Below are 54731 nucleotides of genomic sequence, written 5' to 3'. Positions count from 1 at the left end.
CCGCCCAAGCCCATCAAGACATCGTTCGGGTCGACGTCGGTGCGAATCGTGTGATCCGCTGCACCGGCGGTCATGAGCAGGGCCAGCGAACTCGCCAGCAGCGCACGGGTATTCATGATGTCGGCTTCGGACATGAGCACCGTGCGCAGGGCCTCGATCATCGCGTTCTTCGTCGCCATGAAGTCGACGAAGTGGTCCATCCAGACGCGAAGCGCCTGTGTCGCAGGCATTGTGGTGAGCAGATCCGGCGCTGAGTCGCACAGCCGGGCGACCTCATTGCGATAGGTCGCCTCGACCAGGGTTTCGCGGGTGGGGAACCGGCGGTAGAGGGTGCCGATTCCGACACCGGCGTCCTTGGCGATCGCCTTGAGCGATGCGCCGGTCCCGTCGGCAGCGAATGCGCGCGCTGCGGCCTCGAGGAGACGGTCGTGGTTGACCTGGGCGTCGGCGCGGAGTGGGCGGGCGTTGTCGGGTGCCATGGTCTCTCATCGGTCGGGGACGGTCTTGCCAAGCGGAGTCGGCTCCGCTTATCCTCGGTAAGCGGACGCGGCTCCGTTTATGAGTGTAGGGGACGGTCCGCTCGATCCGAATTCTCCGCAATCAGAAAGAAGCGTTGTCATGAGCAGCAATCGCATCACCACCCCGTTCGGCGCGCAGTCGACCGCCGCCGAGGTCATCGCCGGAGTCGACTGCACCGGTCGGCGCGCCATCGTCACCGGCGGCGCGTCCGGGATCGGCACCGAAACCGCCCGCGCCCTCGCGAACGCGAATGCCGAAGTGACCCTGGCCGTGCGCAATGTCGCCGCGGGTGAACTCGTCGCGCGCGACCTCATCGCCGAGACCGGCAACAAGCAGGTATTCGTCGCTCCACTCGACCTCGCCGACCAATCCTCGATCGCGCGGTTCGTCGCCGATTGGCAAGGGCCGCTGCACATTCTGGTCAACAACGCGGGAATCATGGCCACGCCGGAAATGCGTACCCCACAGGGCTGGGAAATGCAGTTCGCCACCAACCATCTCGGACATTTCGCCCTGACGACCGGTCTGCACGACTTGCTCGCGGCGGCGGGCAACGCGCGAATCGTCGTGGTGAGTTCGGTGGGGCACGTGAACGGCGAGGTGGTGTTCGACGACATCCACTTCCTGCACCGACCCTATGACGCATGGGAAGCCTACGGGCAGTCCAAAACCGCCAATATCCTGTTCGCGGTCGAGGCGAGCAAGCGCTGGGCAGCCGACGGGATCACCGCCAACGCCCTGAACCCGGGACGCATCCCCGACACCAACCTGAGCAGGCATATCGACGACGCGGGGAACGCACCCGCATCGTTCGAACCCAACAGCACGGCGGTGTCATGGAAAACCCCCGCCCAGGGCGCTGCCACCTCGGTCCTGCTGGCCGCCTCACCGTTACTCGAGGGCGTCACCGGCCGCTACTTCGAAGACTGCAGCGAGGCGGAGCCGCACCGCCCGGGCGTCCGCCGCGGCGTCGCCGCATACGCCCTGGACCCCGCCAATTCCGCACGGCTATGGCAAGTTTCGCTCGACACCCTGGCTTCCGCCTGAGCGCCTCACCGATCAGGTGTTATCGCCGACGTATCGGTCGACTTCAAGCAGGAAGGCGTCGCGTCGGGCAGTGGAAATCCATGATGCCTGGAATGAGTTCTTGGCCAATGCCACGACCTGATCGATCGTCACTTCGGCCGAGTTGGTCAGGGCCACATAGTTATCCGCGGCGTATGCACCGAAGTACGATGGGTCGTCGCTGTTGACCGTTACCAGGATTCCGCGGTTCAGCAGGGTGAGGATCTCTTCGGACTTGCCGCTCTGGGTGACGAACGAGTTCGATACCGGGCAGCAGGTGAACGCGATCCCCCGGGATCGAGCGAGCTCCACCAGCGCATCGTTCTCGATAATGTTGGTGCCGTGGTCGATTCGGTCCACTCCGATATCTTCGAGCGCCTGGCGGATGTGCTCGATCGAGTTGTCCTGGTCGATATCGCAGTGCATCGTGAGCAGGAAACCCTCGCGGCGGGCGCGCGCGAATACCTCCGCGAATTTGCTCGGCGGATTGCCCCGCTCATCGGAGTCGAGGCCGACCCCGATGATCCACTCCTTGTAGGGCAGCGCTTCCATGAGTGTCGCCATCGCGTATTCCGCGGACTGATCGCGCAGGAAACACATGATCAGCTCGGCGGACATGCCGAACTCCCTGCGCGCCTGCACAATTGCCGACCGGTACCCGGAGATCACGGTATCGAACCGCACCCCGCGGCTGGTGTGCGCCTGCGGGTCGAAGAACATCTCGACATGCCGTACACCGTCCGCGTGTGCCCTGGTCAGATAGGCGAAGGCCAGGTCGTGGAAGTCCTGTGCCTGCTGCAGCACGCGCATCGCCGGGTAGTAGACCTGCAGGAACGAGGTCAGATCGTGGAATTGGTACGTCGCTTCGACCTCGGCGACGGTAGATTCGGCCAACTCGATGCCATTGCGGCTGGCCAGCGCGAACTTCAATGCCGGTTCGAGCGTCCCTTCCAGGTGCAGGTGCAGTTCGGCTTTCGGAAGCCCTCGAATGAATGCCGCGAGATCTGTTGTTGCTGTAGCCATTACGACTATCACCTTCCGGTCGGTGGATAGGACTGGTGCGATTCAGTTGCTTTCGTGCGCGCGTCGTTGAATCCAGCCGCGTGAGATCAACTCGACGGTAACCGCGACCGCCACCGATTGCGCGAGCAACAGCCCCAGCAGCACCAGCACCTGCACCGCCGCCGCCTGCACCGCGGAGCCGCTGGCGAGCAGCACACCTACGAAAGCACCTGGCAGCGTGACCAATCCGACGGTGCGAGTCTGATCGACACCGGGCAGCAGCGCGTCACTCGCGGTGCGAATGACGACTTCCCACCGGGCATCCCGATCGGTGAACCCCAGACTCAGCGCGGCCTCGAATTCCCCGTGCCCGATGACCAGCGCGTCCAGGGCACGACGGGCCGCCAGCGATGTCGCGGTCATGGCGCCGCCGAGAACGATTCCGCCGACCGGTACCACCGCTATACCTGTCATCGGAACCACCCCGCCGACCAGCATCGGCAACAGCGCGGCGACCGCTCCCGCACTCAACGACAGCACCAGCCACGCCCCCGACCATCCCGCGTCACTGCGTCGTGCGGCCGTGACGACCGCCGCCCCGAACATCACCAGCAGCACCAGCAGCGAAGACCACAGATGCGCGAGCGCAACCGCCAACACCGATGCGACAGCGGCGAGTTGGACCACGGCCCGCACGGCCGCGGCGGGCGCGGTGATCACCGGTCCGAGCTGCGCGACCCGATACACCGCTGCCGCGCCCGCGACCAGCACAACGCAGACGACCGCCAGTCCGACGCCCGGAGTCGCAACCGCGCTGATCTCGTGCCTCCTACCCTGATTCGGTCGAATACCAGTGAACCTCGAACCGAGCGCGAGAGGGCTATCGACTCACCGGCCGCGGCCGCCCGCGGGCATTCGCATCATCGTCACCACGCTGCCGGTAGTCCGCTGTGAACACGCTGAGAGTGAACAGCGGTCGGAGCGATGTGGGCTGCATGATGGCGGACATGGTTGATGTGTCAGTACTGCTGCGGCCCGCCCGGTGGGGATTGCGCGTGCGGTCGGCGGTGCTGAGTACCGCGGTGCTCGCGGTCGTGTTCGCCCTCGGCGCGCTCGCGGGCCTGTGGCTGATGTATCAGTCACTGCTGGAATCGGTGGATTCCACCGCGTCGGGGCGGGCCAGTGAGTTGGCCGGGCAGCTCGCGCATCGTGCGCCGGCGCAGGCCGATGAGGGTCTGTTCGCCCGGGATCGGACGATTGTCGCGGTGCAGGTGATCAACGCCGAAGGCGCTGTGGTGCGGGCGTCGTCGGAGGCTGAGATGTCGAAGCCGCTGATCACCCCGGTGCCGGACTCCTCGCCCGGTGTCGAGGTGCCCGAGCTCGATGATGTGCGGGCGGCCACCCGCACCGTCTCCGGGCCCGACGGCGTTTTCACGGTGCTGGTCGCGGTCAGCAATGAGGAGGCCGAGGAGACCGTTCGCAATGTCGGGCTCGTGGTGGCGGTGCTGGCTCCCCTGGTGCTATTGGCTTCCGCCACGGCGACATACGCTCTGGTCGGGCGGTCGCTGACCTCGGTGGAAGCGATCCGCCGTCAGGTCGCCGCGATCGATGCCGGGCGGCTGGGGGATCGAGTTCCGGTGCCGCAGACCACCGATGAGATCGCGCAGCTGGCGGTGACGATGAACGCCATGCTCGACCGGATTCAGGAATCGGATGCGGCGCGACGCCGGTTCATCGCCGATGCCTCGCATGAGCTGCGCAGTCCGCTGGCGACCGTGATCGCCGCGCTCGAGCTCAGTCGCGATCATCCCGGGATGCTCGACGCGGAGATGATCAACGCGACCGCGTTGCCCGAGGCCGAGCGGATCAAGCAGCTCGTTGAGGACATGCTCACGCTGGCCGGGGCGGATGAGAACGGAATGCGGCTGGCCACAATCGATGTCGACCTCGATGATCTCGCCGCCAACACCGTCGCGACACTCCGCCACGACCACCCCGGGCTGGCGGTGGAGGCGCGGCTGCATCCCGCCCGGGTCGTCGGCGATCCGAGTGCGCTGCACCGCGTGATCCGGAACCTGACCGACAACGCTGCCGCCCACGCTCGCACCGGGATCTCGGTCACGGTCGAATCCGGTTCCGGCACAGCGCGAGTGATCGTCGACGACGACGGGCCGGGCATCCCGGTCGCCGAGCGCGAGCGGGTCCTCGAGCGGTTCGTCCGTCTCGAAGACGATCGCGCCCGCACCTCCGGCGGGACCGGTCTCGGGTTGGCGATCGTCGCGGAAATCGTTCGCGCGCACCAGGGTTCGATCACGATCGAGGATTCGCCACAGGGCGGCGCCCGGCTGGCTGTCGAACTCCCGGCCGCGCCGGTCGATCGGCCCGGGTCATCGAACGAATAGCTCGCTGTCCATTGGCCGGACAGGTGGGCGTCGGATCCTTCTCAGCGTTGTCACAGCGGTTGCTGACTACGGTCACCAGCCGTGACGGAGATGACGAATTCGCAGGTCGGCACCGGTCGCCGGATGCTGAGCAAGGTGCCGGAAGTGACCGTGTGGTTCTGGGTCATCAAGATCCTGTGCACCACGGTCGGGGAGAGTTTCGCCGACTGGATCAATATGACCCTCGGGGTCGGCCTCGGGCTGACCGCGGTGCTGTTCACCGTGATTCTGGCCGGGGTGCTGGGCTGGCAGCTGTGGCTGAGCCGGTACGTGCCGTTCGTGTACTGGCTGACGGTGGTCGTGCTCAGCGTCACCGGAACCCTCTACACCGATATCCTCACCGACAGCCTCTCGGTCCCACTCGTGGTGAGCACCAGCGTCTTCGCCGCGGTGCTGGCCGTGGTGTTCGCCGTGTGGTTCGTGCGCGAACGCACGCTGTCGATCCACTCGATCATCACCACACCGCGCGAGGTGTTCTACTGGCTGGCGGTGCTGGTCACCTTCGCCCTCGGGACCGCCGCGGGCGACTGGACGCTGTCGGTGACCGGATGGGGACCCGGTGTCTCGGTGCTGCTGCCCGCCGGGCTCATCGCCGCGGTTGTCCTGGGCTGGCGACTGGGGGCCAATGCCGTCCTGGCCTTCTGGCTCGCCTACATCCTCACCCGGCCGCTCGGCGCCAATCTCGGTGACTGGCTCGCCTCACCCACCGCGGACCATGGTCTCGGGCTGGGCACCGCGCTCACCAGCGTGCTGTTCCTGGCCGCGATCCTGGCCACCGTCGTATATCTCACCCGCACCCGCGCCGACGTCATCTCCGCTCAAAACACCTCCGCCGCACGTGATTTCACTCCGGCACGAGAACGACTCATGCTCGGGTACTACGCGGTGGTCGCCGTCGTAGCCGGTGCGCTGGTGGCCTGGGCCGCAGCGCAACCGCACGCTTCGGTCGGCGGAGACGACGAACCCGGTGCCACGGCATCCGCGTCCGATCTCACGCCGGGGCAGGCGGCGGCGCACTTCCCGTCGAGCGATATCGCGAACTTTCGCGCCATCACCCAAGACACCCTCAGCAAAGTGCAAGCGGGACAACAGAATGACGCCAAGTCTCGAATCAAGGATCTCGAAACCGCCTGGGACCGTGACCAGGACACGTTGCAGGCCATCGACGGCAAATCCTGGACTGTGATCGATGGCCAGATCGATGCGGCATTGAAGGCAGTGCGGGCGAGCAAGCCGGACCCGATCACCGAATCCCAGGCGCTGACCACTTTGCTCACCACCTTGGGATAGCAGGACCACACCTCCACTAATCACCTTGGCCCGCAGACGGTTTCAACACACTGCGGGTCGTCGAGCACGCTCATACTCACCGAATAGGACTGTGCATGGCCATCAGCTATCTGGAATCCATCGTCGTCGGCGCACTCCAGGGGGTGAGCGAACTGTTCCCCATTTCCAGTCTCGGGCACAGCATTCTGCTGCCCGCCTGGATCGGCGGGCAATGGGCGCGGGATTTGGATATGTCCGCCAAGGACTCTCCTTACCTGGCCTTACTGGTAGCCATGCATGTGGCGACCGCACTCGCCCTGGTGATCTTCTTCTGGCGCGACTGGGTCCGCATCGTGGCCGGACTCTGGGATACCGCGCGTACACGCCGGATTCGCACACCCGAGGCACGGCTGGGCGTGCTGCTCATCGTCGCCACGATCCCGGTGGGGCTGGCCGGATTGGCACTCGAGAAGACCGTGCGCAACCATCTCGGCACCCCGATTCCGACATCGATCTTCTTGGCGATCAACGGAATTGTTCTGCTGTCCGCCGAGAAGCTGCGCAGGCGTGAGCCGAAAGTCACCGAAATAGCTACTCCGACAGGGTATTCAGCGGATCTTTCCACTCTGGAGACCACGGTATTGCCGATCATCGATCACGACCAAGCCTCCGATACCCAGCTGTCCAAGCTCGGGATGCGGGACGCCGTACTCATCGGTTCCGCGCAGATCGCCGCACTGTGCCCGGGCATCAGCCGCTCCGGCTCGACCATCGCCGCCGGACTGTTCAAGGGCCTGCGCCACGAGGACGCCGCCCGCTTCGCGTTCCTGCTCGCGACCCCGGTCATCCTGGCCGCCGGAGTCCTCAAGACACCGGAACTGTTCAAGCCCGAGAACCACGACATCCTCGGCCCCGCACTCGCGGGCTCGGTGGTAGCCGGTGTGCTGTCCTACATTTCGGTGAAATTCCTGACCGCGTACTTCGAAACCAAGACCCTGACCCCGTTCGCGATCTACAGCCTCATCGCGGGCGTGGGCAGCCTGGCGTACTTCGGACTGCACGGATGATGGCCACCGCAATACGGGGTGATTACAAGCTCCCACAGGTCACCGCCGGTTTCTGGATCCTGAAGATCGCCGCCACCACCCTCGGTGAGACCGGCGGCGATCTGCTCGCGCAAACCCTGAACCTCGGCTACGCCGCCGCCTCGGTGCTGTTCCTGGCGATCTTCGCGATCAGTCTGCTGATCCAATTGCGCGCGAACCGCTTTCACCCCGCCCTGTATTGGACGGTCATCGCCGCCACCAGCACGGCGGGCACGACGATCTCCGACCTGCTCAATCGCGGTCCCGGCTCGGACACCTCCACCGACGGCGGGCTCGGCTACGGCGGCGGCGCGGTCGTCCTGATCACCGGTCTCACAATCGTTTTCACCATCTGGAAGCTGAGCGGGCAGACCTACGACGTCTCCGCGATCACCACCCGGCGCGGTGAAATCCTCTACTGGTCAGCGATTCTGCTGTCGAACACGCTCGGCACCTCGGTCGGTGACTATCTGTCCGACAGCTCCGGCCTCGGCTACTGGGGCAGCGCCGCGCTCATCGCCCTGATCATGGCTGTCATTCTCGCGGCGCATTACCTCACGCCGATTTCCGGCGTGCTGCTGTTCTGGACAGCCTTCATCCTCACTCGTCCCCTCGGCGCGACCGTCGGCGATCTGTTGTCCAAACCGCATGACAAGGGCGGATTGGCCTTCGGAACCTGGGGCACGAGTGCGGTGCTGCTCCTTGTGCTCGTGGTGGGGGTCAGACTCCACCACAGCTCCATCCGCGCCGTTTCCACAGCCCCGCAGAAGACCAGTACGGGAATCCATTAGGAGGTCGGCAACGCCATGAGAGTGGCCTGCATGAGAGCGACCGGGCCTGCGCCGTTGGTGTCGGACACGACCTCGGCTGTGCAGACGGTGAGGGTGCGGCCGGACTTCACCACCGTCGCGGTCGCCAGAAATCGCTGTCCAACAGGGGGACTCATGAGGTTGACCTTGAATTCCACGGTGAGGATGTCACGGTCGGGCGGTTGCAATGACATGGCGGCGTAACCGCAGGCCGAGTCGGCCAAGGTGGTGATGGCACCGGCGTGGACGAAACCGTTCTGCTGGCACAGGTCCTCGCGAAACGGTAGTTCGAGGACGACGCGACCGGGGGCCAGGCTCGTGATGCCGATTCCCAGTGTGCCGAGCAGGGTTTGGCGACCGATGCTTTCGCGCAGTCGCGCTTCCTGGGCAGGGCTCAAGGTGCCCGCGTTCTCGGTTGACATCGATTCCCTCCGCGAAGGTGAACATCCCTGGCGCAGACTGTTATTCGCGCCAGGGGAAGGGCCGCAGGTCCGGTTCGACCCAATCGCGCTTTGCCCGAGGCAAAGCCAGGGTTCCCGGTCGGTAGAAGCGGGTCAGCAGGCGTTTGTCGAGCAGGACGCGATGGTGATCGGCGAACACGGTGAAATCGGCTTCACCGGAATCGATCGCGTGGTGCCCGACCAGTTCCACCCAGGCGCGACTGACGGTCACGTTGTACTTCTGCGGCGCGCCCGCATAGCGTGCGGTTCGCTGAATACCGTTGCTGATCAAGTCGATTGCCGCGGACACGCCGCGGCGGCGAACGGCGAGCCAGGTCAGATGCACGTGTTCGCGGTGGCCGAACCGCTCGGCGGTGGTCATCACTTCGGCCATCAAATGATCGAATTCGGTGGGTGTTTCGGAGTGTGGCGAGGTCATGAGGACACCTCTGTGAGGGCGTGTAATGCGGCGCGCAGACCCGCGACCGCCTCCGCGGACAGTCCCGCGAGCGCGCGGCGCTCCAGATCGGCGATGGCTTTCCGGATGATGGCGGCTGTTTCCAGTCCGGACGAGGTGAGCTCGATCAGAACCGCCCGGCGATCTCCCGGGCGGTTCCCCCGAGTGACGTGGCCACGCCGCTCGAGACGATCCAGCACGCTGGTAAGCGTGGTGGGTCGCGAACCCACGGCGGCACCCAATTCGGACACGGTGCGCCCGCGGCCGTCGGCGAGATTCGCCAACGCGTTGATCTCGGACGCGGTCAAATCCAGGTCGACCAGCTGCGCCGAGAGGACTTGCAGGGTGGCGTGAGTCGCCCGCTGCACCGCCAGCACCGCCGACCAATCGGATGAGTTCATCTCAGATACCACGATTTCGTACTATACGATATCGTGGTATCTGTTTCAAGAGATGCTAGTTCGGACTTGTCGAGAGATGCGGGCGGCGGAGCGATCTCCTCCCCGGCGCAATCGGCTCGCAACGCTTAGCATTCGGGATATGCACCGTGGCAACTGGTTCCGCATCCTGCTCTGCGCGGCCGTGCTCTGCGGTACCAGCGCGTGCATCGGCGCGGTGGACCGCGCGGACTTCGAGGACCGGATTCGTACGCGCGGTGGCGGATTGGTCAGCGCGCTGCCCGAAGCCGCGGTTGCCGCATTGGGTCGGGAGCTCGGGGTGACCGACCCCACCGTGAACGTCATGCTGCTCACCGCGCCGAACTCCAGCGGGTTCCGGCTCGTCCTGAACAATCAGCCCGCCCAGGTGACCAGGTTCCTGTCCGGGGGCGATTTCACGGCGCGCGAGCCCACCGTTCGCTTGCGTGTCCGCCCGCCCGGGCCGGCGCGCACGATGGACGACTACTCGTTCACCCTCGGCGATCTCAGTGCTCCGACTCCGGCGCGGGTATCGGCTTTCGATGACCTCGACGCCGAGAATTTCACCATCGGCGAGGTTCCCGGTCTGTCCCGAATCGAAGATATCGTCGACACCGCCCGTACCCGCAGTGGTATCCCCGACGGTCAGGTCACCGCGCTGGTGGTCAGCCGCTTCGGCCGCGATATCCGCATCGTGGCCAATATCGTCTCCGCCCGTTCGGAAGCGGTCGCGGAATTCGACCACACCGGCGCTTTCCTCCGAGTCCAGCAGGTATAGCCGATGCCACGTGTACTCGCAGCCCTTTCGACCGGGTTATTCGTCGGCACCCTGAGCACCGTTGTGCCCGTGGCGATCTGGCCCGGCGAAGCAAAACTCACCGCACCGCTGTTCTGTTCCTCCGGCACCGAGCCCATGGTTGTCTCGGATACCTTCCATGATTCCGAAGGCACCTCGACCAACTACACCCTGTACTGCGTCGGCGACCATGGCGCTCTCACCAACGAGGGGTTCGTGCTCCCCATGCTGGTCATGCTCACCGCACACGTGCTGATCGTGACGGTCCTGGCACTGCTTGCCATGACGGTCACCCGAACGGCAGCGCCTGTACAGGATGCACCCGCTCCCCCGCCGCCCTCGGAACCGCTTCCCCACAACGGAGTTCAGGATTACTTCGAACACTGACGGCGGCGTCGCTTGGCAAAGTCAGGACCTGCGGGAGATGAACATGATGTATCGGCAGGGCGCGCCGGTGTGGTTGGCGAAGCCGTGGGCGGTGTCTGCCTGAAGGAACAGAGAGTCACCGGCATTCAGGGTTTCGGTGATTCCGCCGATCAAGACCGTGAGGGTGCCGTCGAGCACCATGAGCTGCTTTTCCGTACCCGTCGGATTCGCGGGCAGCAGTCCGGTGGAGATCTGTGCGGGGAGGTAGTGGACGATCATCTCGGCTCCGGCCGCACCGGGAGCCGCCGAGACCATATGCCGCTCGAAACCTGTTTCCGGATCACGGAATACGGCACGTTCGTTCTCGCGCATGACGACCGCTACCCCGGGTGCTGCGGCCGGACCGCCGATCAGGTCCGAGAGTGACGCGTCGAGCGCTTGGGCGATCTTCGACGCGACGCCGATCGTCGGACTCTTCTCTCCGCGTTCGACTTTGGACAGCATCGCCCTGCTGACCGATGACCGAATGGACAGCTGTTCCAGGGTCAGGCCCGCCGCCTCACGGCGGCGCCGCACATTGCCGCCGAACACGTCGGCCCGCTCGTCATCGTGCGGGGGTTCGGCCGCGTTGTCGTCTCGCTCGGTCACCGTGCTCCTCGATCGATGGGTGCGTTCGCCTCCCACAGTGTAGATTTCTTCTAAAGAAGATACAGTCTTCTATTGAAGACACGCGATATGCGCCAACCTGACGGAGTTTCCATGCGTTTGATCTCGAGTGGCCGGCACCATGCCCGATTCGAATTCGGTGAGCTGCAGGTGATCTCGTTGCGAGACGGGTACATCGATATGCCGCCGACCCGGCTCCGCGACGAGCAAGGACGCACACTCCCCGTATTGCCGGTCGCCGTGCCGCTGGTGGGCGACAACCTGCGGCTTTCGGTCAACGCCTTCTACGTCACCGACGGCACGCGGTCGGTTCTCATCGATACCGGTGCGTCCGACAATTGGCACGACCCCACCATGGGATTGATCTACGCCGCGCTCGACGAAGCGGGCGTCGATAGCGCCCAGATCACCGATGTGGCCATAACCCACAACCACGAAGACCACGTGAGCGGATTGATCACACCGGACGGTTCGGAGGCGTTCGCCAAACTCGAGCGCGTGTGGATCGGCGCGGGCGACGCCGCGGTATTCACCGGCCGCCTCGATCCGTTGCGCGACCGAGTCGTGCCCGTAGCGCATCGGATCGCGATCAACGACTGGACCACCGCCATCCCGACGCCGGGCCACACACCTGGCCACACGGTCTACGAAATCGCGAGCAGCGCAGGCCATCTCCTCATCTGGGGCGACACCGTGCACGTCCCGACGCTCCAGTTCGACCAGCCGGAGGTGTCCTGGGAATTCGACAGCGACCAAGCCAAAGCCCGAGTCGCGCGAGCAGCCCTGCTCGAACGGCTGTCCCTACCAAATCATTTCGTGGCCGGTGCCCATCTCGACTCTCCCGGCATCGCCCGCGTAGCCCCTTCCGGCACAAGCTATACCCTGCAATACCTCGCGCCCCGGATCGAATGATCGAATCACCACCTATATTGCACCGAAGTCACTTTCGACTTCCTCACGCCGTAGGCGAAATTCCATAGCGATAGCGCCGAGTGTGCAGTGGGCGCTCAGTCCTCTCGGGTTGGGCAGCACCCACATCACGGTGTCACCTCCGGTTGAAACGGCTACTGTGCGCAGGACTCTTCATGCTCGGCACCATCGCCATCTCCGGGACGGTGACCGCACCGGCGATCCCGCCCGGCACGATCCATCCTGCTGACCGGTTGGGACGTGAATCAGCGCCCCTCCGGCACAACCGATAACCCGCTCGGATTCCACGTACTGGTGTCCTCGGACGACGGTGGCAACACATTCTCCGGACCCGCCCGCACCCTGACCCAGCGCGGAGATATCACACACGGCGTCATTCGAGGCAACCATCAGCTTCACAATCGAATGGCGGAACGACGGGAAGGTTGGCCTCTATCAAGGCAGCTGGTTCGACAGCAACACGGAAGTCCGCCCAATCTCGCGTCAACCGCGCGTTACGTGAGCGGATAGCTAACGCTGAACCAGCGGGGCGACGGCGACGGCGACTGTGGCCCAAGAACATTCATGCCGCGGATGCGCGAGCGTTGCTATGTTGAGACGTGATCACTTGTGTCGTCGAGTACGTCATAGACGCCGGGAAGATCGATGCCTTCGAATGCTTCGCGAAACGGTGGATGGAATTGGTCGAGCGCCATGGTGGCACACACCACGGCTACTTCCTTCCCGCCGAGGGTGCGAGCGACAAAGCCCTGGCGCTGTTCAGCTTCTCCAGCCTCGCCGCTTACGAGACCTACCGTGCGAATTTCGGCATCGACCCCGACTTCGTCGAAGCCGATCGCATCAGAGATGAAAGCGGCTGTGTGCTTCGTTATGAGCGAACCTTTATGCGCCCGCTGCTCCCCGGAAACACTGGCGGTTGAGCGACCCGCGGCATCAGCCGACCATTGGCACGGCCCGCAGGCATGCGGTCTTCCCGGGGTTAGCAATGTCAGTCCAGTCTTCAACACGCACAATTCAGTGCACACTTGTACACTGAATTGATGGTGGAGTCGATGAGCCAGCGGCGGGCTGAGATCCGGGCGCTCGCACGTCTAGCGGGCGATGAACTGGGCGGTGCGATCGACGGGATCGCGACCACGCACCGCGCCGTCAGCGATCATGTCTTCGCGGCCGTGTCGTGGGGTGTCGGCCCGGCCGCGAAGCCGTTCAAGGTGGTGCACGACGCCATCACCTTCGGGGTATATCGAACGGTCAGTGGTGGCGCGGTCGCGGCCGGATCAGTGGCCGAACTCGCGGCGGAGGTTTCCGCGCTTCCCACACCCTCGCGCACCGTATATGGCTCCGGCCTGATCGCCGCGCTTCAGGGTCTGATCGGCGACAGTCTCGAGCAGGAGCGGCCGATCCTGGCCTCGCCCATGACTTTTCGCGTCGACGGCGAGCCTGTCGGCGCCGATGAAATCGGCGCGGTAGTGGGGAATCCGCGCCCGCGGATCGTGGTTTTCCTCCACGGGCTGGTAGAGACCGAGCATGCATGGCGGCTCGGTGGGAGACCGAGTTACGCCGAGCGACTCGACTCCGATCTCGACCGCACGACCCTCATGGTGCGCTACAACAGCGGCTTGCACATCGCCGACAACGCCCGCCAACTCGACACGCTCCTACACGAACTTGTCGCGAACTGGCCGGTCGAGGTCGAGGAGATCGCCCTGGTCTGTCATTCGATGGGCGGTCTGATCGCACGCGGCGCGTGCCACCGAGCCGACTCGGAACAGCGGGGCTGGGTACGGCGAGTCCGCCAGATCGTCTGCCTGGGTTCACCACATCTGGGCGCGCCGCTGGAACAGATGGCACACCATCTTTCCGCAGCCCTGAACCAGGTGCCCGAGACTCGCCCGTTCGCCCGGCTGCTGCGTCGGCGCAGTGCCGGAATCCGCGATCTGCGGCAGGGCTCGCTGGTGGATGAGGACTGGCAGGACCTCGACGCGGATGCGCTGCGGCTCAAGGCTATTCAAGAGGTTCCGCTGCTGCCCGGCGCCGACCACTACTTCGTCACGGCGTCCATCACCCGCAGTCCACGGCACCCGCTGGGCCGCATCATCGGCGACGGATTGGTGCTACCCAGCAGCGGCTCCGGACGAAACCGTGCCCGCCGCATCGGATTCGACGACGCCAACGGCCTACATTTGCCCGGCGCAAACCATTTCAGCCTGCTCAACCATGAGAGCGTCTACGACGCGCTCCTGAACTGGCTCGATGGCAAGCCGACGTCCGAGACCGCGCCCATCTTCGGTCACTCGGTGCCGACAGTCTCGCGCAGTATGCGGAATTCTGCCGCGAGAGCGTCGAGTGTGTAGTGGGCGTTGAGCCCGCTGGGATTGGGCAGTACCCATATCGCGGTCTCACCGATCCGCTCGTTTTGAGGGCCGACAGTGGTGCGCGGACGACCGAAAGCGGTGCGGTAAGCACCGATTCCGAGCACAGCCAGTACCCGGGGCTGGTACCGCTCGACCCGCTCGACCAGCGCACGCCCGCCGACACGCAATTCATCGGCGGTCAGTTCGTCGGCCTTGGCGGTCGTGCGTGGGGCCACATTCGTGATTCCCAAGCCCAGCCCGAGCAACTCGTGCTGTTCGCTCGGCCGCAACAGCCGTGGCGTGAAGCCGGACCGATGTAGTGCGGGCCAGAACCGATTCCCCGGACGAGCGAAGTGAATTCCGGTGGCTCCGGACCACAGACCCGGATTGATGCCGCAGAACAACACCCGCAAGCCGGGCCCGATCACATCGGGAATCGTCTTGTCCTGCGCCGCGGCCAGATCCGCGGGCGACGGCCGAGCTGACGAACCAGAACCCATTCGCCCAGTCTGCCGGGTGCCCGGCTGAGCACCTGCCCCAGGGGGCGTCGTTCGCGGACTGACTATTCAGCGGGCATCAAAGCCTGGCGAGGATCTCGTGTGCGACAGCCGTGGCGCCCGCGAGATTCGGGTGGACACTGCCCGCGACACCGGCCAAACCTCCCGGTGCGGTCAGCGGATCGAGCAGGCCGTTGACCCACGGAGTGGCTGAGCACGCGGAATGCGCGTCGGCGTCGGGCACAGCGATTGCTGTCGCACCGGTCCGGTGCACCGCACGTTCGGTCGCGCTCACGAGCCCGTCGTAGGTTCGCCGGATGTCGGCGGCCTGCGAGGCGGACATCGTCAGCGCCGAACATGTTGCGCCACTGGGATTAAGCGCGGGCAAGTACTGCACCAGCATTACGGTCGCCTGCGGCGCCCGCTCTTCGATGGCGCGCACCACGGCGACGATGGAGCTCTCGACAGCATCGAAGTCGCCCTGCGTATGCGGCTTCGTACCGGCCGCTGTCTCGCAAAACGCCGGAACGCTCTCGAGCAATCGCGCACATGCACTCGCCTTGATCATCGACCCCGCCAGCCCGAGATCGTTCCCGCCGATGGTGACACTCACGAGCTGTGTGCGTTCGGTGACGGCCTCCACCTGCACGGGTGCGGCCCTACCACCTGCCAGCGACTGCGGCGTACGCAAAATATTCGCCGTGGTCGCACCGGCACAGGTGACATCAACCAACTCCAGCCCCACCGCAGCCGCCACCTGATGCGGATAGTTATGCCCCGACCGCGCACAACCAACATCCACCATGTCAGGCAGCCCCGGCCCCGAGGCATAGGAACTACCGAGCGCGACGTACTGCGCACCCCCGGGAACTCACGCGCACCCGCATATCCGGGGCACCACATCACCACCATGGCGACCGCAGCGCCAGCGGTCAGCATCGTGCGTGAGAGCACGGCAGTCTCCTTCGTCGGTTCACGATGCCACACAGCCGAGCCCGGTGAACAGGACAAACTTGCGCGCGAGCGTCGAACAGTCAGATGCGGAGGCTGATCCTACGGGACGTAGTCAACACCGGTGCCCACGCCGCGCTGCCCCTGCTGGACAGCGAATCCCCACCCTGCCCAGCACACCGACACAACGGTGCGGATATGACAGTTCGGGCAACTCGGAGCGGTGCCGAAGTCATCGGCCTACCGACCATTGCCCAAGGAACGACGCGACCGAAATCTATTGCGGGCCAGTAGACTTCAGCAACCTAACATGCCTCGCCGAGCACGGTGCGGAGCAAAGTCAGCGCTTGCGGGCCCTTGCCTGCCGGGTGAGTTCGGTGATCCGCGTCGGGCGGTGAGAGTCGTTCAGTTCTGCCACCAGTTCGTCGGGGCACAACTCGTACAGGTCACCCCACCACCGGAGGGCCTTGTTGTCCCACACGCGGTAGCCCCCTGGTACGCCGCGCGCGACGTACCGTCGTCGAGCCATGTTCGAATCCTAGTGGTGCGAAACACCTTTGGGAAAGGCTGACCGCACCGGGCTGCGCCTCAGGTTCGCTCGAACCCTCGGGCCTGGCTAGTCGGAGTCGGGGGTCTCGATCTTGACCGGTACCGAGCAGGTGGCGGAGCCGACGGCGAAAGTGACGGTTGACGGTTCCGGGGAGGCGTTCTCGTCGGCCTTCAGTTCGATGTACAGCTCCTGGTTCGATGCGGAGTCGATGGTGACGGCATCGAAGGAGAGGGTGTCGTCTCGGGAGTCGGTGCCCGCCGGGTAGCTGACCCCGGTGTTGTCCGTCAGCTCGCTGCGGCTGAAGGTCAGACCTGATTCGGGGCCGACCCCGACGACGACGCGCGCCGTGCCCGTCCCGGCGTCGCCGATGGGTGTCACACTCACACCCGCACGGACCGATTCCCCGCCCGGCACCACCGTGACCTGGTCCGAGCTGGGGTTGATCGTGAATGGATGGTTGATCTCGCCGGTGAGTCCGCTCGCGCTCATGGTGTGCTCCTGACCTGGTTCATTCGATGAACACCGGTCGAGTACCCGGGGTTGGGTCTCCTATTCAGGGCCATCCTCCGATAGCTCGGACGCCCGGCGCTGAGCACCCAATATTCGGTCGACGAGGTAGCGGTCCGCGCATATGGTCCACCGGTGTCGGTGACAAACGAGTCATATGAACCGTTGACCGCGGGCGTGCGTCTGCGTCCGCCACGGGCGTCGGATGAGCGGATTGTTCGTGCCGCACATCGGGAGATGGCCCGGGATGATGGATTCGACTTCGCCCTGGGCCTCGCGCCCACTATGTCGTGGCCGGAATACCTTGCGACACTGGAGAACCGGCGACGGGGCATCAACCTGCCTGCCGGCATCGTTCCCGAGACGTTCCTCCTGGCCACCGCCGGGGACGAGGTCATCGGGCGGGCATCGATTCGCCACACCCTCAATGACTATCTACGCAGGCGCGGTGGGCACATCGGCTATGCGGTGCTGAGGCAGTATCGGCGCTGCGGTTACGGCACACAGATCCTGCGGCGCTCGATACCCATTGCGCGACAGGTCGGTATCGGCGACATCCTCATCACCTGCGACGACACCAACACCGGGTCGCAACGCATAATCGAATCGTGCGGAGGTCGGCTGGAATCGACTCCGACCTGGAGCGACGGGACCGTCATTCGCCGGTACTGGATCAGTTGACTTCGTGTGGCGGGGCGGTCGCGAGCAGCGCTCGGTAAACCGTTTCGATCGTGTGCGGGTGGGTTGTTATGGTGGCGGGGTGAATTCTCCGGAGGCATCCAGAAGGTAGCCGCTCGGCCTTTGGGCTGGGCGGCGTTGTGAGAGTGTTCCCACCCGGTCGGTGATCGACTGTGCCGGTGGGTGTCTCGCGATGCCGGATGCCGTTCTCGCGGTTGGGTGATCGTTCACCTGGTCCGCGCTCATCTGAAGTGCCGCGAAAAATGTTGCGGTGCTCTGTGTCCGGGGAGTTCTTCTATGCCCATTGTGGTATTCGTTTTGGCTGCTGCGGTTTTCGCGCAGGGTACGTCCGAGTTCATGGTGTCGGGGTTGTTGGAGTTGATCGCGGCGGATGTGGGGGTATCGATCGGGGCGGCCGGGTTGCTGACTTCGCTGTTCGCGGGCGGCATGGTCGTGGGTGCGCCGGTGATGGCGATGGTTACGGGGAGGCTGTCCGTAAGGTATTCGGTTACAGCGTTTTTGGGGCTGTTCTGTCTCGCGCATGTGGTTGGTGCGGTGACGGACGAGTTCGCGGTGCTGTTGGTGACCAGGGTGGTTGCGGCGGTCGCCAATGCCGGATTCTTGGCGGTCGTGCTGGCGGCGTTGCCGGGGCTGGTGGGGTCGGCGATAGTGGGGCGGGCGACCTCGGTGGTGGTGTCCGGGGTGACGGTCGCGTGCATCGCCGGTGTGCCCGCGGGGGCGCTGCTGGGGCAGGTTTGGGGTTGGCGGTCGGCGTTCTGGGCGGTTGCCATATTGAGTGCGGCGGCGCTGGCTCCGGTGTGGATGATGCTTCGTCATGTTGTGCACCAAGATGATTCGCTGGAACAGCCGGTGCGGCGCGAATGGTTGGTGCTCGGGCAACGGCCGGTTCTGATTCCTGTCGTGGCAGGGATTCTGGTGAACGCCGCGACCTTCGCCGGATTCACGTATCTGGGCACTATCACGAACGGCATCGCCGGGGGTGATCGGTGGGTTCCGTTGGTACTGGCCTTGTTCGGCGTCGGCTCATTCCTCGGGGTGATGGTCACGGGTCGCTTCGGCGATGGTCATCAGCCTCGGATCATCCGCACCGGAACGATCACGCTCACCGGGGTCTGGATGCTGGCCGCCGTTCTCTCGCACACGCTGGCCGGGGTATCGGTCATGTCGATTGTGCTGGGCGCGTTCGCATTCGGTGTGGGCTCGGCATTGATCGGGACGATTGTGCGGACCGCCGCGCCTGTCGCTCCGCGTATCGCCGGGGCGCTGGCGACCACCGCGTTGAACATCGGTGCCGTCCTGGGGCCGGTCGCCGCTGGTCCGCTCGTCGACCGGAACGGTCATCCGACCACGGCCCTGTGGTGCGGGGCGGTATTCACCGCCGTCGCGGCGGGTGTCGCGCTGCTGGGTCATCAGCGGCGTGACTCCCGCCCGGTCGAACGGGCGCGTGCCGACCGATCTATCTAGTGCTGCTCGTGCGAGCGGGGTCGTGGCTGTCGGTGAAGCTCAGCAACCGCGGGATGATCTCCTCCGGGTTCGCCCACAGCAGGTCATGCCCGATTCCGGGGCAGATCTCAACCTCCGCTCGCGGGAGGCCGGTGCGGGCGCGTGGGACCGCGACCTCCAGATCGTTGACGACGGTCTCGGCCCCGAACAGCACCAGGGTCGGGACCGTGATCGCCGCCAACTGGGCGTCGGTGAACTGGCGGTCCCACGGGGTTCCCATGCGGTACTTCATGATTGCCATGGCGGCTGCGAATTCCTCCTCGGAGGGCTCGTAGCCGGGCATCAGCCATTTGTTGAGTTTGCGCATGCGTTCCGGTGTCGGGCGCATGCCCATCACGATGAACTTGAGCAGCAGGCTCCAGCGCGGTTTGGCGAAGGTCGCCGCGCTGGGCTCGAGCATGGTCAGGGTGGCCAGGCGCTCGCAGCGGTAGGCCGCGATCGTTCCGGCTACCCACGCGCCCAAGGAATTTCCGACCAGGTGCACGCGCTCCTCGCCTAGTCCGTCGAGCACCTCCCCCATCCAGGTCGCGATATCTTCCGCCGTGCGCAGTGGCGCGGTCTGCTCCCACCGCCCCGCCCAGCCGATGACATCCGGGGTGTACACGACGTGGTCCCGTGCCAGGTCGGCGATGAACCGCGACCACACCAGACCGTTGCCGCCGATACCCGGCAGCAGCATTATCGGCACGCCGTCCCCGGTGCCGGATTTGCGCACGCGCGTCTTGCCGAACGATGTTTAGACGTCGATCGCTGTCGAGTCCACCGGCCATTTCGCTTCGACGCGCTCATAGAGGCCCAGGAAGGTCGCCTTGGCTTCCTCGCTGGTGAATCGCCCGATCTTCGGCATCGTCTCTCCCCTTCCTCCGCTTTACGGTACGACCGTATCACGTTAAATGGTATGCGTGTACCACTTAAGGGAAGTGGGTACCTACCGTCACGGGCGGAGCACACATTCGAGCAGCAGGAACAGTGGACGCGTGAAATGCTCGTTCCACCAAGGGTTTTCCTCGCGTTGCGCCGGACTCGGATGCGGCTCCCGCAGTCCGGTCACCACGAAACCGGCACCGATGACCATGGCGATGTAATCCTCGAGCGAGTGGAACTGTTGTACCGACGCCGCCGGCGAACGGCGGTCCGCGACCTGAAAATGCTGTTCGACGGTGCGGACGCCGAAGTACTCGTCAATGTCGAACGCACCCGCGTTCGCGGCGGAGCGCTCGGAACGCGCGGCGTAGAAGCACGGGTGCATACTCAGCAGGATCAGCCGCCCCGTCGCGGTCAGCACTCGGGCGAATTCGTGAAACCGCCGCTGTGGGAACGCGATTCCGTGTGGAAGCCGGTTCGCCACGACCAGATCGACACTGTCGTCGGGCAGGGGAAGTGCTGCCACATCGGCGTGATGGAAGGTTGCCGATTCCTCCTGATGCTCGGGATGATCCCTTGCGGCAGTGATGAATTCGGCGCAGGTGTCCACCCCGTGCACATGCCGCGCACCGCGCGCCGTCAACGCCCGCGCCAATTGCCCTTCCCCACACCCGGCATCGAGAATCCGCTGCCCGCTCGGATCACCGATCACCTCGAGCAGGGCGGGATCGGTGAGCTGGGTTTGGAAAGGGTCGAGCCCATCGCGGACGATACCGATCCAAAAGTCCGCGTTCCGCGCGTACGCTCGCGAAACCTGTTCATCGCCGAGCACGATTCCACTCCCGTCATGGGTCCGCACCGGGGAGCGCGGAGGTCACGGCCTATTCGTAGTCATCCCAGTCGATCAGCCGTTCATACGCGGCCAAGCCGGTCAAGGCAACCGGATCGTCCCGGTAGTCCTTTTTGGCTTGATCCAGGAATTCCCTGACCTCCTCGAAATGCTGGCTGCCATAGTCCCCGGGATACCTTTGCGCGGGCTCGGACGGTGGAGCCCAGCGCAGCCCGTGCGCGACGACGAAATCATTGATCGCGGTGAGCTGATGCAGGGGCACAGCCAATTCCGTCAGCCGGTCCGCATAGATTTCAGCGGCCGCCGAAGCCTGACCGAACACTCCGTGAAACCGTTGCTCCGGCGACTGATCCGACGTCGGTGCGCCATCGACAATGGCATCCCACACGGGCTGAGCTAGCAACGCGAAGGCAATGACATCACCATCCAAAACCGTTGACGCGGCATAGAAGTCGTCCACAAAGCTCAGATGCGTGCGCTCGATGAGCTGCAACAACCCCTCGATATCGACCTCCGCGCCGAACTCCTCGCCATCGTTGACCTGATTCTCGGCGAAGAACCTGCCCGCACGATGCCGCTCGACGAAATACCGCACGATCAGCTCGGTATTGAGATCCTCCTCCACCCCGTCGATCCCACCGAGCCGGTCATAGGTGCCCGCGATCCCCAGCGCAATCGGCCGGTACTCCGCCCCTTGCCGCCGCAACACCACCGCCGTGGCGTCGACCGGCCCCAAGCTGACACCGGTAACCATGCAATTGCAGTCGTAAAACCCCACTGTGCCCAAACCTTTTCCGTGTGACGCCGACCCTGGCCGGTTCACGCCAGCTCACCGACAGCTGCCCACTGTACCGACCAGCGATTTCGTTAGGTTGCGTAACGGGATGGTGGCTACAGCGATGGACTGCTTGGGAAACACGCAGCAGTGGAAGGGGTTTCGGAGTTATGGGTGCAGCGATGTCAAAGGGGATCTTGGTCTCCGTACTGGGCGCGGCGCTCGCGCTTGCCGGATGCAGTACGAGTTCCACCGATACGGGAACGAGTTCAGGTAATGGTGGCGGCGTGGTGACATCCTCTGCCACAACCACTTCTGCGGCAGGGACGGAGACCGGGGGCGGAGTGCCCACGGCGCCATCAGAATCCGCCAAGGCCACGCCCGTGACGACCACGGCGAAGGCGGAAACGCCTGCCGTGATGTGGAATCCGTGTGGGATCGCCGATGCCGATATCGCGCGGCTTGGGTTCCGGGCGGACAGCAAGCAGGTGGTCGAAGGGTCCGCCGGTGAACCGAGTTGCCGCTGGCAGTCGACTTCGGGCAAGTCGGAGGTGACCATCGTGTCCAGTCGGCAGACATTGCAGGACCTGCAGAACTCCGGGCGCTACACGGGTTTCACTCCGGTGCGGGCGGCCGGTCACGATGCCTACCAGTACCGCGCGGCACAGGACACGAATAAGACCGGGTGCTACGTCAGTTTCGCGGTAGCGAGTGGTCAGGCCATGTTCGTGACGCGGAACCTGAAGTCGGATGCGACCGAGCCGTGCGCGGCGACGGTGCAGGTCGTGGACGGGCTGACCGGGTATCTGAACTGAGCCCGGCGGTTCAGTTTCCGAGGCGCTGCGCCAGCGAGACGATAATGCCTTCGGGGCCGCGCACGTAGGCCATGCGCCAGCTGCCTTCGAATTCGCCGATGCCGCCGACCAGGGAGTAGCCGTCCGCGGTGACATGTTCCACCGCGGCCTGCAAATCCTTGACCTCGAAGGCGACGTTGCGCAGGCCCAGTTCGTTGGCGGGGGCCGAGGCGGAGCCCGGAAGGTGTTGCGGGCGTGTGAAACTGGACAGCTCCAGGGTTGTTCCACCGCCGGGCGCTCGCAACATGACGATCTCGGTGGCGGCGCCGGTGGTGCCGATCACGGTATCCAGGAACTCACCTTCGACGGCCATTTTGCCGTCCGCCTCGAGGCCGAGGCCGACGAAGAACGCCGTCACAGCATCGATGTCGGCGACGGTGATGCCGATGTGGTCGAAGCGCTGAATGAAGCTCATCAGCAGACGGTAGCACTTTGAGTTCCCTAAGGGAACTGTAAACTGGGCCGGGCTACGTCGTGCACGGCCGCCTCGGTTGCCGGGAGGTTGGGTGAGCGGCGTCTCGGGCGCAGGTGAGCCCAATGCAGCAGACCCACCCCGGCGACACCGGCCGTCGCGGTGGACAAGCCGATCTGCCACCCCGGGGGCATCCAACTCAATGTCAGATCGGCTCGATCGGTGCCCGCGGGAATGTCGACCGCCAGGAAGGTGCCCGCGATGGCGGTGTGCGCGATCTGTTTGCCGTTCAGCGTCACTCGATGTCCGGGCCAAGCCAGGCGGGAGGAGACGACGCGGCCGCCGGTGGATGAGCTGACCCGGGTATGCGAGGTGACGCCGTCGACCGCGGCCGCGCCGATGGTCACATTCTCGGTATGGGCGATATCGCCGTTGGTCGCGGAGATCGGGCCGTTCTCGCGTTCGAGAACCGCGATGAATTGTTCGTGGCCCGGATACGGTACCCATTTCCAGCCCGGCACCGGACTGTCCTGGCCCGCGTTCGGATACTGGGCGCGGTGCAGGACAACGCGATCGACCTTCATCAGATCGACAATGCGTGCGCCCGTGGATGATTCGATATCGAAGGCGCGGCGCGCGGCATCGGGGCAGGTGCTGCCGTCCCATGCCATGCACAGCAGTGCGCTGAAGGCGGCGTGCCCGACCGGGGTGTAGGCGTTCACATAGCGCGGGCCGACCGCCTTGGCGTAGCTGCCGATCGACAGGGAACCGTAGGCACGATCCAGACTCCGGTCCGCAGGTGCGATGAGGGCGCGGTCCGCGAGTTGCAGTGTGAGTCCCGGGAATTCGGGGAATGCCGCAGCCATGTCCGAGCGCTTGGCTGGGAAGTTGTAGGACATCGGAGTGGTCGGCGCGGCTTCCACCTGCGCGAAGGCTATCGGGAACATCGCAAGAATGGTCAGTGCGCAGGCCACCGCGGTCCCCTTGGTCTTGGCCGTCCACACCACGGCCGCGCCGAGCGCGGTCACCGTCGCGACCGCGAGCAGATGCCGAAGCCACAAATCCGGTGCGGCGGACAGGGATCGGACGAACAACAGGCTGATCAGCACGGCCGCCGCGATTCCCCGGCGCCGAACGGACGCGAAAACGCCATGGCGACTGAGCAATACGCACACCAGCACCAGCAGTCCGGCCGCCACCAGCGGCAAGACCCGGGCGGGCCAGCGCAGCGGGCCGATCGCGCCGGGACCGGCCGTCCACATCAGCATGCCGCCCGCGAACAGCGCGATTCCGCTGTATGCACGCGCGTTCGGCCACACCTGCCGCCAATCGATGAACGCCAGCGCGGGGATCAGGAACCATGCGATGTACACCATCGGCAGCGGTTGCACGAAGCCCCACCACCCCTCGAAAGCCGGTGTGGTGCTGGGCAAACTGGCGTTCAGCGACTCCGACCACGGCACCGTCAGCAGTGATTCGTTGCGAATCCGCGCATCCCCGCGCCAGGTCACCTGCGAGGACAGCAGCAGTGGCAGGTTCGCGATCAGTCCGGCCAGCCCCGCACACGCCGCCGCCATCGCCAGCCGTCCCGGCCCAGCCCAATTGCGTTGGTAAATCAGCTCACCTGCCACCACCGCCAGAATCATCAGTGCCGCTTCGACTCCCGGAAAGACGTACTGAATCGTCAAGGTCAGCCAGAGGAAGACGAACACCGGAATCGGCCCGCTCCGGCCGCGCGCGTACAACACCGCCGACGCCCAGGCGTGCAGCAGCCAGGTCGTGCCCGTCTGCGAGGTGAACCAGCTGGCCTGATCGAAGAACAGGAACCACCCACTCAGCGGAAACGCGATGCCCGCGACCGCACCCCACCTCGGTGCGGCACCGTATGCGAGACAGACTCGATAGACGCCCAGCCCGGCGATGATCGAGAACACCAGTTTCACCGCGGTGGCGTACACCGCGAGGTTGTCCACCGACGGCGCTATCAGATACACCAGCAACTGCGGCGGATTGAACAGCGCCGCCTCTTCCAGGGAGTAGTTCCCCGCCATCCACTCCCAGGGCACCAGTCCCGGAAACCGGCCCGCACGCAATTCATTTCCCAGCAGCACCCACATCGGCGCGTACTGCGCCTCGGTGTCATCGGTGTAGTAGTGCCGCGCATCCGCCAGCAGCACCGCTACATAACCCGCCACCACCCCCAGCGCGGTGACGATTCCCCACACCCGAACATCTCTTCGCGGCTCGATCTCCGCGCCAAACCTCACGAGCCCGGGACGCTAAGGCATTTCGGTGAACGGAACGCGATCCCCCGATGCACACCTGGTCACCACTCAGCTACTCCGGCCGCATTCGAATCGGGTGAAAGGCGGGACGATTCGCCACTTCACATTCGCCTCGAGCACCGCGTCCTGCTTTTCGGCGATCATCAGGGCTAGGTGAGAATCCGCCGTTGCGGACCGATGGCGGCGGCGTGCGCGAGGAGTTCGGCGTCGTGGCCGGAGGGGCGGGAGAGCAACAGGCCGGAGGGAGGGCGGGAGGCGGAGGTCCGGATCGGGAGGGTGATTCCGCACGCGCCCAAATAGCTCAGTGCCATGGTGGTGCGCAGGGTGGAGGCGTTGAGGTTGTCATAGTGGGCCGGGTCGCTCAGCTCGGACAGGCGCGGGGGTGCGTGGCGCACGGTCGGGCACAGCAGGGTCGCACCGTCGAGTTCGGCGGCGAAGTCGGCACGTAATGCGCACATGGCGGCATAGACCGGGGCGAGGGAATCGGCTGTGTGCGCGTTGTTTTCGAGGCGGCGACGGGTCGTGGGCTCGATCGGCAAGGTGGAGTCGAGACGATGGCGATGCAGGCGGTGCGCTTCCGCTCCGACGATGGTGCCGTGGCTGTCCATCAGCTTCTGGGCGGTGTCCAGCGACGGGATAGAGCGGATGCGGATATCTGTTTCGGCGCAACGCATTTCGGCGACGACGGCGTGGAAGTCGGCGGCGATCTCGGGGGTGAGGTCCTCGGTCCATTCTCCGGCCGGGATGACGAATCGGCGGGATCTCGGTGGGTCGTCGTGCTCGCCGGGGGCGAGGATTCGATCCAGGGCGATGATGTCGTCCACGGTGGTGGCGAACAGCCCGATGCTGTCGAGTGTGGCCGATAGCGGGGCGAAGTCGTTGGGGCCGTAGCGGCCCGGGGTGGCGCGGTAACCGATGATGCCGCAGTAGGCGGCGGGGACTCGGACCGATCCGGAGGTGTCGGTGCCGACCGCGAGGGGGACGATGCCGCGCGCTACCGCGGCCGCCGAACCCGACGAGGAGCCACCCGGAACCCGTTCCGGGGCAACGGGATTGATCGGAGTGCCGAAGTACTGATTCACCCCGAGACCGGAGAAGGCGAATTCGCTGAGGTTGGTTTTGCCGAGGGTGATCAGGCCGCTGTCGTGGGCACGGCGGACCAGGTGACTGTCGACGGCCGCCGGAGCGTCGTGCAGGTGACTTGCCGAGCCGGCGGTGGTGACGGTGCCTTGAATGTCGAAGACGTCTTTCCAGGCGATCGGGATTCCGTCGAGATCACCGCGTGCTGCGCCGCGGGCGCGGCGGCGGTCGGCGGCTTCGGCCTGGTAGCGGGCGCGGTCCGCGGTGAGGGTGAGCAGGACCGCGGTCGATTCCGGTTGCCGCGCACGGTCGATGGCCGCGGCTGCCAGCTGAGCCGAGGTTGTGTCACCCGCTGCGAGCGCCCGGGTCATGGATGTGGCGGTGGTCATACAGCGGAACCATACTGAGCATTATTCCCGGCGCGGGATGGTGAAACATCCACCCTCCGAGCCAGACACTGTGTACTCATCCATATCCGAGCAGCCTCGGATTCGGTTGACTGAGTCCCATGACATTGCTGAGCTATCCGGAGCCGGTGACCATACCGGCCGGGCGAGCCCGATCGGTGGTCGTGCGGGCCGGGCAACGCGTGCGGATCACCGATATCGACGGCGGCCAGGTGGGTGATGTGTTCGCCTACAACGCGGACGATCTCACCGAGTACCACAGCGCCTCGCATACCCGTACGCATACGGCGCGGCTGTTTCCCGCACTCGGGGAATCGTTCGTGACCAATCGGCGGCGGCCGATCCTGTCCTATGTCGATGACACCTCCCCCGGTGTGCACGACATGCTGATCGCCGCGTGCGATCCGGAACGCTATGCGGCATACGGGGATCCGGATCACGCCAGCTGTGCGGACAACCTGACGCGGGCGCTCATCGAGCTGGGATACGCGGCGCCGCCGGTCATTCCGCAGCCGATCAATGTCTTCATGCGCATTCCGGTCGCCGCGGACGAGAGCCTGACCTGGCTCGAGGCCGCCACCGCGCCCGGCGACGCCATCACCTTCCGCGCCGAAATGGATTGCCTGGTGGTGGTTTCCGCATGCCCCCAAGACCACAACCCCATCAACGGCGCTCGACCCACACCACTGGCGATGACCCTGCTGCCCACCGATACCGAGGAGAAGCGATGACCACCACCGAACTCACCCACCCCGCACTCGCACCGACCGGCCTGGATACGCTGGACCTGCGCAACCGCTTCGCCGTCGCGCCGATGAGCCGGATCTCCGCGACCCCCGACGGCACGCCCACCGAGCAGATGGCCGAGTACTACCGCGCCTACGCCGCAGGCGGATTCGGGCTGATCATCACCGAGGGGATCTACCCCGACGCCGCCCACAGCCAGGGCTACTTCAACCAGCCCGGCCTGGTCACCGAGGAGCACATCGCCGGTTGGCGCGCGGTGGTCGACGCCGTGCACGCCGAAGGCTCGCCGATCGTCGCCCAGCTCATGCACGCCGGGGCGATCTCCCAGGGCAATGAGCGGGGATTCGAGACGATCGGCCCGTCCGCGGTGGCACCGCGCGGGCAGATGATGGTCGACTACGGCGGTGTCGGCGGTGCGTGGGGCGCACCCCGGGAGATGACCGCCGCGGATATCGAGCAGGTCGTCGCCGGATTCGTCACCGCGGCGCGCAACGCCCGTGCGGCCGGATTCGACGGCGTCGAAATCCATGGTGCCAACGGCTATCTGCTCGATCAGTTCCTCACCGACTACACCAATGAGCGCACCGATGAATACGGCGGTTCGGTCGAGAACCGCATTCGGCTCACCGTGCGGGTGCTGCACGCGATCCGCGAGGAGCTCGGCGACTTCCCCGTCGGAGTGCGGCTGTCGCAGACCAAGGTCAACGATTTCGTCTACCGCTGGCCCGGCGGCGAGGATGACGCGCGCATTATCTTCTCCGCGTTGCGCGATGCGAGCTACCTGCATATCGCCAGCGAGGGTCGCAATTTCCTCGAGACCGCCACACTCGCCAGCGGCACCACCGTGACCAAGCTGGCGCGCGAAGTGTCCGGCCGCCCGGTGATCGCCAATGGCGGAATGCACAATCTGCCGCAGGCCGCCGATGTGCTCAATGGCGGGCACGCGGACGTGCTGTCGCTGGGCACCGGCGCGCTCGCGAATCCGGATCTGCCGCGTCGGGTCGAGGCCGGGTCCGAATTGGCCGCATTCGATCATGAGATGCTGCATCCCATGGCAAACCTGGACTCCACCGCGGCGTGGCGGGAACGCGTCGGCGAATGAGCACACCCACTTGGACCCGTGGCGCGGCCGCGGTGGCGACGCTGACCTTCGACGTGGATGCGGAAACCCCCATCCTCGCCGAGGGCCGGCGCTTCGCCGAACAGCCGATGGTGATGTCGCATCAGTCCTACGGACCCGATGTGGGCGTGCCGCGCATTCTAGACCTGCTCGACGAGATGAGCATCCCCGCAACGTTTTTCGTTCCCGGATGGGTCGCCGAACAGCGGCCCGGCTTGGCCGCCTCGATCGTCGAGCGCGGACATGAGGTCGCGCATCATTCCTACAGCCACCGCGCGCCTACTTCGCTGCCCCCGGGTGCCGAGCGCGCCGATTTCGAACGCGCGATGGATGTGTTCACCGCACAGGGCATCGAAATCACCGGGCATCGTGCCGCCATGTGGAGTGCCAGCCTCGAAACTCATTCCCTGGTAAGGGAATACGGCTTGAGCTACGACTCGTCGCTGATGGGTGATGACCGTCCGTACCAAGTGGAGACCCCGCACGGCCCGGTCGTGGAACTGCCCGTGCACTGGTCCCTCGACGATTGGGAGCAGTACGCCTACCTGCCCGAACCGCGCATCGGCTCGGTCATCGAATCCCCGGTCAAGGTCGAGGAAATGTGGCGCGCCGAACTCGACGGCATGCGTCACTATCGCTGTCTGTTCAACGTGTGCATGCACCCGTTCCTCACCGGCCGCCCGGGGCGAATGCTGGCCCTGCGCAACTTGATCGCATACGCGCAGGAGTGCGGTGATGTCACCTTCGCGCGCTGTCGAGATGTGGCGGAATGGGCGCGTGAGGACGCCGATACGCCGACTCGCCTCCTACCGGCCTACGACATCGACGAGTCCGTCTATCCGCACTAACCGAATCCTGCTGACTCGCAGCGGTTCTGCCCCTGGAATCGGGGTCTATCGGCACACCGCCGCGAGCTGTCAGCGTTCCCTTCGATCATGATCATCGAAGTGAAGGCTTTCAGAATACGCACGGCCGTCATTGTTTTGGCGGCGGTCCTGCTGACGGGATGTGTGGCACAGGGACCCGATCGGGCCGAGCGGGAGAGCTGGTCACGCGTGATCGCGACCGCCATCCGGGGTCTTCCGGGAGTGGCCGACGCGTCACATGGTTTCCAGTACCACACGGTCGGCGGCAACCCGTATTACACCTCCCGGCTCGACGTGGAGCTCGAGGATGAGGCCACACCGGACGAGGCCGCGGCCGTGGTGCGCGCGATGGGTGCTCAGCAGCTTCCGGAGCATTACCAGGGCGATTCGACACTGCTCTATCTCAACCGGGGAGCGGACGTCTATTCCGGTTCGTGGCGATTCGGCAAGCAGGTGGATGTGCAGGAGAATTCGGCGTCAACCTGGGTTCGAGTATCAGCGGCCGGGACCGGCGCGGAGATTCACTGGTCCACCAGCGGCTTCAAACCCACCGGCGACCCGGACGGTCTGACCGAATCCATCAGCGTCCGTGCGGGCTCCGACTCGGAACCGCACCGGGCGACGGCGGCGATGCGGCGAATCATTCGGGAGTTTCCCGAATTGGCGTCCAACGACTGGAAAGTGTCGCCCGTTCATGAGGATCGGACAGTGCCGATGCACTCCGAACTGGGACCGGCTCTGGACCAGTCGGATCGCCGCCCCCGCTTTCCGTCCGATGGCGAACTCGAGCTGTGGGAATGGTTGCTGACCGATAAACCCACCCCGTTCTTCGTCGAGGTGTCGGTATACGATCCGATCGGCGAAGCGGGCCGCACGCTCGAGGTTTCGATATTTCCGCCTGCCGGAAAGCAATTCAGCGCGGCACAGGTCACGCAACTCGCCGATCGGCATCTTCGATACCTGGCCCGGCCCGGTGCCGTCGTCGACTACACGATTCATCTTCGCCAGGCCCTCAACTTCGCGGTCATGGTCGGTGGTTGCCAGAGCGCCGAGGTCGAAGTCGCACCGGAGTCGCAGCCGTATGTCCGTCAGTATGAACGCTGCTAGGGGTATCGATGGAGTCCAATGAGTGGCTGCTCGGGCGTTTCCAGGCCCCGGTCACCCGCAAGCGGACGCTGACGCCCCGGAAAGCACTGGCGACGGTGGCGCTCATGGTGACGGCGGCGGTTGCGCTGGCCGGGTCGATCGTGGCTACCTACTACGCGCTTCCGCTGCTCAACGAATTCAGCGATGGGTGTCAGAAGCTTTCGGACAGGGATGTCGTCCGAGTGCTGGGTGCGGGAACGACGGTCGACCGGTTCGATTACGACGGGCCGGGTTCGTATTCGGCGCTCGGCAAGAGTGTGCTGGCGGATGGGGATCTTTGCACTCGGGATATCAGCGGATGGGGGGACGGCGACCGCGGTGGCAGCCGCATGCTGTTCACCAGAACGTATTCAGCGAACGATGCGGCGGCGGTATTCCGACTCGAGCGGGACAAGGCCCGCGCCCGTGATACCCAGGAGACACAAGCGCTGAGAACCTTCTTCCTGAACGACATCCGGTTCGGCGACGAAGCGTTCTGCACCGTCACCAAGAGCCCCCGCAGCCCCGCTCACGGGGTGGTGGTGCGATTCGGCGACAAGGTGGTGTACGCCGAGGTTCCCAGTGCCAGCACCCGGACGGATGGGGAAAATTGTGAGCGAGCTCGGCGACTTGCGAACGAGCTCCGCTAGGGCGGTGAATTGCGTTGCGGCGCAGATCAAATGGGCGGGATCAGGTCGCTCGCGCTGACGGTGTATGTCAGTGGCGGGTAGGTGAAATCGGTTTCGTTGTTCTCCCGTCGGCGGAGTTGGAAGAACTCGCGTTGCTGATCATCGTCGGCCGGGGTGAGGGGTACGCCCGTTGGGAGGTACGGCTGACCCTCGCGGAAGGCGATGAGGGTTTTCGAGGTTCGGAAGGTCACGCCCAGCCATTGGTTCTCCGCTGCGCGGGCGGGCGCATCCAGCACGATCTTGTGTTTGAGTCGGCGGTTCGTGGCTACCGAGAACACCACGATTCCGTTGTGGGCCAAAGGGATTTCGAACTTCTCAGTGGATCCCTTCGGTTCGACGATCAGTTTCCTCGGCGGGACCGGTTCGGGATTGCGGTAGCAGGAGAAGACGGCGATGAACGAGTCGTCGGCCAGGTCGAGGGCTTGGTCCGAATGGCTACCCATGGTGGCGTAGGCGTTGGTGTAGGTCTCGATGAGAGCGTTGTTGAAAGCGATCGGGAGATCCGCGCGCGCCTGAATCTGTTGTGCCAGAACCTCATGAACCGTCCGGAAGCGTTGTGCCGGTGCGCCGTATCGGGTTGTGGTGCGGACCAGCGGAACACCTTCCGCCGCATCGGGTTTGACGAGCGTGGCCCCTCTGCGGCCTTTTCCCAGTTCCTCCCACTGGACCGACTCGGAGAGTTCTGAGAATAGGTCTTGCTCGGAAGGCAGTGTGTACGAAGCGATCTCGTCGATAAATCTAGGCTCGGGGAGCAACGTAATCCCCCGTATTCATGCTGAAGAGAAATCGGTCGCCGTAGTCGATGAACGATGCGGTGCGATTCTCCTCGGCGTACAGCCTGCGCAACTCGTCCATACCCTCCTCGGTGGGTGGACCGAGCTCGACCAGCTCGCCGTCCCGGTCGAGGAAGGTCCGGCCATCCTTGTGCACGGCTTCGGTATTCGAACAGCGCACCACATACCCCAAGCGGGTCGGCAGCACCTCCGCGTCCAGCATCGAGGGCCGGATTTCATGGGTGTACAGACGATTGGTGGACAGCGGCATGAAGAACACCGACCCGGGGTACAGGGTCACGGTGAACTGCGCGGGCAACCCGTCACTCGCTTCGACCGAATCCTTCAGGCGGAAACGAAGACTCGTCAGCCCGCTGGCATTCTTCAACCCGAAGTCGAACGCGTCATCGGCCATGGGCCGCAAGTTGTCGAGCCCGTCATAGAACGTGCAGAAGGCCATGATGCCGTTGCCGGGCATGTCCTTGGTCTTATCCGCGTGCGCCGAGATCTTGGCCTTGGATTGCTTACGCTCGGCCGTGGCACGGGTGTTGTGATAGATCTGCGCGAGCACGTGATTGAGCGGGGCATGACCGTCAAAGATGTTGGCGGCCTCGCGATTCAGGGCCTCGACGATGCTCGTATCGGTCGCGCGGAAAGTCTCGGTCGGGCCCGAGAGATTCGTCGAGCAGCGGAGTAGCCGGAACCGCAGGTCCGCACCACTGCGGGTGACCGGGGTCAGGTAGATGCCGCTGCGGTGAGCCGTTCCAGGTTTGGTCGACTCCGTCAGAGACTGGAACTCATGCTCAGCTTGGATCCGCCCGAAGTGATCGTCGCCGAGCTCGAAGAAACGGCGGTAGAGAACACCGGCGTTATGAACACGGACCGGGACCTGGCCGAGGTTGATCGGCGTCCACACGTCGCTGTCCTCGCGAAACCCGCGCGACAGCTCCCGGATGACGAATACCCGCCCCGCCGAACGCAATCGGCCGGCATTGATCTCCGAGACATCACCGCACAGATACACGCTCGTGCGCGCGAGATCGTCTGAACCGCGCGCAAACTCCTCGGGCGTGATCGTGGACCCGAAGAAGTCCTCGATCAGCGGCACCTCGGGCGCAACCAAGATATTGCCCGTGTCGTCGATGTGGGCTTCGCCTGTGTGCATACGGTCATCCTCCCCTGGAGCAACTCTGAAAATATCAACAGCATGGTCACCTTCGCCGCTGATATTCAGCCGTACGAGCCGACGCTGTTCGCCGACTTTCGCGGCGGAGTGGGCTGGCAGCTCGAGCGCGATCGATGCGCGGTCCTGGTGCACGATCTGCTCCCGTACTACGTGAACGTGCTTGCCCCGCAGACCGGGACCGTGGTGGTCGAGCGATGTCGAACGATCGTGGATTGGGCTCTCAGCCAGAATGTGCCGGTTATCGCCTCGGCACCGCGCCCCGCCACCGAGACACGGCAGCGCGGTCTGGGCGGACTGCTGTGGGGGCAGGGTCCGGACGCGAGCGAGGCGGCCCGGTCATGTTTGAGCGGGATGGACGAGCCCGGGGTGCCCTGGGTCCGCAAGCGATCCCTCAGCGCGTTCTATGCCACCGACCTCGAGGTGGAGCTGCGTCGGCAGGGCAGGAGCCAGCTTGTCGTCTGCGGTGTTTTCGCATCCCAGGGCATCGTCGCGACAAGCTTCGACGCCTTGGCACGAGATATCGAGCTGTTCGTTGTCTCCGATGCCGTCGCCGACTACAACTCCACCCTGCACGAGCTGGCACTGGCGCAAATCACCCGATCTACCGGACAAGCCATCTCTACCGCTGACTTCGCATCGCCGCGTTGAGCAAGACGCGGCGGGTGTCAGCAGCGGTTCGCGGTGAAACCGACCGGGAGCACGTCGCCTTTCCCGCCTGCGGCGGCGCGGGCGAGCAGGGCTTGGGTGTCGGGGCCGAAGGGTGAGCTGTATTCGACGTCGGGGGTGCAGCCGCCCTGTTCGGGTCCGCCGATTACGCCGACGAGCTGACCGTTCTGGACCCAGGGGCCGCCGCTGGTGCCCTCACCGAATCCGGTGCAGTGCAGCGCGGAACCATCCGCGGTCGTCTCCAAAGGCGCTGTGCAGGTGAGTGGACGGCCACGGCTACCCATCGGGTAGCCGCTGACCGTTACCGGTGTGCCGGACTGCGGGGTGCCGAGCGGCAACCCCGGCACCACATCCTCGATCCGCTTGCCGTCGCGCGGGGCGACCCGCAGAATCGCGAGGTCATGGCGCGGGTCGAAGGATTCCTGCCACGCGGGGTCGATGTACATGCTGGTCACCGTCCAAACCCCCTGCGGGAGTTCGGCATCGTGCAGCAGTGGCGCGAATTCGATGAGGGCACCGGGACCGAGGACGCAGTGCGCGGCGGTCGCCAGCAGATCATGCGACGGCGAAGCGACGACACTGGCCGAGCAGAAATGCGGGGCACCGATACGCGGTCCCACACCCGAGACACTGGGATAGAACAGCGCCCCGGTCGAGGGCACCGTCTCGACCTCATAGGCCGCCGGTGTCTCCGCGTGTGCCGCCTGCGGCACCGCGAAACCGAGCAGAACCCCACACACCAGAGCCGTTATCCGTTGCACCCCAAGCACGGTAGCGAACCGCACGCGAATACGCGGTATTTGACTGCTGCGTCAGCCTCCCGAAACACCGTGGAGGCGAGCAAAACTCCGCACACGCGGCGTTCTGCTCGGTTGCCCCCGATTTCGGGGGCAACGATTCGACAATCTGAAATCAATTCATTTCAGTAGGATTCCCGCGCATGAGAACACCTTTGCGCACCACTTTCGCCGCCCTTGCCGCCGCCGCGGCGTTGACCGCACTGGCCGGTCCCGCCACGGCCGGCTTCGCCGAAACCGGAAGCTCCCCAACCGGAAGCACCGCTACCGGGAGCAGCATCCTCAATGCCGGGTCGGGCACCAACAAGCTGTTCCACGACCTGTGGTGCGCCTTCGGTAACGGGATTCCCGCGAGCGCGAGCGCCTGCGCCACCTCGAACCAAGGGCTTTAGCGCTCGCGATCAAGGCAGTAGTCCGGATTCCCTGGCCCGGCGTACCGCGTCGCGGCGATTGGCGACCTGGAGCTTGGTCAGGACGGCGGAGACGTGGTGATCCACGGTTTTCACCGAAAGGTACAGTCGCTCAGCCAGTTCGGCGTTGGTGAGGCCGGTTTCGAGTAGGCGCAGCACTTCGATCTGACGGGTGGTCAAACCCATCGGGTTGGCGAGGGTGGTGGCGCGGCGGGGTGCGGGGATATCGCGGGCACCGTTCGCGCGCAGGTCGTAGCGGACCTTGGCGGCGACCGCGTGTGCGCCGAGACGGTCGAGGATGTCCAGGGCGCGACGGGCGGGGGCGGTTTCGCCGGAGTCGGCCAGCGCCAGTGCGAGATCGTAAGGGGTGGTGAGGGTTTCGAAGGCCGCGGCGGCGGATTCGTACTGTCCGGCCGCGAGCAGCCGATAGGGTTCGGCTACGGATTCGGTGTCGGCTGGCGTGCCGATTCGGCGGAGCCAGATGGCCAAATCGCCACGTGCCCATTCCAATCCGAGGGTGGGTACGGTGTCGAGCAGTGCCCGGCATTCATCGAGACGGTCGTCGGGAACCCCTGTCAGCCAGTACTTCTCGACGATTGCCGACGCCACCGGCAGCATGCGCACCGGCTCGCCGTAACGGCTGGCGAGCTGCCAGGCGCGATCGATATCGCCGTGGTCGTTTCCGTCGCGGCGCAGTGCGACCATGGCGCGGATCAGCAGCGGCCAGACCCTGGCCAGGGGTGCGCCGGGACTGTCCAGTACCGAGTCTGCATCGGCGAGCGCGCCCTGCCAATCGCCGGTGAGCAGTTTGAGTCGGCTGCGCGAACCCAGTTGCACGACATGGCACACGGGCAGATCGTGTTCGATCATCAGGGGCAGGCAGGTGTCGAGCAGTTCGGTGGCGGCTCCGAGTCGGCGCTGTTCGACGTCGAAGTACGACAGGTTCGTGTAACCGCTGGAATAGATTTCGTCGATGTGCTTCGGGCCGGTGGCAAGCAGACGCAGCAGGTCCTCGCGGGCGACCGGCACTCCGGCGAGGACTCCACAGATGCCCTCGATGACCTCCACTCGTACGCTCAGCAGGGGATCGCCTGCGATGCTTGCGATTTCGCGGGCGCGAGCGAGCAGTCGCGTGGCTGTGCCGAGTTCGCTGGACTGGACGGCCAGGAAGGCTTGCAACGCGAACGCGTATCCGGCGCGAGCTCGGGTGGCAGATTCGGCATCGCCGTCGAGGACCGCGAGCGCGGCGGCCGCATGGGTGTCCGCCACCACGCGGTTCGCGTTGTACCACTCGTAGACCGCCAGGGCGTGATGATCGGCGCTCACCGCAGCGTTCGACAGCATTGCCTCGCGCAGGCGCATGGCGTTGCGGCACACGGTGATCGCGTCATCGAGACGATCGATCAGGTAGTACTCGTCAGCCAGCGATTCGAGCAATTCCGCTTCCATCGTAGGCGGCAGATCACGGTCTTCCAGTGCGAGACGGAAGAATTCGGTCGACTGGGTGTGCGCGCCCGAGCGCGCCGCGGTGTACCCCGCCTGTGCGGCGGCCTTGGTGATCAGCGCACGATCACCGGCTCCCACCGCGTGATGGGTGATCACGGCGGGATCGGGTTGTGCTGTCGCGTAATGGGCTTCGATGAATCGGCGGTGCAGGCTCGGCTCGGCACCGGGCGGGATGACGCTGGTGATGGCCAGGCGGCACAGGTCATGCCGGAAGGCCACACCTCGGTTGTCGCGCTTGATGAGTTTGGCGTCATCGAGTGCGCGCAGCGCAGGCAGCGTGACACCCAGATCGGTGAGCAGATGATCGGCGATGGCACCGGGTGCGCAGGTCAGCAAATGCAGCAGATCCCAAGCGGCAGTGTCCAATCCGGCGGTGCGAGCCAGAATGGCATCGCGCACGGTGGTGGGCAGCTCACCGGTGCGGTGATCGAGCATTTCGCAGACGAAGAAGGCATTGCCGCCGGTCACCCGATACAACCAGTGCGGATCCACGGGCCGATCCCCCGCCAGCGTCGTCACCGCCGTCAAGCTCAGCGGTGGCACGGTGAGCGGGCAGGCGTGCGGGGAGCGCGCGATATCGCCGAGCAGTCCGCGCAGCGGATGAACGACGCCGACTTCGTCATCACGCGCGATACCGATCAGCAGCAGTCGGGTATTGGTTATGCGGCGCAACAGGAATCGGAACAGATCGATGGTGCCCTGATCGGCCCACTGCAGATCATCCACCACCAGCACCGAGGGAATCTCACGCAATGCGTCGAAGACCGCGGCGAAGATGTCGTACGACTGGTCCCCGTTGCGCAATAGCGTGCGGGTGCGGTCATCGAAGCGATCCGCGAGATCGTGCAGCGGTCCCAGCGGCCGGGGTGTGGACAGCGGATCGCAGGCTCCCCACAGCACCCGCTCGTCCGCACACCAGCTGTCGAGAAAGGTCTCCACGAACGCGGTCTTTCCCGCACCGGATTCACCGCGCACCAGCACGGCCCCGCCCTGCCCGGTACGGGCCCGGTCCGCTCGAGCGCTGAGCTCTGCCAGCTCGTTTTCCCGCTCGGTCAGCCTCACCTGGGGGATGTTACCGGCCCAAGATGGGGAATCGATCCCCATGAATTCCGTTCCCGAATGGCCGAGCGTAGAGGTCACCGGACGCGACAGCGCCGGACCGGACAGGAGTACACATCATGAAGCGCTTTCTCATCGAACGAGAGATCCCCGGAGCGGAAGACCTCACCCCCGCCGAACTCGCGGTGATCGCCGAAAAGTCCAATGCCGCAATGTCTTCGCTCGGTGTGCCGTATCGCTGGATCACCACCTACGTCGCGGGCGACAAGCTCTACTGCCTGCACGAGGCCGAGGACGAGGACGCCATTCGCGAGCATGCTCGCCGCGGCGGTTTCCCCGCGAACCTCGTCACGACGATCGCCGGCGAATTCGGCCCGCATACCGCCGCCAACGTTCACTGACCACTATTCATCAGGAGAGTTCGACCATGGAGGTTCCCGTCATCGCGGGTGCGGTCGCGAGCGCGGTTTTCGCCTCCAGCACGCTGCCGATGCTGGCCAAAGCGCGACGCACCAGGGATGTGCGCTCGTACAGCCCGGCGAATATCGCGCTGGCCAACATCGGCAACCTGGTCTACATGGTGTACGTGCTGGACCTGCCCCCGGGGCCGATCTGGGCGCTGCACCTGTTCCACACGATCAGTTCGGGTCTGATGCTGGTCTGGTATCTGCGCTACGTGGTGTTCGCTTCGACACCGGACGAGTCGAATTCTGGAGAGAACCCGGCTGTGCCTTTAGGTTTGACCAATGCCATCGGTCAAACAGGTTCAGATCACCTTCGACTGCGCGGATCCTGAGCGGGTCGCTCGGTTCTGGAGCGAGGTATTGGGATACGAGCACCAGGGTGTGTCGTGCGTCGATCCCTCGGGTGTGGGTCCGCGCCTGTACTTCCAGCGGGTTCCGGAGAGCAAGGTGGTCAAGAACCGGGTGCATGTCGATGTGCGCGTCGGGACGGGGCTGGTCGGTGACGAGCGGGTGGACGCACTCGAGGCCGAATGCGCGCGGCTGGTCGCACTCGGTGCGGTGCGGGTGGAGTTGCTGCGCGCCGATGGCGTCAATGAATCGTGCCTGGTGATGCAGGACATCGAGGGCAACGAGTTCTGCCTCGACTGACCACCCCGATGCGTCGCGGGTCAGTAGTACTGGACCAGGCAGAACTCGTGATCCTCGGGGTCGGCCATCACGACCACCACCCCCGCGTCGTAGTCATGTCGCTCACCGGTTAACCGGCCGCCGAGCGCGATCACCTGTGCGATCCCCTCCTCGATATCGTCGACGGCGATATCGAGGTGGATCCGTACCTTGCCGTGGTTGGGTTCGGTCACCGGTTGAAAGACCAGACGCGGCAACTGATCACCTGCGCTGCCGAGGTAGACCCACCCGGGCTCGGACGGTCCACGCTCGCGATCGAGCAGTGCGCTCCAGAAGCCGGCGACTCGTTCCACGTCGATGCAGTCGATGGTCACTCCAACCCAGCGGTTCCCCATCCCGCAAGTATTGCGCGGCAAGCCGTCGGTGGCTGCTATGAACTCCTTTCGGCCGGTGAATGATTCGAGGTCTTTCGCTCGGTGAGATGGTCGATGATCGAGCCGTCGTGCGGCGCACCAGGTGTGAAGTGGGTGGTGGGGGTTCCGTGGGTGAAGACGTTGCGGATGTTGTTCGCCGCCAGGTAGGCGGTGGTTTGGTCGGGGGTGCCGCCGAGGATGGCGAGTGAGAGGGTGCGGCCGAGGCGCGCGGGATCGAGGTTGGGGACCGCGGGGTGGAGGCGGAGTGCGGGGAATGGGAGTTCCGTTGTGCGCAAGGGCTCTTCGGGGGTCGCGATCGAGATCACCGGGCACAGTGCGGCGGAGCCGTCAGCGAGGTCGACGAGATGATCGGTGGGTTGACCGCCGTGCACGGTCGCCGTCAGTTCGGCGAGGCGGTGGGCTTGGGCGAGGGGGAATACCGGGATCCGAGTGGATTCGTCGTCGGGGCGGCCGATCGTCAGACGCGCCAAAGCTGTTGCGATGATTGGGCTCAGGGCGGCGGGGTCGTCGACGAGAGCGGCGCTGGCATTGAGGCATTGGCCGCCGCCACCGTCGGCGGTGGAGGTGATCAGTAGTTCGGAGAGACGATCCTGGTCAGCGCCGGGCAATTCGAGGACTTTCGAGTTGCCCGGGCCTTGGACGAGCACCTCCGGGCGGTTCTCGTAGCGGCGGGCAATATCGGGGCCGCCGTAGACCACCGATCTGTCGGAACCCTGTACCAGTCGGTGGGCGTCCTCCTGCGTGGTCGGCAGCAGCGCGATGGTGTCTTCGGCGAGACCGGCATCGATCAGGGCCCGCACGATTCGCGCCGGAGTGAACGGGTCACGGCGGGACGGGCGGACGATGATTTTGTAGCCGAGGGCCACCAGTTCGAACAGAACCACGTGCACGCCAGGATGATTCGCGGGTGAGAGCACGCAGACCAGTTCGCCGCGGCGGTGCACGCTGACTGTGACGCGGCGATCGGGGCCATAGTGCTGCGGGGCCAGTTCCGCGGCGACGATCTCGGCCACCTGCTGGGCGGCGGGTCGGACCTGACCCAGGAATCGGGTGACCACCGAGAGCGGGGTGCCCGAGGTCGCGGACTGCGCTCGCGCATACGCGATGGGGGTGAGGCCGTCGACCGGTTCCTCGGCGATCCGGCGGGCCGCGTCGGTGATGATGCGAAGGCGCGTCGCCAAGGGTTGTGGGCGCGCGGCACGCAGTCGATTCATGGTCAGGCCGGTCAGCAGATCCGAAGCGAAATCGAGTCGGCCGGTGCTCTCGCCGCGTACGGTCTGGATCGGTTCGCCGGTGCGGGCGGGGTGGTAGGTTCCGTCGATCAGCGGGGAGATGCGGTAGCCGTCCATCAGTAGACCCCTTCGATGACGGCTTCGCCTGCGACGGGCAGCGGTTGCACGTTCTGCACCAGATCGGTGCCCTCTTCGCCGGTGAAGCGGATGCGGGTCGCCTCGTCGCGTTCGTAGCTGACCGGCAGGAATACCTCGGGGGTCAGCACATGGATTGCGATGAGACCGCGTTCGCCGTACGCGACCTGTGCACGGTGTTCGTCGAGCACCGACCACGCCGTGTACGGGAAATACGCTTGGAACGTGGGCAATTCGTACTCGAGGCCGGGGACCTCGAGCGCGGATCCCATCATGGTGTTGCCGTATCCGCCGATGATCTGGGTGTCGGGGAACACCTCGCGCAGCAGGGCCAGGGTGTCGGGGTTCATCGATGTGCTGCCCCAGACCGCGAAACGCACTTTCTTCCTGAACAATTCGGCGACCTGCGGCCGCGTCGCGATCGCGGCGAAAATCGGCGGGGTCAGGTAGACGATCCGCACGTCCTGTGATTCGAGAATCCACTGTGCCTGCTGAACAACGTGTTCGACGTACAGCTCGGCGACCTGATCATGGCCGCGCTGCAATGCCAGGCGCACGAACCTGGGATCGAGATCGATGCAGAACAGCTCGAGGCCGAGGCGTCTGGCCATGACCGTATTGCTGTAGCCGACCACGTGCGGGCCGGTGGGGCCGAGGAACATCATGCCGCCCTCGTCGACCGGAGCGCCGAGTGCGCGCAGCCTGTCCGCGGTCCACACCGAGGTCTTCTCCCACTGGGCGGCGTCGATGATGCGCTTCGGAGCGCCCGTGGTGCCGCCGCTCTCGAAGATCGACGGCTGAATCCCGTTGCGGCGCATCGCTCGTGGTACGAGAGCGTTGACCGGGACCGTTCGCCATTCGGTGCTCACATCCGGGAATCGCAGCAGATCCGCCCGCGTCCGGATATCGCTCAGGCGGAAGTCGAATGACTTCGACTTCTCGATCCAGAAATCCGAACCCGTCTCGGACGAGAAATGGAAGTCGATCGCGCGCTGAATGTGCTCGGTATAGGGAACCCGCTCCGGCCAGTTCACCTCATCGAGGTAGCGGCTGCGTGCGTTCGTCATGGTGTCCATGAAAGTCCTTCCCTCACAATCGGATACGGAGCCGAGCGGCTCCATGTCCGAGGACGCTACGAGCTGGCCGCTACCCTTGTCGACATGGACATAGTGCAGATAGAGCATTACAAGTGGTGGGGAATCGGGCTCGCACTTGCCCTGGTGAACAGCGACCCCGACGTAGCCGGAGTGGAAACCCTCGACTCGGTCGCCGCGGTCGATCGACTGCTTCGCGCCCACGGCGCGACCGATATACAGATCTCCGACGAGGACCTCCCCCACCTACGCCGCATCCGCCCGTATCTACTGCGCGCCGTCCGCGACCCCTCCCCCGACCACGCCGCACCACTGCTCAACCACGTCGCCGCCGAAGCGGGCGCCACCCCTCGGCTCACCAACCACGACGGACTCCCCTGGCACATCGACTTCCACACCCCAGCCAGCACCGCCTGGCGCCACATCGCCGCCGAAGCCGCCGCCGCCCTCATGGGATTCCTGATCGCCCGCGGCCCCGACCGCATCCGGCTCTGCGCCGCCCACGACTGCCATCGCTACTACGCCGACACCACCAAGAACAATTCCATGCGCTACTGCCCGGACCGCGGCTGCGCCAACCGCGAACGAGTCCGCCGCCATCGCCAACGTAACGGGTAAACCTCCCGGGCCGAGACCTAGATCACCGATCGCCCACCGGGCTGCGGAGGACGCCACATCAGCCACGCTCGTGGGCCGCCGAAACGCATTGTGATCTCGTCGAACACCGTGAATCCGAAGCGTTCGTAGTAGGCGAGATTCGACTTGTTGCTGGTCTCCAGGAACGCGGAGACACCTTCTCGATCACACAGGGCGAGCTTCGATTCCAGTAGCGAGCGACCGTAGCCGAGCCCTCGCGCGGCCGGTGAGGTCCCGATCGCCTGTAGATACCAGTGCGGCTCACTCGGATGCATGCGCTGCTTCTGGCGATCAGCCAATCCCAGCAACGGGATACGCGGACCGAACGCCTTCAACAGATCCGGCAGCATGCGCGCCTGAGATCGAACGGTGTGCCGCCAACATCCGGGAGGGGTCCACAGCGCCGCACCACGCACCGCTCCGTCGGCATCAACGGCGATATCGACATGCCCGTGCAGCAGATGGTGCCGCGTCACCGCGCTGAACATCCACCTCGCCCGCGCCACCCGCGACCCAAAGTCCGGAAGCAACCACCCGACATAGGGATCGTCCTCGAACGCCGACGCGAGAACGTTTGCCGCAGCATCGATATCGCCGATGCCGCAGGCTCGAATGTGCACGCTCATATCCACATCCTCAACAGAGCCATCCCCCGCCGACCCCCCGGCGCTCAATTGCGTTGACACACAACCGCAATCAGGCACAATTTCCAGTCGGGCTCCGACGATACCCGTCGGCAGTTGTTCGAGTGAGCAGGACGAAGGGGGATAGTGATGGCGGATCAACAGATTCCGACCACCGTACTGTGGCGTCCGACCGGCCCGGAAGAACTGGACCTGGTTCGCGAATCAGACTGGCGCGCTTGGCCACCCAGACTCCCCGAACAACCGATCTTCTACCCCGTACTCAACGAGGACTACGCGATCCGAATCGCCCGCGACTGGAACGTCCCCCACCACGGCGTCGGCTACGTAACCCGCTTCCGAGTCCAATCACCCTTCCTCGAGCGCTACCCCGTCCAGCAAGCCGGCGGCCAAACCATCCTCGAACTCTGGGTCCCCGCCGAAGAGCTCGCCGATTTCAACGCCCACCTGGTCGGCCCCATCGAAGTCGTCCACGAATTCCGGTAACCAACGACCCGAATAATCCGTTGCCCGCCAACCGATTCGGCGACTACCGTCTGCGTTGTCTCGCCTAAGGCGCGCTGGCTTTGGTTGACCGCGCCCGCAGTGATGGAGAGGGTAGCCGCCCGTTCGAGCCGGGCCGAGTCCAGAGGGAGTCCGCACTGAGGTGCGGGCTCCCTCGAGCCTCATTTGGGGGTGTCGAGGGATTCGGCGGTTAGGGCCAAATAGAGGTCGATGGTGTCTTCGAGGCGGTTTACGTTGCGGCCGGTTAGGTCGGTTATGCGGGTTATGCGGTTGCGGAGGGTGTTTACGTGGACGTGGAGGGCGGTGGCGGTTACTGCCCATTGGCCGTCGTGGGCCAGGAAGGTGCGGAGGGTGTGTTCGAGGTCGGTGTGGGAGCGGGTGTCGTGGTCGCGGATGGGGGTGAGGATTTGGTCTGAGAAGCGTTGGCGGACTTGGGTGTCCAGAAGGCCCAGGAGCATTCGGAAGGTGGCTATGTCGGCGAAGGTGGCTATGTCGGGGGAAGGTTGGGCGCGCAGGACCTGGCAGACTTCACGGGCGCGGACGAGGGCGTCGCGGAGGCCGGGGGCGGGGGTGATGTCGCCTATGCCGATAACCGTGCGGGGGACGGGGGAACGTCTGGTGGTTTCGGTGGACAGGTCGCGGGCGAAGCGGGTGAGGTCTTCGGGGGAACGTTCCCACAGGCAGATGGAGACCACGTCGCGGCTGCCCGCGGCGGTGAAGGCGGGGATGCCGTGGGCGGCGAAGAACGCGCCTACCGCGTGGGCTATGTCGTCAGGTTGGGCGGTTGCGCCGGGGGTGGGGACGGGGGATGAAACCAGTACGGCCAGGGGGCGATCCGGGGGGACGCCGTAGGCGCGGAGGCGGCGGATGACCTCGGCGCTGCTGCGGGGGCCGGACAGGATCATCTCCAAAAGTTCTGCGGCGAAGCGGGCTTCGATGGCGTGGACCGCTTGCTGTTTGGTGACTTCCAGGCTGAGGAAGCGGGCGGCTTGGGCGAGGGCCTCTTGATCGGCGGGCGAGAGGGTTGCCGAGGGTTCGAGGCAGTACAGGCCCGCGTCGATCTCGCCCATCGCGCCCTCGATCAGATACAGCGCGGCGGGGCCGGTCCCGAGTAGATCGACTTCGAGCGGCGGCGGGGTGCGGTTGAGGGCGGCGGCGGCCAGGCGGACCTGTTCGTCGGTCGGCTCGCAGCCGATCGAGGCCAGGCGACGGCCCTTGCGGTCCACCACCAGTAGCGGCAATTCCGTTTCACCGCGGAGGATTTCGAGTACGCCCGCCGCTCCGCTGCCACGGGAGAGCGCGGTTGCCAAGGCGTCGCCGCGATGGACCGTCGCGGTCAGTTCGGCTTGCAACACCTCGTTCTGGATCGCGGCGGCCGCGCGGGTCAGCGCGGCGAACGGCACACCGATGCAGAGTTCCACGAGCGGCAGACCGTGGGAAAGGCACAGGGCGACAAGGTCTTCGGGAAGCTCGGGCGTTTGCGCGGTGAGACCGAATACCAGCCCGGCCGCACCCGCGCGCGCGACCGCCGCCACGAAACGGTCGAGCGATACCTGCGATTGCCACAGGCCGTTGGTCAGCACCAGTTCACCCGAGCGCACATACGGCGAGGGATCGGCGAGCTCGGTGGTGTGCAGCCAGTGGATCTCCGCGTTCAGCGCGTCCGTGAGTTCCGGTGTCACCACGCGCAGTCCCAGGGCGGGATCGGCGACGAGTCGGCTGATGGTCAACATCTAGTCGAATGTACAGAACCGATCCAGCATTGGTGGATGAACATCCATCCCTTCGACGGCTTCCGCACTGCTGTTATGAGGTACCTCACAACAAAGGAATGCGGCTATGTCCCAACCTCCCGACACCACCGAACGCACCGCTCCCGCCGAGACCGGCGTGCGCTTCGACGAACACGGCGTCCTGCCCATCCCCGATCAGGAACGGGACTGCTCGCCGTGGGAGCTGTTCTGGATCTGGTGCGGGGCGAATATCGCCCCGATCAACTGGGTGCTCGGTGCGCTCGGGATCACCCTGGGACTGAGCCTGCTCGAAACCCTGATCGTGGTCGTGATCGGAAACCTGTTCGGCTGCGCCATATTCGGGCTGTTCAATGTGATCGGTCATCGCACCGCGGTCAATCAGATGGTGTTGGGGCGCTCGGCGTTCGGCATCAAGGGCGCGGCATTGCCCGCACTCGTGCAGGGCCTGCTGACCATGGCCTGGGTCGGGGTGAATACCTGGGTGGTGCTGGATCTGGTGCTGGCCGTACTGGATCAGCTCGGCATCAGCGGCGGGCTCGGGCTCAGAATCGTTGTGGCAGCGGTCATTATGGTGGTGCAGCTGGGTTTGGCGCTGTACGGGTTCTATGCCATTCGCACGTTCGAGAAATACACCGTGCCGCTCACCATCGCGGTCATGGTGGTGATGACGGTGCTCGCGCTGGGCCGCACTCAGCTGAACTGGTCCACCGCCGTCACCGACACCCCCGGCGAAAAGCTCACCGCCATCACACAACTCATCACCGCGATCGGGATCGGGTGGGGTCTGACCTGGATTCCCTACGCCGCCGACTACAGCCGTTTCGTGCGCCCGAATCTGTCCGCGCGCAAAGTCTTCTGGGCGTCGGCGACCGGTATGTACATTCCGACGGTGTGGCTGGCCGCGCTCGGGGCCTGCCTGGCGAGCGCGGGGGGCAGCGCCGATCCCTCGACGGTGGTCGTCGGCACCTTCGGCGTATTGGCGATCCCGGTACTGCTGCTGATCATGCACGGGCCGATCGCGACCAATATCCTCAACCTGTACTCGTGCTCGCTCGCGGCGTTGACCATCGGCATTCGCGTCGCCCGCTGGAAGGTCACGCTGTTCGCCGGTGTGATCGCTTCGCTGGTGCTCGCGGTATTCATCAATGCCACGAGTTTCGCGCACGCGTTCGACAATTGGATGGTCTCGATCCTGATGTGGATCAGCCCGTGGATGTCGATCCTGCTGGTGGACTATTTCCTGATCCATCGCCGGGCGCTGTCGATCCCGGACCTGTATCGCGAGCCCGCTTCCTCGGCCTTCGGCAGAGTCAATATCCCCGGCCTGGTGAGCCTGGCAGCCGGTCTGCTCGCCGGGTGGAGTTGGCAGTACGGACTGGTGCCCGCGATGCAGGGCCCGGTCGCGCGAGCGCTCGGAAACACCGACTTCTCTTGGCTCTCAGGCAGTTTCGTCGCCGGTGGACTGTACGTCCTGCTCATGAGGGCGAGATCAGCCCGGACCGGACAGGCCGTGGAGGTCTGAGCGACGCTCACCATCGGCAGTGAATTCCGGGGCGGAGGCCACACGCCTCCGCCCCATGGGCGACGAACCCCTGCCACCACCTTCGAAACATCACGTGACACCTATCCCGCCCCCGGAGAGTGGTTCGCAACACTTACGTTTCCACCGTGAATTGCCGGGTAGATCCAATTCAGAGCCAATTGAAGATCGGATAGAGATCACCGTCGACCAGATTCCGGGGGCAAAAATGATGACCGGGTTACCGAGAACCCACCACGGCAGCACCAACGGGAAACCCCACCGCACCGGCGGCTCGCATCTGCGGCTGGTTTCCCCGGACGAGGCCGGGACCACGCGCCATCCGATGGATGACGCGCACGGCCACACCATCGGGGTTCGAGTTCCGGCCGAAGCCTCGCAGCTCATCATGCTGCGCGCCCTCGCCGAAACCGTATGCCTGACCGCGGATTTCGATGTCAGCATGGTCACCGATATTCGCGTCGCCCTCGATGAGGTGGCGACCGCACTGGTGTCGCATCGCACGCCGGGCACTGAGATCAGCTGCGACTTCACCTATGACCAACAATCGATCGAGGTGCGGATCAATTCGGTATCGCAAACCGATGCCGCGTTCCGGGTCGCGAGTATGGGCTGGCATCTACTCCAGGCCATCACCGACGATTTGCAGACCGAAGTCGGTCCCTTCGACCACCACTCGTCCGGCTACCCGACGCAGGTGCGATTCACCCGCAACCGGGACTGGCTGCCCCTCGATTGATGCCGTCGACGGCGCGTTTATCACGGCGTCCACGGTGGTATGGCCTGAGCGATCGGCTGTATCGAATTCGAAGGAGCACACGTGGACCACTCGCCCGGCACGGCGGCAGCACACGGGGAGCAACTGTCGATCTTCGATAGATTTGCCACCAAGGCCAGCGAATTCGCTTCTCGGGCAGGGTTTTTCGTATTCTGCGTAATCCTGGTCGTGGTCTGGGTGCCTTCCATCGCGGTAATGCCGAGCGTGGACACCTGGCAGCTGGTGATCAACACCGCGACCACGATCATCACGTTCCTGCTGGTGGCGCTGTTGCAGAACACCCAGAGTCGCAGTGATGCCGCGTTGCAGCAGAAGCTCAATGCCGTCGCCGACGCGCTCGCGGACTTCATGGGTGAGCTCAGCACCGAATACCCCGAACTCCAGCGGCACCGCGCCGAACTCGCCGACGCCGTCGGCCTCGAACGCCGCGAGGGCTCGCGACACCAGGACAAGTGATGATTGCTCAGCTCTCCCGTATACCGGTCCGACCATGAACGACGAAGGACAAAGCACCGAGTGGGTCGGCCAGCCACGCTCGGACGAACCCGCACCCATCTCGTCCGCTGAGAAGGACGCCGCCGCGCTGTCCAGCGACCAGCATCCGCTGGGCACGCCCGGCCGGCGGTTCGATCGGCGATCACCATTCATGACCGGACTGCACGCGGCGGCCGGCGTGCTGGTCACCGTGGGCGCGGTGCAGGTCGTACTCGCCGCACACCAGGCACTACTGCTGGTGGTGGCCGCATTGTTCCTGGCCATCGGCATGGAACCGGCCGTGTCATGGCTGGTGCGGCACGGCGTGCGGCGCGGATTCGGGGTGACCCTGATCTTCGTGCTGGTGCTCGCCGGATTGGCGGCGTTCCTGTGGGCGGCGATCACACCGCTGATCGATCAGGGTCAGGCGCTGATCCACAACGCACCCGATACGCTGCGGCACCTCGAGGATCGGTATCCGGTGATCCACAGTGTCTCCGATCGATTCCACCTCGACCAGAAACTGCAACAGGGCACCGGCAGCGATCTGGAACGACTCTCGCAGGGCCTGCTCGGCGCGGGCAAAGTCGTCTTCGGCGCGGTGACCAGCACCGTCATCGCCGCAGTGCTCACCGCGTACTTCTCGGCGAACTTTCCCACCTTGCGCGCCTACATCTACCGCCTGTTCCCCCATGAGCGCCGCCCCCGCGCGATCCTGATCGGGGACGCGATCTTCGCCAAGGTCGGCGGCTATGTGCTGGGAAACCTATTGATCTCCTTGATCACCGGGGTGCTGACCTTCATCTGGCTCTCGGCGTTCGAGGTGCCGTTCCCCTTGGTTCTCGCGGTGCTGGTCGCGGTCCTGGACCTGATTCCGCTGATCGGTTCGACACTTGCCGGAATCGCGATAGCCCTTGTCGCGCTGACGGTTTCGCTCCCCGTATGCATCGCTACAGTGGCGTACTTCCTGGTGCTGCGCGCGGTCGAGGACTATCTGCTGGTGCCCCGGATCATGGGGCGAACCGTACAGGTGCCCGCGGTCGTCACCGTCGTGGCGGTATTGATCGGCGGCTCCGTGCTGGGAGTGCTCGGCGCACTGCTGGCTATCCCGATCGCCGCGAGCGTACTGCTGCTGGTCGAGGAACTGCTCATCCCCCGACTGGATAAGCCCAAGGTCGAGCTCACCAAGCAATCGGCCTGAGTCACAAGCGATTTGCGCCCCGCTGCCACCACGGGTGCACGACCCACGCGAGGGTGAACAACAGCCCGAAGCACACGCCCGCCACACTCGCCCAGATCGGACCGGCCACGGTATCGAAGATCAAGACGGCGACTCCCGTCAGCGCGATGCCAAGTAGGCCGAGTCCGGCCAGGGCATAACGGTGCGCCGTCACCACCACGCTGCCGATGCGATGCCGCCGGAACAGCACTCGATGTGCGGCCACCGGCGCGATCAGACATACGGTCGCGGCAATCGATGTCGTCGCGATCAACAGGTACAGCAAACGCATGGCATGCGATAACTCGGTGAAGCGAGCCTGGAATGGCAAGGTCAGCAATAACCCGGTAAGCAACTGCACCCCGGTCTGCACGACCCGCAGTTCCTGCATCAAACTGTTCCAGTTCCGGTCCAGCCGTTCGGCCTCGGTCTCATTGCGACCATCCCCGGTCGGCGGGACATCGGACATCACGAAACCTCCCACCCCGATACCGCTCAGAATCGCGTGTGCATCCCCACGCAGGTGGCGTCGGCGCGGCGGCGGACGAGGTCGGCGGTGGTGCGGTAGCGGGTGTAGAGGCGGTCCTGCTCTTGATCGGCGGCGCGCTCGCTGAAGGGTGACTCCCACAGCCGGGCGGCGGAGGTGCGGGCCACCTGTGCGAATTGCGCGGGCCAGCAGAGTTCACGGACCGCGCGCACGAGACCGGTATTCGCGTCGACCAGGACCACTCGCAGCAGCAGCTCGGTGGGCTCGTCGTCGATCGCGATACCGCTCGGATGTTCGGCGCGGTGGGGGGTGTACGGGAAGTCGGACCAGTCGATGCCCTGGTCGAAACGGAAGGCCACCAGGGCGAGGTGTGCGCTGTTCACCCAGGCGAAGTCCGCCCGGCCGGACTCGATCGCGGTGATCTCGGACTGCTCGGGTGCGGCCAGCGCTACCAGCAATTCGCCACTGAGACCGTCGGGTGCCAGCCGCAACTGCGCGGACTCGGTCCAGCTGGAACGGGGCGATTGGTAAACATCCCCGACCTGGACGCACGGGGCGGGCGCATCAATGACGTTGTTACTGGGCACAGCGCGTACGTTCCCGATTTGGGCGGATTCAAACGTGTGGGCCATTTCAGAGGCGTTCTTTGCCAACTTCCGGATTGGCGATAGGGTGACCTGCCAGTGGGATTCACGGTCCGCGCGGTGAGGTCGCGGCGATTTCGGAACCAGGGGCAATCAGTTGAGCAGCCAAGCGCCAGAGCTGACAGTCCACACGCGCATCGAGGCGGCGGCGATCGTCGTGGCCGTGACGGGCGAAGTCGATATGGTGTCGGCGCCAATACTTTTGACGGCTATCAGCGACGCGCTGGCAACCGACCATTCCAGGATCGTGGTGGATCTGTCCGAGGTGGGATTCTTCGGCTCGGCCGGGCTGAGCGTGCTCGTGCGGGTCGCCGAGGCCGCCGTCGGCAGGGAACTGCGGATCGTGGTGTCCGAGGCGGCCCGGCGGCCCATCGAGCTGACCGGCATCAACGAACTGCTGGACCTGTACAGCACCACCGCGCAGGCGCTGGGCGGCGCCTGACGCGGCTCGTAGCGGATCAACCTACGTGGATGCCCACGACGCAGGTGTCGTCGTCGGTGTCGGCGTCACTGACATCGAGCAGATAGTCCAGACGCTCGTCCAGACTGCCGGTGAATTCGGCCGAGGTGATGAGCAATTGGGCCACACACTCGTCCAGGCGACGGTCCCGGCGTTCGATCAGACCGTCGGTGTAGAGCAGCAGCGTGTCATCGGATTCGAGCTGGAGTTCGCCCTCCTCGTAGGTGGCATCGGTCGCGGCTCCGAGAATCATGCCTTTGAGCGGCGGCAGACTGGACGCAACGCCACCGCGGATCAGGACCGGCGGCAGATGCCCGGCCCGCGCCCAGCGCAATACCCGGGTGCTCGGATCGTAGAGACCGCACAGCGTGGTGGCGAAGATTCGATCGGTGAGGTGATGCGCCACCAGATTCAGCCAGGTCAGCATTTGACCGGGACCCGCACCGGTGGCAGCCAAGCCGCGTAAAGCGTTGCGCAGCACCACCATTCCCGTCGCCGCGGTAATGCCGTGCCCGGCGATATCACCGACCGAGAGCAGAATCTCCTTGGACGGCAGCACAATCGCGTCGTACCAATCGCCACCGACCAGGTGATCCTGCTCGGTCGGGCGGTACCGCACCGCGATCTGCAGCCCGGATGCCTCGGTCGAGGGCTGCTCATCCGGCATGATCGCCTGCTGGAGCTGGCGGGCCAACCGGCTCTGCGCCGCGGCCTGCTCCTCGGTATGGGTGAGCCGGTCCCGAGTGGCCGACAATGCGATCTCGGTCCAGTGCTGCGCCGAAACATCCTGGTAGACACCGCGAATGAGCAGCAGATGCCCGGCGGTGTCCAGGACCGGTTCGGCGATGATCCTGATATGGCGGGTGACCCCGTCCGAGCGCACCAGCCGAAATGCCGTCGATGCCGGGCGGCGATAACGCAGCAGCGTGCGCAGGAACTGGCGCACGGCATCGGAATCGGTGTCCTGGACATGACTCGGCAGCTGCGCGAGCGGGATCGGGTCCGCACTCGGAGCCAACCCGTAGAGTGCGAAAAGCTGTGCGCTCCAGGTGATCTCGCCGTTGGCGATACTCTCCTCGAAGCCACCGACCCGGCCCAGGCGCTGGGCATGCTGGAGCAGGGCCGCCAGCCGCGCCGCCTCATCCTCGACCCGCCACACCATGAGCACCGCATCGCCGTGCCGGGCCATGCTCAGCGCGGCCGAGAGCGTCAGCGGAATCTGATCGACCAATTCGGTCAGCATCATCCGTTCCGCGCGGTAGCTCTCACCGGTGGCGTAGACGTGCTCGATCCGCTCGAACAACCTGCCCTCGGAGGCGGCCATCGGATATGCCTCGAGCAGCAGCGCACCGCTGATCAGCCCGCGCGGACGCCCGGCCGGATCCAGGAAGCACGAATTGACGTGGTGGATACGGAAATCGGTGAGCGCGCCGTCGACCAGATGCGGCAGCAATACCAGCGCCGGATCGAACAGTCCGTCGGCCAATCGCACCAGATCGGCGATATCGGGACGATACGACGTCGGTGTCACCACCAGATCCGATTCGAGGGTGTGCGCGACCAGCTCCGCCAGCGCCTCGAACTGACGTCGCACGCGAGAGGGCTGCTGCTCGATCGGATGCGGCCAGCACACCTCGAGCACGCCGAGCAGCTTGCCACCCGCGCCGACCGGAATGGCCGCGCGCGCACCGGTGCGATCACCGATCGAGGGCAGACCGTCGGGCTCCAGGCTCTCGTTCCACAGCGCGGTACGGTCCACGAGCGCTTGCCGCGCCAGCGTCGCCACACCGGGCGGGACATAGCGCCACCGCTCGGCCTCATACGGGGCGATGCCCGCAAATCCCACCAGCGACAGCGACGCATCGGTGCCCGCGGACCAGATCGCCACGGCGGTCCCGCCCAAGGGCGCTACCGCGTGCTCGAGCACCGATTCGGCCACGCGCTGGGTGTCGGTCGCCGCGAGCAATCCGCTTTCGGCGGTACGCAATCGCACCGCGGCCGCGGCCTCCTCCGGGGCTGCCGTGCGCCGCAGGAACTGGCCCACCGCCGCGCTGATCCGGTCGCGCGCGGCCTGATTGACCAGATCGGCGGCCAATTCCAGCTCGCTGATGCCCGCCTGTTCGGACAGGATCTGCAACTGCAACGCCGCCTGGGTCGGGCCGCAGTGCAATCGCTCGATCAGCACACCCTTGGCCATCTCGATCAGCGCCCGGCCGTCCGCGGTGGCCTGTGCCTCGCGGACCTCATTGCGCAGCCGTTCCACGGTCGCCGCGAGGCGGGTGAACATGGGCCGCGCCTGATCGTCCGGAGCGATCGGTTCCTCTCCGGGGTCATGAGGCTCGGACATCAGGCGCCGAGCCAGTGCCGAATGCAACCGAGCAGCGCTTCCGCGTCGACCGGTTTGGTGACATAGTCATTCGCGCCCGAGGCCAGGCTCTTATCGCGGTCGCCGAGCATGGCCTTGGCCGTGACCGCGATGATCGGCAAGGACGCGTACTGCGGCATCTCGCGGATGGTCGCGGTCGCGGTGTAGCCGTCCATCTCGGGCATCATCACATCCATCAGCACCAGATCGGTTTCCGGATGGGCGAGGAGTTTGTCGATGCCCTCGCGACCGTTCTCCGCGTGCAGGATGCTCATGCCGTGCAGTTCCAGAATGCTGCTGAGCGCGAACAGGTTTCGAGCGTCATCGTCGACGATCAGCACCGTGCGGCCGGCGAGCTCACCGGCCGGTTGCGGCAGCGCGCTGGCGGTCGTCACTCCCCCGCGCCGCACCAGCGGCAGCACATCACCCGGGGCTTCCGCGGTGATGTGCAACGCGATCCGTTCGCGCAGTTCGTCCAGGCTGGTCAGCAATTCCAGCGGGCGGCGCGTGATGTGATCCTGTAGGCGACGCTCCTGATCGGCATCGAGTCTGCGGTTGTGCGCCAGCACCGGAATGCTGCGCAGCGCCGAATCGCCATCCATGCGCTCGAGGAATTGCAGGGCCGCGTTATCGGGCATATCGAGTTCGAGCACCACGCAGTGGAAGGACTGCGAGGCCAGCGCGGCCGCGGTCTCCTCCACCCCGATCGCGCTCACGACCTGCACCGGGCCGCGCGGATCATTGCTGTCGGCCAGATCCGCCACCGCGCTTTGCGCGACCAGCGACAGCAGACCCTGCGGGCGTTCCTCCACGACCAGCAGTCGCCGCAATTGCCCGGTCGCCGAGCTCGGCGTTGGCGGGCGGTTATCGGCGCGCTGGGTGTCCTCCCGCTCGGGGAACGGCAACTCCAGGAAATCCGGACGGGCCACCGGCAGGTAGAGGGTGAACGTACTGCCCTGTCCCAGTGCGCTTTCCGCGGTGATGACGCCACCGAGCAGATAGGCGATCTCACGACTGATCGACAGGCCCAGACCGGTGCCGCCGTACTTGCGGCTGGTGGTGCCGTCGGCCTGCTGGAACGCACCGAAGATCGACTCCAGCTGATGCGCGGCGATACCGATACCGGTGTCGATCACCCGGAAGGCGATGGCGGTGCCGTGTCTGCGCACCGCGGCGGGCAGCTCGCGCGGATCCGGTGGCTCCAAGCGCAATTCGACCGATCCGGTCTCGGTGAATTTCACGGCATTGGACAGCAGATTGCCGAGTACCTGACGCAGCCGGGAATCATCGGTGAGCAATTCCAGCGGCAGATTCGGGGCGCTGGTGATCTGGAAGCCCAGGTTCTTCTGCGTCGTCATCGGCCGGAAGGTGGCCTCGACATAGTCCAGCAGTTTGCGCAGTGGCACCTGTTCGGGCGTGATGTCCATCTTGCCCGCCTCGACCTTGG

At 65.2% G+C, this 54731-nt stretch carries 59 protein-coding genes and 1 pseudogene (2 of these 60 only partly in view); 30 read left to right on the top strand and 30 right to left on the bottom strand.

All coding sequences use genetic code 11. From position 1 onward, the window contains the following. Positions 1-479 carry the 5' portion of a TetR/AcrR family transcriptional regulator gene (locus tag ACFC4D_RS27415; RefSeq protein WP_376067796.1) on the bottom strand. 100 nt of this gene lie to the left of the window's left edge, so only the first 479 of its 579 coding nucleotides appear in the window; it begins with the start codon at positions 477-479; its stop codon lies off the left edge, out of view. A gap of 139 nt (positions 480-618) precedes the next feature. On the opposite strand from ACFC4D_RS27415, the gene ACFC4D_RS27410 reads away from it, so the two are divergent. Next, complete coding sequence (locus ACFC4D_RS27410) at positions 619-1566, top strand: SDR family NAD(P)-dependent oxidoreductase (protein ID WP_376067794.1); 948 nt, start codon at positions 619-621, stop codon at positions 1564-1566. Between the two features lie 12 nt (positions 1567-1578). Here ACFC4D_RS27410 and add read toward each other — a convergent pair whose 3' ends face one another. Beyond that, positions 1579-2607 carry an adenosine deaminase gene (gene add, locus ACFC4D_RS27405; RefSeq protein WP_376067792.1) on the bottom strand — a complete coding sequence of 343 codons (1029 nt, stop codon included), beginning with the start codon at positions 2605-2607 and terminating at the stop codon, positions 1579-1581. A 42-nt stretch (positions 2608-2649) separates the two neighbouring features. After that, positions 2650-3357: an ABC transporter permease gene (locus ACFC4D_RS27400; protein WP_376067790.1), complete on the bottom strand. Its 708-nt coding sequence runs from the start codon at positions 3355-3357 to the stop codon at positions 2650-2652. A gap of 236 nt (positions 3358-3593) precedes the next feature. Between ACFC4D_RS27400 and ACFC4D_RS27395 the strand changes: the two genes are divergently transcribed. The 4 genes from ACFC4D_RS27395 (at position 3594) to ACFC4D_RS27380 (ending at position 8172) form a co-directional block, all read left to right on the top strand. Next, positions 3594-4988: a sensor histidine kinase gene (locus tag ACFC4D_RS27395; protein ID WP_376067788.1), complete on the top strand. Its 1395-nt coding sequence runs from the start codon at positions 3594-3596 to the stop codon at positions 4986-4988. A gap of 90 nt (positions 4989-5078) precedes the next feature. Next, positions 5079-6317: a hypothetical protein gene (locus ACFC4D_RS27390; protein WP_376067834.1), complete on the top strand. Its 1239-nt coding sequence runs from the start codon at positions 5079-5081 to the stop codon at positions 6315-6317. Between the two features lie 89 nt (positions 6318-6406). Next, a complete protein-coding gene (locus ACFC4D_RS27385) occupies positions 6407-7363 on the top strand; it encodes an undecaprenyl-diphosphate phosphatase (RefSeq protein WP_376067832.1) in 957 nt (318 codons plus the stop codon). Continuing rightward, positions 7360-8172 carry a hypothetical protein gene (locus ACFC4D_RS27380; RefSeq protein WP_376067787.1) on the top strand — a complete coding sequence of 271 codons (813 nt, stop codon included), beginning with the start codon at positions 7360-7362 and terminating at the stop codon, positions 8170-8172. The genes ACFC4D_RS27385 and ACFC4D_RS27380 overlap by 4 nt, the downstream gene beginning before the upstream one ends. Here the strand turns inward: ACFC4D_RS27380 and ACFC4D_RS27375 are convergent. The 3 genes from ACFC4D_RS27375 to ACFC4D_RS27365 are packed head-to-tail and all read right to left on the bottom strand — an operon-like array spanning position 8169 to position 9488. Continuing rightward, entirely contained in the window at positions 8169-8612 is a 444-nt protein-coding gene (locus ACFC4D_RS27375; RefSeq protein WP_376067785.1) for a PaaI family thioesterase, read from the bottom strand. The two genes, ACFC4D_RS27380 and ACFC4D_RS27375, sit on opposite strands and share 4 nt — an antisense overlap. Before the next feature lie 40 nt (positions 8613-8652). Then, complete coding sequence (locus ACFC4D_RS27370; RefSeq protein ID WP_376067783.1) at positions 8653-9069, bottom strand: hypothetical protein; 417 nt, start codon at positions 9067-9069, stop codon at positions 8653-8655. After that, the gene (locus ACFC4D_RS27365; protein ID WP_376067781.1) at positions 9066-9488 is read right to left on the bottom strand and encodes a MarR family winged helix-turn-helix transcriptional regulator; all 423 of its coding nucleotides are present in this window, start codon (positions 9486-9488) and stop codon (positions 9066-9068) included. Before ACFC4D_RS27365 ends, ACFC4D_RS27370 begins: the two co-directional genes overlap by 4 nt. A gap of 139 nt (positions 9489-9627) precedes the next feature. Here ACFC4D_RS27365 and ACFC4D_RS27360 point away from each other — a divergent pair, with 139 nt between their 5' ends. Together ACFC4D_RS27360 and ACFC4D_RS27355 are read left to right on the top strand one after the other, a co-directional pair. Beyond that, positions 9628-10281, top strand: coding sequence for a hypothetical protein (locus tag ACFC4D_RS27360; protein ID WP_376067780.1), 654 nt, complete (start codon positions 9628-9630; stop codon positions 10279-10281). A gap of 3 nt (positions 10282-10284) precedes the next feature. Continuing rightward, complete coding sequence (locus ACFC4D_RS27355; RefSeq protein ID WP_376067778.1) at positions 10285-10686, top strand: hypothetical protein; 402 nt, start codon at positions 10285-10287, stop codon at positions 10684-10686. Positions 10687-10707: 21 nt separating this feature from the next. Here ACFC4D_RS27355 and ACFC4D_RS27350 read toward each other — a convergent pair whose 3' ends face one another. Continuing rightward, positions 10708-11313: a helix-turn-helix domain-containing protein gene (locus ACFC4D_RS27350; RefSeq protein ID WP_376067777.1), complete on the bottom strand. Its 606-nt coding sequence runs from the start codon at positions 11311-11313 to the stop codon at positions 10708-10710. Between the two features lie 111 nt (positions 11314-11424). On the opposite strand from ACFC4D_RS27350, the gene ACFC4D_RS27345 reads away from it, so the two are divergent. The 3 genes from ACFC4D_RS27345 (at position 11425) to ACFC4D_RS27335 (ending at position 14615) form a co-directional block, all read left to right on the top strand. Next, a complete protein-coding gene (locus tag ACFC4D_RS27345; RefSeq protein WP_376067775.1) occupies positions 11425-12243 on the top strand; it encodes an MBL fold metallo-hydrolase in 819 nt (272 codons plus the stop codon). Between the two features lie 617 nt (positions 12244-12860). Continuing rightward, positions 12861-13181 (top strand): NIPSNAP family protein, encoded by a 321-nt coding sequence (locus tag ACFC4D_RS27340; protein ID WP_364647468.1) that lies wholly within the window; start codon positions 12861-12863, stop codon positions 13179-13181. Between the two features lie 120 nt (positions 13182-13301). Next, entirely contained in the window at positions 13302-14615 is a 1314-nt protein-coding gene (locus tag ACFC4D_RS27335; protein WP_376067773.1) for a lipase family alpha/beta hydrolase, read from the top strand. On the opposite strand, the gene mug is transcribed toward ACFC4D_RS27335, so the two are convergent. From mug to ACFC4D_RS27315, 4 genes and pseudogenes are all read right to left on the bottom strand, one after another. Further along, positions 14552-15115: a G/U mismatch-specific DNA glycosylase gene (gene mug, locus ACFC4D_RS27330; RefSeq protein ID WP_376067772.1), complete on the bottom strand. Its 564-nt coding sequence runs from the start codon at positions 15113-15115 to the stop codon at positions 14552-14554. The two genes, ACFC4D_RS27335 and mug, sit on opposite strands and share 64 nt — an antisense overlap. Before the next feature lie 76 nt (positions 15116-15191). Next, positions 15192-15947, bottom strand: a pseudogene (locus tag ACFC4D_RS27325) (SGNH/GDSL hydrolase family protein); the annotation flags it as partial. A 456-nt stretch (positions 15948-16403) separates the two neighbouring features. After that, positions 16404-16592, bottom strand: a complete 189-nt coding sequence (locus tag ACFC4D_RS27320) for a hypothetical protein (RefSeq protein ID WP_375960379.1) — start codon at positions 16590-16592, stop codon at positions 16404-16406. An 87-nt stretch (positions 16593-16679) separates the two neighbouring features. Then, positions 16680-17102 carry a hypothetical protein gene (locus ACFC4D_RS27315; RefSeq protein ID WP_376067770.1) on the bottom strand — a complete coding sequence of 141 codons (423 nt, stop codon included), beginning with the start codon at positions 17100-17102 and terminating at the stop codon, positions 16680-16682. Positions 17103-17255: 153 nt separating this feature from the next. Between ACFC4D_RS27315 and ACFC4D_RS27310 the strand changes: the two genes are divergently transcribed. Together ACFC4D_RS27310 and ACFC4D_RS27305 are read left to right on the top strand one after the other, a co-directional pair. Next, complete coding sequence (locus tag ACFC4D_RS27310; RefSeq protein ID WP_376067769.1) at positions 17256-17801, top strand: GNAT family N-acetyltransferase; 546 nt, start codon at positions 17256-17258, stop codon at positions 17799-17801. Positions 17802-18095: 294 nt separating this feature from the next. Continuing rightward, a complete protein-coding gene (locus ACFC4D_RS27305; RefSeq protein WP_376067767.1) occupies positions 18096-19283 on the top strand; it encodes a Cmx/CmrA family chloramphenicol efflux MFS transporter in 1188 nt (395 codons plus the stop codon). On the opposite strand, the gene ACFC4D_RS27300 is transcribed toward ACFC4D_RS27305, so the two are convergent. The 3 genes from ACFC4D_RS27300 to ACFC4D_RS27290 all read right to left on the bottom strand — a co-directional run bounded on the left by ACFC4D_RS27300 (position 19276) and on the right by ACFC4D_RS27290 (position 21814). Continuing rightward, positions 19276-20037, bottom strand: coding sequence for an alpha/beta fold hydrolase (locus tag ACFC4D_RS27300; RefSeq protein ID WP_376067766.1), 762 nt, complete (start codon positions 20035-20037; stop codon positions 19276-19278). The genes ACFC4D_RS27305 and ACFC4D_RS27300 overlap by 8 nt on opposite strands. Before the next feature lie 219 nt (positions 20038-20256). Next, a complete protein-coding gene (locus ACFC4D_RS27295) occupies positions 20257-21018 on the bottom strand; it encodes a class I SAM-dependent methyltransferase (RefSeq protein WP_376067764.1) in 762 nt (253 codons plus the stop codon). A gap of 49 nt (positions 21019-21067) precedes the next feature. Next, positions 21068-21814, bottom strand: a complete 747-nt coding sequence (locus ACFC4D_RS27290; RefSeq protein WP_376067763.1) for a hypothetical protein — start codon at positions 21812-21814, stop codon at positions 21068-21070. 167 nt (positions 21815-21981) lie between these two features. Between ACFC4D_RS27290 and ACFC4D_RS27285 the strand changes: the two genes are divergently transcribed. After that, positions 21982-22626 carry a DUF3558 family protein gene (locus ACFC4D_RS27285; RefSeq protein ID WP_376067761.1) on the top strand — a complete coding sequence of 215 codons (645 nt, stop codon included), beginning with the start codon at positions 21982-21984 and terminating at the stop codon, positions 22624-22626. A 10-nt stretch (positions 22627-22636) separates the two neighbouring features. On the opposite strand, the gene ACFC4D_RS27280 is transcribed toward ACFC4D_RS27285, so the two are convergent. The 3 genes from ACFC4D_RS27280 to ACFC4D_RS27270 form a co-directional block, all read right to left on the bottom strand. Further along, positions 22637-23080, bottom strand: a complete 444-nt coding sequence (locus tag ACFC4D_RS27280; RefSeq protein ID WP_376067760.1) for a VOC family protein — start codon at positions 23078-23080, stop codon at positions 22637-22639. Positions 23081-23106: 26 nt separating this feature from the next. Continuing rightward, complete coding sequence (locus ACFC4D_RS27275; RefSeq protein ID WP_376067758.1) at positions 23107-25344, bottom strand: hypothetical protein; 2238 nt, start codon at positions 25342-25344, stop codon at positions 23107-23109. Positions 25345-25511: 167 nt separating this feature from the next. After that, the gene (locus ACFC4D_RS27270; protein ID WP_376067756.1) at positions 25512-26831 is read right to left on the bottom strand and encodes an amidase family protein; all 1320 of its coding nucleotides are present in this window, start codon (positions 26829-26831) and stop codon (positions 25512-25514) included. A gap of 119 nt (positions 26832-26950) precedes the next feature. Between ACFC4D_RS27270 and ACFC4D_RS27265 the strand changes: the two genes are divergently transcribed. The 5 genes from ACFC4D_RS27265 to ACFC4D_RS27245 all read left to right on the top strand — a co-directional run bounded on the left by ACFC4D_RS27265 (position 26951) and on the right by ACFC4D_RS27245 (position 31357). Next, positions 26951-27580 (top strand): DUF1989 domain-containing protein, encoded by a 630-nt coding sequence (locus tag ACFC4D_RS27265; RefSeq protein WP_376067754.1) that lies wholly within the window; start codon positions 26951-26953, stop codon positions 27578-27580. Next, positions 27577-28698, top strand: a complete 1122-nt coding sequence (locus tag ACFC4D_RS27260) for an NADH:flavin oxidoreductase (RefSeq protein WP_376067752.1) — start codon at positions 27577-27579, stop codon at positions 28696-28698. Before ACFC4D_RS27265 ends, ACFC4D_RS27260 begins: the two co-directional genes overlap by 4 nt. Further along, complete coding sequence (locus ACFC4D_RS27255) at positions 28695-29564, top strand: polysaccharide deacetylase (protein ID WP_376067751.1); 870 nt, start codon at positions 28695-28697, stop codon at positions 29562-29564. Before ACFC4D_RS27260 ends, ACFC4D_RS27255 begins: the two co-directional genes overlap by 4 nt. A gap of 87 nt (positions 29565-29651) precedes the next feature. Then, positions 29652-30689 carry a hypothetical protein gene (locus tag ACFC4D_RS27250; protein WP_376067749.1) on the top strand — a complete coding sequence of 346 codons (1038 nt, stop codon included), beginning with the start codon at positions 29652-29654 and terminating at the stop codon, positions 30687-30689. Positions 30690-30697: 8 nt separating this feature from the next. Next, on the top strand, positions 30698-31357 hold the full coding sequence (locus ACFC4D_RS27245; protein WP_376067747.1) for a hypothetical protein: 660 nt from the start codon (positions 30698-30700) through the stop codon (positions 31355-31357). Between the two features lie 26 nt (positions 31358-31383). Here ACFC4D_RS27245 and ACFC4D_RS27240 read toward each other — a convergent pair whose 3' ends face one another. Together ACFC4D_RS27240 and ACFC4D_RS27235 are read right to left on the bottom strand one after the other, a co-directional pair. After that, complete coding sequence (locus tag ACFC4D_RS27240; protein WP_376067746.1) at positions 31384-32151, bottom strand: hypothetical protein; 768 nt, start codon at positions 32149-32151, stop codon at positions 31384-31386. Continuing rightward, the gene (locus tag ACFC4D_RS27235; protein WP_376067744.1) at positions 32135-33487 is read right to left on the bottom strand and encodes a hypothetical protein; all 1353 of its coding nucleotides are present in this window, start codon (positions 33485-33487) and stop codon (positions 32135-32137) included. The genes ACFC4D_RS27240 and ACFC4D_RS27235 overlap by 17 nt, the downstream gene beginning before the upstream one ends. Between ACFC4D_RS27235 and ACFC4D_RS27230 the strand changes: the two genes are divergently transcribed. After that, on the top strand, positions 33482-34003 hold the full coding sequence (locus ACFC4D_RS27230; RefSeq protein WP_376067743.1) for an isochorismatase family protein: 522 nt from the start codon (positions 33482-33484) through the stop codon (positions 34001-34003). The two genes, ACFC4D_RS27235 and ACFC4D_RS27230, sit on opposite strands and share 6 nt — an antisense overlap. Before the next feature lie 17 nt (positions 34004-34020). On the opposite strand, the gene ACFC4D_RS27225 is transcribed toward ACFC4D_RS27230, so the two are convergent. Beyond that, entirely contained in the window at positions 34021-34782 is a 762-nt protein-coding gene (locus ACFC4D_RS27225) for a trypsin-like serine peptidase (RefSeq protein WP_376067741.1), read from the bottom strand. 179 nt (positions 34783-34961) lie between these two features. Here ACFC4D_RS27225 and ACFC4D_RS27220 point away from each other — a divergent pair, with 179 nt between their 5' ends. After that, entirely contained in the window at positions 34962-35210 is a 249-nt protein-coding gene (locus ACFC4D_RS27220; RefSeq protein WP_376067739.1) for a hypothetical protein, read from the top strand. Positions 35211-35219: 9 nt separating this feature from the next. On the opposite strand, the gene ACFC4D_RS27215 is transcribed toward ACFC4D_RS27220, so the two are convergent. Then, positions 35220-37796, bottom strand: a complete 2577-nt coding sequence (locus ACFC4D_RS27215) for an AAA family ATPase (RefSeq protein WP_376067738.1) — start codon at positions 37794-37796, stop codon at positions 35220-35222. A 116-nt stretch (positions 37797-37912) separates the two neighbouring features. On the opposite strand from ACFC4D_RS27215, the gene ACFC4D_RS27210 reads away from it, so the two are divergent. From ACFC4D_RS27210 to ACFC4D_RS27200, 3 genes are read left to right on the top strand one after another with little or no spacing between them, the layout of a single operon-like run. Further along, positions 37913-38194 (top strand): DUF4242 domain-containing protein, encoded by a 282-nt coding sequence (locus ACFC4D_RS27210; RefSeq protein WP_375960469.1) that lies wholly within the window; start codon positions 37913-37915, stop codon positions 38192-38194. Between the two features lie 26 nt (positions 38195-38220). Beyond that, positions 38221-38589: a hypothetical protein gene (locus ACFC4D_RS27205; protein WP_375960471.1), complete on the top strand. Its 369-nt coding sequence runs from the start codon at positions 38221-38223 to the stop codon at positions 38587-38589. Continuing rightward, a complete protein-coding gene (locus ACFC4D_RS27200) occupies positions 38540-38905 on the top strand; it encodes a VOC family protein (RefSeq protein WP_364647547.1) in 366 nt (121 codons plus the stop codon). The genes ACFC4D_RS27205 and ACFC4D_RS27200 overlap by 50 nt, the downstream gene beginning before the upstream one ends. A 20-nt stretch (positions 38906-38925) precedes the next feature. Here ACFC4D_RS27200 and ACFC4D_RS27195 read toward each other — a convergent pair whose 3' ends face one another. From ACFC4D_RS27195 to ACFC4D_RS27185, 3 genes are read right to left on the bottom strand one after another with little or no spacing between them, the layout of a single operon-like run. Then, positions 38926-39279: a VOC family protein gene (locus ACFC4D_RS27195; RefSeq protein ID WP_376067736.1), complete on the bottom strand. Its 354-nt coding sequence runs from the start codon at positions 39277-39279 to the stop codon at positions 38926-38928. A gap of 35 nt (positions 39280-39314) precedes the next feature. Next, the gene (locus tag ACFC4D_RS27190) at positions 39315-40667 is read right to left on the bottom strand and encodes an aldehyde dehydrogenase family protein (protein ID WP_376067734.1); all 1353 of its coding nucleotides are present in this window, start codon (positions 40665-40667) and stop codon (positions 39315-39317) included. Continuing rightward, positions 40667-41752, bottom strand: a complete 1086-nt coding sequence (locus ACFC4D_RS27185; protein WP_376067732.1) for an AMP-binding protein — start codon at positions 41750-41752, stop codon at positions 40667-40669. Before ACFC4D_RS27185 ends, ACFC4D_RS27190 begins: the two co-directional genes overlap by 1 nt. A gap of 93 nt (positions 41753-41845) precedes the next feature. Here ACFC4D_RS27185 and ACFC4D_RS27180 point away from each other — a divergent pair, with 93 nt between their 5' ends. Then, positions 41846-42397 carry a CGNR zinc finger domain-containing protein gene (locus ACFC4D_RS27180; RefSeq protein ID WP_376067730.1) on the top strand — a complete coding sequence of 184 codons (552 nt, stop codon included), beginning with the start codon at positions 41846-41848 and terminating at the stop codon, positions 42395-42397. A gap of 17 nt (positions 42398-42414) precedes the next feature. Here ACFC4D_RS27180 and ACFC4D_RS27175 read toward each other — a convergent pair whose 3' ends face one another. Further along, positions 42415-43041 (bottom strand): GNAT family N-acetyltransferase, encoded by a 627-nt coding sequence (locus ACFC4D_RS27175; RefSeq protein WP_376067728.1) that lies wholly within the window; start codon positions 43039-43041, stop codon positions 42415-42417. 147 nt (positions 43042-43188) lie between these two features. Here ACFC4D_RS27175 and ACFC4D_RS27170 point away from each other — a divergent pair, with 147 nt between their 5' ends. Beyond that, the gene (locus tag ACFC4D_RS27170) at positions 43189-43545 is read left to right on the top strand and encodes an ADP-ribosylation/crystallin J1 (protein WP_376067726.1); all 357 of its coding nucleotides are present in this window, start codon (positions 43189-43191) and stop codon (positions 43543-43545) included. 179 nt (positions 43546-43724) lie between these two features. Here ACFC4D_RS27170 and ACFC4D_RS27165 read toward each other — a convergent pair whose 3' ends face one another. Then, a complete protein-coding gene (locus ACFC4D_RS27165; RefSeq protein WP_376067724.1) occupies positions 43725-45296 on the bottom strand; it encodes a PucR family transcriptional regulator ligand-binding domain-containing protein in 1572 nt (523 codons plus the stop codon). Positions 45297-45402: 106 nt separating this feature from the next. Here ACFC4D_RS27165 and ACFC4D_RS27160 point away from each other — a divergent pair, with 106 nt between their 5' ends. The 4 genes from ACFC4D_RS27160 (at position 45403) to ACFC4D_RS27145 (ending at position 49310) form a co-directional block, all read left to right on the top strand. Then, a complete protein-coding gene (locus tag ACFC4D_RS27160) occupies positions 45403-46839 on the top strand; it encodes a purine-cytosine permease family protein (RefSeq protein WP_376067722.1) in 1437 nt (478 codons plus the stop codon). Between the two features lie 229 nt (positions 46840-47068). Next, on the top strand, positions 47069-47596 hold the full coding sequence (locus ACFC4D_RS27155) for an ATP-binding protein (RefSeq protein ID WP_376067721.1): 528 nt from the start codon (positions 47069-47071) through the stop codon (positions 47594-47596). 81 nt (positions 47597-47677) lie between these two features. Further along, positions 47678-48091, top strand: coding sequence for a low affinity iron permease family protein (locus ACFC4D_RS27150; RefSeq protein ID WP_376067719.1), 414 nt, complete (start codon positions 47678-47680; stop codon positions 48089-48091). 34 nt (positions 48092-48125) lie between these two features. Further along, entirely contained in the window at positions 48126-49310 is a 1185-nt protein-coding gene (locus ACFC4D_RS27145) for an AI-2E family transporter (RefSeq protein WP_376067717.1), read from the top strand. A gap of 1 nt (position 49311) precedes the next feature. Here ACFC4D_RS27145 and ACFC4D_RS27140 read toward each other — a convergent pair whose 3' ends face one another. Together ACFC4D_RS27140 and ACFC4D_RS27135 are read right to left on the bottom strand one after the other, a co-directional pair. Further along, positions 49312-49797: a DUF6328 family protein gene (locus ACFC4D_RS27140; protein ID WP_376067716.1), complete on the bottom strand. Its 486-nt coding sequence runs from the start codon at positions 49795-49797 to the stop codon at positions 49312-49314. A gap of 26 nt (positions 49798-49823) precedes the next feature. Further along, complete coding sequence (locus tag ACFC4D_RS27135; RefSeq protein WP_375960497.1) at positions 49824-50402, bottom strand: hypothetical protein; 579 nt, start codon at positions 50400-50402, stop codon at positions 49824-49826. Between the two features lie 154 nt (positions 50403-50556). On the opposite strand from ACFC4D_RS27135, the gene ACFC4D_RS27130 reads away from it, so the two are divergent. Continuing rightward, positions 50557-50901, top strand: a complete 345-nt coding sequence (locus ACFC4D_RS27130; RefSeq protein ID WP_376067714.1) for an STAS domain-containing protein — start codon at positions 50557-50559, stop codon at positions 50899-50901. A gap of 16 nt (positions 50902-50917) precedes the next feature. On the opposite strand, the gene ACFC4D_RS27125 is transcribed toward ACFC4D_RS27130, so the two are convergent. Together ACFC4D_RS27125 and ACFC4D_RS27120 are read right to left on the bottom strand one after the other, a co-directional pair. Further along, a complete protein-coding gene (locus ACFC4D_RS27125) occupies positions 50918-53266 on the bottom strand; it encodes a SpoIIE family protein phosphatase (RefSeq protein WP_376067713.1) in 2349 nt (782 codons plus the stop codon). Continuing rightward, positions 53266-54731 carry the end of a HAMP domain-containing protein gene (locus ACFC4D_RS27120; protein WP_376067711.1) on the bottom strand. 2779 nt of this gene lie beyond the right edge of the window, so 1466 of the gene's 4245 nt are visible here — the last part of the coding sequence; its start codon lies beyond the right edge, outside the window; its stop codon occupies positions 53266-53268. Before ACFC4D_RS27120 ends, ACFC4D_RS27125 begins: the two co-directional genes overlap by 1 nt.

It is taken from the genome of Nocardia sp. NPDC056000 (assembly GCF_042269265.1).
In the GTDB taxonomy this organism is placed as follows: Bacteria; Actinomycetota; Actinomycetes; order Mycobacteriales; family Mycobacteriaceae; genus Nocardia.
Note: the sequence above shows the minus strand (reverse complement) of the source record. Positions and strands in the feature narration are given on the sequence as shown.

What these genes read in the sequence shown, in the direction of transcription:
- ACFC4D_RS27410 (WP_376067794.1), top strand. Translation starts at nt 619, where the DNA reads ATGAGCAGCAATCGCATCACCACCCCGTTCGGCGCGCAGTCGACCGCC.
- add (WP_376067792.1), bottom strand. Translation starts at nt 2,607, where the DNA reads ATGGCTACAGCAACAACAGATCTCGCGGCATTCATTCGAGGGCTTCCG.
- ACFC4D_RS27395 (WP_376067788.1), top strand. Translation starts at nt 3,594, where the DNA reads ATGGTTGATGTGTCAGTACTGCTGCGGCCCGCCCGGTGGGGATTGCGC.
- ACFC4D_RS27390 (WP_376067834.1), top strand. Translation starts at nt 5,079, where the DNA reads ATGACGAATTCGCAGGTCGGCACCGGTCGCCGGATGCTGAGCAAGGTG.
- ACFC4D_RS27380 (WP_376067787.1), top strand. Translation starts at nt 7,360, where the DNA reads ATGATGGCCACCGCAATACGGGGTGATTACAAGCTCCCACAGGTCACC.
- ACFC4D_RS27375 (WP_376067785.1), bottom strand. Translation starts at nt 8,612, where the DNA reads ATGTCAACCGAGAACGCGGGCACCTTGAGCCCTGCCCAGGAAGCGCGA.
- ACFC4D_RS27370 (WP_376067783.1), bottom strand. Translation starts at nt 9,069, where the DNA reads ATGACCTCGCCACACTCCGAAACACCCACCGAATTCGATCATTTGATG.
- ACFC4D_RS27365 (WP_376067781.1), bottom strand. Translation starts at nt 9,488, where the DNA reads ATGAACTCATCCGATTGGTCGGCGGTGCTGGCGGTGCAGCGGGCGACT.
- ACFC4D_RS27360 (WP_376067780.1), top strand. Translation starts at nt 9,628, where the DNA reads ATGCACCGTGGCAACTGGTTCCGCATCCTGCTCTGCGCGGCCGTGCTC.
- ACFC4D_RS27355 (WP_376067778.1), top strand. Translation starts at nt 10,285, where the DNA reads ATGCCACGTGTACTCGCAGCCCTTTCGACCGGGTTATTCGTCGGCACC.
- ACFC4D_RS27345 (WP_376067775.1), top strand. Translation starts at nt 11,425, where the DNA reads ATGCGTTTGATCTCGAGTGGCCGGCACCATGCCCGATTCGAATTCGGT.
- ACFC4D_RS27335 (WP_376067773.1), top strand. Translation starts at nt 13,302, where the DNA reads ATGGTGGAGTCGATGAGCCAGCGGCGGGCTGAGATCCGGGCGCTCGCA.
- mug (WP_376067772.1), bottom strand. Translation starts at nt 15,115, where the DNA reads ATGGGTTCTGGTTCGTCAGCTCGGCCGTCGCCCGCGGATCTGGCCGCG.
- ACFC4D_RS27320 (WP_375960379.1), bottom strand. Translation starts at nt 16,592, where the DNA reads ATGGCTCGACGACGGTACGTCGCGCGCGGCGTACCAGGGGGCTACCGC.
- ACFC4D_RS27315 (WP_376067770.1), bottom strand. Translation starts at nt 17,102, where the DNA reads ATGAGCGCGAGCGGACTCACCGGCGAGATCAACCATCCATTCACGATC.
- ACFC4D_RS27305 (WP_376067767.1), top strand. Translation starts at nt 18,096, where the DNA reads ATGCCCATTGTGGTATTCGTTTTGGCTGCTGCGGTTTTCGCGCAGGGT.
- ACFC4D_RS27285 (WP_376067761.1), top strand. Translation starts at nt 21,982, where the DNA reads ATGGGTGCAGCGATGTCAAAGGGGATCTTGGTCTCCGTACTGGGCGCG.
- ACFC4D_RS27280 (WP_376067760.1), bottom strand. Translation starts at nt 23,080, where the DNA reads ATGAGCTTCATTCAGCGCTTCGACCACATCGGCATCACCGTCGCCGAC.
- ACFC4D_RS27270 (WP_376067756.1), bottom strand. Translation starts at nt 26,831, where the DNA reads ATGACCACCGCCACATCCATGACCCGGGCGCTCGCAGCGGGTGACACA.
- ACFC4D_RS27265 (WP_376067754.1), top strand. Translation starts at nt 26,951, where the DNA reads ATGACATTGCTGAGCTATCCGGAGCCGGTGACCATACCGGCCGGGCGA.
- ACFC4D_RS27260 (WP_376067752.1), top strand. Translation starts at nt 27,577, where the DNA reads ATGACCACCACCGAACTCACCCACCCCGCACTCGCACCGACCGGCCTG.
- ACFC4D_RS27255 (WP_376067751.1), top strand. Translation starts at nt 28,695, where the DNA reads ATGAGCACACCCACTTGGACCCGTGGCGCGGCCGCGGTGGCGACGCTG.
- ACFC4D_RS27250 (WP_376067749.1), top strand. Translation starts at nt 29,652, where the DNA reads ATGATCATCGAAGTGAAGGCTTTCAGAATACGCACGGCCGTCATTGTT.
- ACFC4D_RS27245 (WP_376067747.1), top strand. Translation starts at nt 30,698, where the DNA reads ATGGAGTCCAATGAGTGGCTGCTCGGGCGTTTCCAGGCCCCGGTCACC.
- ACFC4D_RS27220 (WP_376067739.1), top strand. Translation starts at nt 34,962, where the DNA reads ATGAGAACACCTTTGCGCACCACTTTCGCCGCCCTTGCCGCCGCCGCG.
- ACFC4D_RS27210 (WP_375960469.1), top strand. Translation starts at nt 37,913, where the DNA reads ATGAAGCGCTTTCTCATCGAACGAGAGATCCCCGGAGCGGAAGACCTC.
- ACFC4D_RS27205 (WP_375960471.1), top strand. Translation starts at nt 38,221, where the DNA reads ATGGAGGTTCCCGTCATCGCGGGTGCGGTCGCGAGCGCGGTTTTCGCC.
- ACFC4D_RS27200 (WP_364647547.1), top strand. Translation starts at nt 38,540, where the DNA reads ATGCCATCGGTCAAACAGGTTCAGATCACCTTCGACTGCGCGGATCCT.
- ACFC4D_RS27195 (WP_376067736.1), bottom strand. Translation starts at nt 39,279, where the DNA reads ATGGGGAACCGCTGGGTTGGAGTGACCATCGACTGCATCGACGTGGAA.
- ACFC4D_RS27190 (WP_376067734.1), bottom strand. Translation starts at nt 40,667, where the DNA reads ATGGACGGCTACCGCATCTCCCCGCTGATCGACGGAACCTACCACCCC.
- ACFC4D_RS27185 (WP_376067732.1), bottom strand. Translation starts at nt 41,752, where the DNA reads ATGACGAACGCACGCAGCCGCTACCTCGATGAGGTGAACTGGCCGGAG.
- ACFC4D_RS27180 (WP_376067730.1), top strand. Translation starts at nt 41,846, where the DNA reads ATGGACATAGTGCAGATAGAGCATTACAAGTGGTGGGGAATCGGGCTC.
- ACFC4D_RS27175 (WP_376067728.1), bottom strand. Translation starts at nt 43,041, where the DNA reads ATGAGCGTGCACATTCGAGCCTGCGGCATCGGCGATATCGATGCTGCG.
- ACFC4D_RS27170 (WP_376067726.1), top strand. Translation starts at nt 43,189, where the DNA reads ATGGCGGATCAACAGATTCCGACCACCGTACTGTGGCGTCCGACCGGC.
- ACFC4D_RS27165 (WP_376067724.1), bottom strand. Translation starts at nt 45,296, where the DNA reads ATGTTGACCATCAGCCGACTCGTCGCCGATCCCGCCCTGGGACTGCGC.
- ACFC4D_RS27160 (WP_376067722.1), top strand. Translation starts at nt 45,403, where the DNA reads ATGTCCCAACCTCCCGACACCACCGAACGCACCGCTCCCGCCGAGACC.
- ACFC4D_RS27155 (WP_376067721.1), top strand. Translation starts at nt 47,069, where the DNA reads ATGACCGGGTTACCGAGAACCCACCACGGCAGCACCAACGGGAAACCC.
- ACFC4D_RS27145 (WP_376067717.1), top strand. Translation starts at nt 48,126, where the DNA reads ATGAACGACGAAGGACAAAGCACCGAGTGGGTCGGCCAGCCACGCTCG.
- ACFC4D_RS27140 (WP_376067716.1), bottom strand. Translation starts at nt 49,797, where the DNA reads ATGTCCGATGTCCCGCCGACCGGGGATGGTCGCAATGAGACCGAGGCC.
- ACFC4D_RS27125 (WP_376067713.1), bottom strand. Translation starts at nt 53,266, where the DNA reads ATGTCCGAGCCTCATGACCCCGGAGAGGAACCGATCGCTCCGGACGAT.